Origin of the sequence: Ensifer sp. Root954, from assembly GCF_001429005.1 — a bacterium.
GTDB lineage: Bacteria > Pseudomonadota > Alphaproteobacteria > Rhizobiales > Rhizobiaceae > Ensifer > Ensifer adhaerens.
Genome location: NZ_LMJM01000024.1, coordinates 199,120 through 254,291, shown reverse-complemented (window position 1 = coordinate 254,291; position 55,172 = coordinate 199,120). Strand labels below are relative to the sequence as shown.

At 63.1% G+C, this 55,172-nt stretch carries 56 protein-coding genes (1 of these 56 running past the window's edge); 34 read left to right on the top strand and 22 right to left on the bottom strand.

All coding sequences use genetic code 11. The annotated features are described in order from the left end of the window. Positions 1-20, top strand: the final stretch of a protein-coding gene (locus ASE71_RS19130; RefSeq protein WP_060518917.1) for a cupin domain-containing protein. The gene continues 394 nt to the left of window position 1, outside the view; 20 of the gene's 414 nt are visible here — the last part of the coding sequence; its start codon lies beyond the left edge, outside the window; its stop codon occupies positions 18-20. A gap of 93 nt (positions 21-113) precedes the next feature. Here the strand turns inward: ASE71_RS19130 and hydA are convergent, their stop codons facing one another. Together hydA and ASE71_RS19120 are read right to left on the bottom strand one after the other, a co-directional pair. Beyond that, positions 114-1,568: a dihydropyrimidinase gene (hydA, locus tag ASE71_RS19125; protein WP_060518915.1), complete on the bottom strand. Its 1,455-nt coding sequence runs from the start codon at positions 1,566-1,568 to the stop codon at positions 114-116. 79 nt (positions 1,569-1,647) lie between these two features. Continuing rightward, a complete protein-coding gene (locus tag ASE71_RS19120; RefSeq protein ID WP_090298213.1) occupies positions 1,648-2,898 on the bottom strand; it encodes a Zn-dependent hydrolase in 1,251 nt (416 codons plus the stop codon). Between the two features lie 282 nt (positions 2,899-3,180). On the opposite strand from ASE71_RS19120, the gene ASE71_RS19115 reads away from it, so the two are divergent. Beyond that, complete coding sequence (locus ASE71_RS19115) at positions 3,181-3,834, top strand: TetR family transcriptional regulator C-terminal domain-containing protein (RefSeq protein WP_034794116.1); 654 nt, start codon at positions 3,181-3,183, stop codon at positions 3,832-3,834. Positions 3,835-3,842: 8 nt separating this feature from the next. Here ASE71_RS19115 and ASE71_RS19110 read toward each other — a convergent pair whose 3' ends face one another. The 3 genes from ASE71_RS19110 to ASE71_RS19100 form a co-directional block, all read right to left on the bottom strand. After that, positions 3,843-4,772, bottom strand: a complete 930-nt coding sequence (locus tag ASE71_RS19110) for a DMT family transporter (protein ID WP_051659304.1) — start codon at positions 4,770-4,772, stop codon at positions 3,843-3,845. Positions 4,773-4,923: 151 nt separating this feature from the next. Further along, positions 4,924-6,600: an adenylate/guanylate cyclase domain-containing protein gene (locus ASE71_RS19105; protein ID WP_060518911.1), complete on the bottom strand. Its 1,677-nt coding sequence runs from the start codon at positions 6,598-6,600 to the stop codon at positions 4,924-4,926. A gap of 327 nt (positions 6,601-6,927) precedes the next feature. Beyond that, positions 6,928-7,827: a LysR family transcriptional regulator gene (locus ASE71_RS19100; RefSeq protein WP_034794112.1), complete on the bottom strand. Its 900-nt coding sequence runs from the start codon at positions 7,825-7,827 to the stop codon at positions 6,928-6,930. Positions 7,828-7,934: 107 nt separating this feature from the next. Between ASE71_RS19100 and ASE71_RS19095 the strand changes: the two genes are divergently transcribed. Then, a complete protein-coding gene (locus ASE71_RS19095; protein WP_060518909.1) occupies positions 7,935-8,957 on the top strand; it encodes a zinc-dependent alcohol dehydrogenase family protein in 1,023 nt (340 codons plus the stop codon). Positions 8,958-9,022: 65 nt separating this feature from the next. Here the strand turns inward: ASE71_RS19095 and preA are convergent, their stop codons facing one another. Together preA and ASE71_RS19085 are read right to left on the bottom strand one after the other, a co-directional pair. Further along, positions 9,023-10,336: an NAD-dependent dihydropyrimidine dehydrogenase subunit PreA gene (preA, locus tag ASE71_RS19090; protein ID WP_034794108.1), complete on the bottom strand. Its 1,314-nt coding sequence runs from the start codon at positions 10,334-10,336 to the stop codon at positions 9,023-9,025. Between the two features lie 20 nt (positions 10,337-10,356). Next, positions 10,357-11,718, bottom strand: coding sequence for an NAD(P)-dependent oxidoreductase (locus ASE71_RS19085; RefSeq protein ID WP_060518907.1), 1,362 nt, complete (start codon positions 11,716-11,718; stop codon positions 10,357-10,359). Between the two features lie 311 nt (positions 11,719-12,029). Here ASE71_RS19085 and ASE71_RS19080 point away from each other — a divergent pair, with 311 nt between their 5' ends. The 9 genes from ASE71_RS19080 to ASE71_RS19040 all read left to right on the top strand — a co-directional run bounded on the left by ASE71_RS19080 (position 12,030) and on the right by ASE71_RS19040 (position 22,059). Then, positions 12,030-12,983 (top strand): sugar-binding transcriptional regulator, encoded by a 954-nt coding sequence (locus ASE71_RS19080; RefSeq protein WP_060518905.1) that lies wholly within the window; start codon positions 12,030-12,032, stop codon positions 12,981-12,983. Positions 12,984-13,182: 199 nt separating this feature from the next. Then, positions 13,183-14,493 carry an ABC transporter substrate-binding protein gene (locus ASE71_RS19075; RefSeq protein ID WP_060518903.1) on the top strand — a complete coding sequence of 437 codons (1,311 nt, stop codon included), beginning with the start codon at positions 13,183-13,185 and terminating at the stop codon, positions 14,491-14,493. 142 nt (positions 14,494-14,635) lie between these two features. Beyond that, positions 14,636-15,508 (top strand): carbohydrate ABC transporter permease, encoded by an 873-nt coding sequence (locus ASE71_RS19070; RefSeq protein WP_060518902.1) that lies wholly within the window; start codon positions 14,636-14,638, stop codon positions 15,506-15,508. Positions 15,509-15,513: 5 nt separating this feature from the next. Continuing rightward, the gene (locus tag ASE71_RS19065) at positions 15,514-16,344 is read left to right on the top strand and encodes a carbohydrate ABC transporter permease (protein ID WP_034794097.1); all 831 of its coding nucleotides are present in this window, start codon (positions 15,514-15,516) and stop codon (positions 16,342-16,344) included. An 11-nt stretch (positions 16,345-16,355) separates the two neighbouring features. Further along, a complete protein-coding gene (locus ASE71_RS19060) occupies positions 16,356-17,357 on the top strand; it encodes an ABC transporter ATP-binding protein (protein ID WP_034794095.1) in 1,002 nt (333 codons plus the stop codon). After that, on the top strand, positions 17,354-18,127 hold the full coding sequence (locus tag ASE71_RS19055; RefSeq protein WP_034794082.1) for an L-iditol 2-dehydrogenase: 774 nt from the start codon (positions 17,354-17,356) through the stop codon (positions 18,125-18,127). The genes ASE71_RS19060 and ASE71_RS19055 overlap by 4 nt, the downstream gene beginning before the upstream one ends. Positions 18,128-18,167: 40 nt before the next feature. Beyond that, on the top strand, positions 18,168-19,652 hold the full coding sequence (locus tag ASE71_RS19050; protein WP_060518900.1) for a mannitol dehydrogenase family protein: 1,485 nt from the start codon (positions 18,168-18,170) through the stop codon (positions 19,650-19,652). A gap of 6 nt (positions 19,653-19,658) precedes the next feature. After that, a complete protein-coding gene (locus ASE71_RS19045) occupies positions 19,659-20,327 on the top strand; it encodes an HAD family hydrolase (protein WP_060518898.1) in 669 nt (222 codons plus the stop codon). A 148-nt stretch (positions 20,328-20,475) separates the two neighbouring features. Next, positions 20,476-22,059, top strand: a complete 1,584-nt coding sequence (locus ASE71_RS19040) for an FGGY-family carbohydrate kinase (RefSeq protein WP_060518896.1) — start codon at positions 20,476-20,478, stop codon at positions 22,057-22,059. 449 nt (positions 22,060-22,508) lie between these two features. On the opposite strand, the gene ASE71_RS19035 is transcribed toward ASE71_RS19040, so the two are convergent. Then, on the bottom strand, positions 22,509-23,303 hold the full coding sequence (locus ASE71_RS19035; protein ID WP_034794073.1) for a response regulator: 795 nt from the start codon (positions 23,301-23,303) through the stop codon (positions 22,509-22,511). 153 nt (positions 23,304-23,456) lie between these two features. Between ASE71_RS19035 and ASE71_RS19030 the strand changes: the two genes are divergently transcribed. From ASE71_RS19030 to ASE71_RS19020, 3 genes are all read left to right on the top strand, one after another. After that, positions 23,457-23,651 (top strand): NepR family anti-sigma factor, encoded by a 195-nt coding sequence (locus tag ASE71_RS19030; RefSeq protein WP_034794063.1) that lies wholly within the window; start codon positions 23,457-23,459, stop codon positions 23,649-23,651. Positions 23,652-23,659: 8 nt separating this feature from the next. Beyond that, positions 23,660-24,214: an RNA polymerase sigma factor gene (locus ASE71_RS19025; protein ID WP_034794051.1), complete on the top strand. Its 555-nt coding sequence runs from the start codon at positions 23,660-23,662 to the stop codon at positions 24,212-24,214. Between the two features lie 198 nt (positions 24,215-24,412). Further along, complete coding sequence (locus ASE71_RS19020) at positions 24,413-25,915, top strand: sensor histidine kinase (protein WP_060518894.1); 1,503 nt, start codon at positions 24,413-24,415, stop codon at positions 25,913-25,915. A gap of 124 nt (positions 25,916-26,039) precedes the next feature. Here ASE71_RS19020 and ASE71_RS19015 read toward each other — a convergent pair whose 3' ends face one another. The 7 genes from ASE71_RS19015 to hemP form a co-directional block, all read right to left on the bottom strand. Beyond that, positions 26,040-26,477, bottom strand: a complete 438-nt coding sequence (locus ASE71_RS19015; protein ID WP_060518892.1) for a hypothetical protein — start codon at positions 26,475-26,477, stop codon at positions 26,040-26,042. A 76-nt stretch (positions 26,478-26,553) separates the two neighbouring features. After that, complete coding sequence (locus ASE71_RS19010; RefSeq protein WP_034794036.1) at positions 26,554-26,922, bottom strand: DUF883 family protein; 369 nt, start codon at positions 26,920-26,922, stop codon at positions 26,554-26,556. A 176-nt stretch (positions 26,923-27,098) separates the two neighbouring features. Further along, positions 27,099-27,890: a heme ABC transporter ATP-binding protein gene (locus tag ASE71_RS19005; RefSeq protein WP_034794256.1), complete on the bottom strand. Its 792-nt coding sequence runs from the start codon at positions 27,888-27,890 to the stop codon at positions 27,099-27,101. An 8-nt stretch (positions 27,891-27,898) separates the two neighbouring features. Further along, positions 27,899-29,017: a FecCD family ABC transporter permease gene (locus ASE71_RS19000; protein ID WP_060518890.1), complete on the bottom strand. Its 1,119-nt coding sequence runs from the start codon at positions 29,015-29,017 to the stop codon at positions 27,899-27,901. Then, entirely contained in the window at positions 29,004-29,954 is a 951-nt protein-coding gene (locus ASE71_RS18995; protein WP_060518888.1) for a heme/hemin ABC transporter substrate-binding protein, read from the bottom strand. Before ASE71_RS18995 ends, ASE71_RS19000 begins: the two co-directional genes overlap by 14 nt. Before the next feature lie 22 nt (positions 29,955-29,976). Beyond that, positions 29,977-31,038 carry a hemin-degrading factor gene (locus ASE71_RS18990; protein ID WP_060518976.1) on the bottom strand — a complete coding sequence of 354 codons (1,062 nt, stop codon included), beginning with the start codon at positions 31,036-31,038 and terminating at the stop codon, positions 29,977-29,979. A gap of 10 nt (positions 31,039-31,048) precedes the next feature. After that, positions 31,049-31,186: a hemin uptake protein HemP gene (gene hemP / locus ASE71_RS37610; RefSeq protein ID WP_034794249.1), complete on the bottom strand. Its 138-nt coding sequence runs from the start codon at positions 31,184-31,186 to the stop codon at positions 31,049-31,051. Positions 31,187-31,437: 251 nt separating this feature from the next. Between hemP and ASE71_RS18980 the strand changes: the two genes are divergently transcribed. The 5 genes from ASE71_RS18980 to ASE71_RS18960 all read left to right on the top strand — a co-directional run bounded on the left by ASE71_RS18980 (position 31,438) and on the right by ASE71_RS18960 (position 34,247). After that, the gene (locus ASE71_RS18980; RefSeq protein ID WP_034794025.1) at positions 31,438-31,875 is read left to right on the top strand and encodes a hypothetical protein; all 438 of its coding nucleotides are present in this window, start codon (positions 31,438-31,440) and stop codon (positions 31,873-31,875) included. 78 nt (positions 31,876-31,953) lie between these two features. Beyond that, positions 31,954-32,859 carry an energy transducer TonB gene (locus tag ASE71_RS18975; RefSeq protein ID WP_034794022.1) on the top strand — a complete coding sequence of 302 codons (906 nt, stop codon included), beginning with the start codon at positions 31,954-31,956 and terminating at the stop codon, positions 32,857-32,859. Positions 32,860-33,062: 203 nt separating this feature from the next. Then, positions 33,063-33,476, top strand: coding sequence for a DUF2325 domain-containing protein (locus ASE71_RS18970; protein WP_034794019.1), 414 nt, complete (start codon positions 33,063-33,065; stop codon positions 33,474-33,476). A gap of 29 nt (positions 33,477-33,505) precedes the next feature. Further along, the gene (locus ASE71_RS18965; RefSeq protein WP_034794016.1) at positions 33,506-33,775 is read left to right on the top strand and encodes a hypothetical protein; all 270 of its coding nucleotides are present in this window, start codon (positions 33,506-33,508) and stop codon (positions 33,773-33,775) included. A 157-nt stretch (positions 33,776-33,932) separates the two neighbouring features. Beyond that, the gene (locus ASE71_RS18960; protein WP_034794014.1) at positions 33,933-34,247 is read left to right on the top strand and encodes an antibiotic biosynthesis monooxygenase family protein; all 315 of its coding nucleotides are present in this window, start codon (positions 33,933-33,935) and stop codon (positions 34,245-34,247) included. An 88-nt stretch (positions 34,248-34,335) separates the two neighbouring features. On the opposite strand, the gene ASE71_RS18955 is transcribed toward ASE71_RS18960, so the two are convergent. Together ASE71_RS18955 and ASE71_RS18950 are read right to left on the bottom strand one after the other, a co-directional pair. After that, positions 34,336-34,704, bottom strand: coding sequence for a DUF423 domain-containing protein (locus tag ASE71_RS18955; protein ID WP_034794246.1), 369 nt, complete (start codon positions 34,702-34,704; stop codon positions 34,336-34,338). A gap of 2 nt (positions 34,705-34,706) precedes the next feature. Then, on the bottom strand, positions 34,707-35,099 hold the full coding sequence (locus ASE71_RS18950) for a group II truncated hemoglobin (protein ID WP_034794012.1): 393 nt from the start codon (positions 35,097-35,099) through the stop codon (positions 34,707-34,709). A 142-nt stretch (positions 35,100-35,241) separates the two neighbouring features. Between ASE71_RS18950 and ASE71_RS18945 the strand changes: the two genes are divergently transcribed. After that, positions 35,242-35,802, top strand: a complete 561-nt coding sequence (locus tag ASE71_RS18945) for a TetR/AcrR family transcriptional regulator (RefSeq protein ID WP_034794011.1) — start codon at positions 35,242-35,244, stop codon at positions 35,800-35,802. Between the two features lie 120 nt (positions 35,803-35,922). Further along, the gene (locus ASE71_RS18940; protein ID WP_034794243.1) at positions 35,923-36,264 is read left to right on the top strand and encodes a DMT family transporter; all 342 of its coding nucleotides are present in this window, start codon (positions 35,923-35,925) and stop codon (positions 36,262-36,264) included. A gap of 21 nt (positions 36,265-36,285) precedes the next feature. Here ASE71_RS18940 and ASE71_RS18935 read toward each other — a convergent pair whose 3' ends face one another. Continuing rightward, complete coding sequence (locus ASE71_RS18935; RefSeq protein WP_034794009.1) at positions 36,286-37,305, bottom strand: substrate-binding domain-containing protein; 1,020 nt, start codon at positions 37,303-37,305, stop codon at positions 36,286-36,288. Positions 37,306-37,669: 364 nt separating this feature from the next. Between ASE71_RS18935 and ASE71_RS18930 the strand changes: the two genes are divergently transcribed. The 6 genes from ASE71_RS18930 (at position 37,670) to ASE71_RS18905 (ending at position 43,851) form a co-directional block, all read left to right on the top strand. Next, positions 37,670-38,932 carry an ABC transporter substrate-binding protein gene (locus ASE71_RS18930; protein WP_051659303.1) on the top strand — a complete coding sequence of 421 codons (1,263 nt, stop codon included), beginning with the start codon at positions 37,670-37,672 and terminating at the stop codon, positions 38,930-38,932. A gap of 116 nt (positions 38,933-39,048) precedes the next feature. After that, positions 39,049-40,032 carry a carbohydrate ABC transporter permease gene (locus ASE71_RS18925; RefSeq protein WP_060518885.1) on the top strand — a complete coding sequence of 328 codons (984 nt, stop codon included), beginning with the start codon at positions 39,049-39,051 and terminating at the stop codon, positions 40,030-40,032. Next, complete coding sequence (locus ASE71_RS18920; RefSeq protein ID WP_034794005.1) at positions 40,032-40,862, top strand: carbohydrate ABC transporter permease; 831 nt, start codon at positions 40,032-40,034, stop codon at positions 40,860-40,862. Before ASE71_RS18925 ends, ASE71_RS18920 begins: the two co-directional genes overlap by 1 nt. 11 nt (positions 40,863-40,873) lie before the next feature. Then, positions 40,874-41,902, top strand: coding sequence for an ABC transporter ATP-binding protein (locus ASE71_RS18915; protein WP_034794003.1), 1,029 nt, complete (start codon positions 40,874-40,876; stop codon positions 41,900-41,902). A 108-nt stretch (positions 41,903-42,010) separates the two neighbouring features. Beyond that, positions 42,011-42,802, top strand: a complete 792-nt coding sequence (locus ASE71_RS18910; RefSeq protein WP_089045619.1) for a ThuA domain-containing protein — start codon at positions 42,011-42,013, stop codon at positions 42,800-42,802. Between the two features lie 5 nt (positions 42,803-42,807). Next, the gene (locus ASE71_RS18905; protein ID WP_060518974.1) at positions 42,808-43,851 is read left to right on the top strand and encodes a Gfo/Idh/MocA family protein; all 1,044 of its coding nucleotides are present in this window, start codon (positions 42,808-42,810) and stop codon (positions 43,849-43,851) included. Here ASE71_RS18905 and ASE71_RS18900 read toward each other — a convergent pair. Then, complete coding sequence (locus ASE71_RS18900; RefSeq protein WP_234798763.1) at positions 43,848-45,122, bottom strand: alpha/beta hydrolase; 1,275 nt, start codon at positions 45,120-45,122, stop codon at positions 43,848-43,850. The two genes, ASE71_RS18905 and ASE71_RS18900, sit on opposite strands and share 4 nt — an antisense overlap. A gap of 345 nt (positions 45,123-45,467) precedes the next feature. Between ASE71_RS18900 and ASE71_RS18895 the strand changes: the two genes are divergently transcribed. From ASE71_RS18895 to ASE71_RS18870, 6 genes are read left to right on the top strand one after another with little or no spacing between them, the layout of a single operon-like run. Then, complete coding sequence (locus ASE71_RS18895) at positions 45,468-46,523, top strand: dipeptidase (RefSeq protein WP_034794001.1); 1,056 nt, start codon at positions 45,468-45,470, stop codon at positions 46,521-46,523. 48 nt (positions 46,524-46,571) lie between these two features. Continuing rightward, positions 46,572-48,212: an ABC transporter substrate-binding protein gene (locus ASE71_RS18890; RefSeq protein ID WP_060518883.1), complete on the top strand. Its 1,641-nt coding sequence runs from the start codon at positions 46,572-46,574 to the stop codon at positions 48,210-48,212. Between the two features lie 42 nt (positions 48,213-48,254). Then, the gene (locus ASE71_RS18885) at positions 48,255-49,316 is read left to right on the top strand and encodes an ABC transporter permease (protein ID WP_034793987.1); all 1,062 of its coding nucleotides are present in this window, start codon (positions 48,255-48,257) and stop codon (positions 49,314-49,316) included. Next, entirely contained in the window at positions 49,313-50,245 is a 933-nt protein-coding gene (locus tag ASE71_RS18880; RefSeq protein WP_060518881.1) for an ABC transporter permease, read from the top strand. Before ASE71_RS18885 ends, ASE71_RS18880 begins: the two co-directional genes overlap by 4 nt. After that, positions 50,242-51,075 (top strand): ABC transporter ATP-binding protein, encoded by an 834-nt coding sequence (locus ASE71_RS18875; RefSeq protein ID WP_034793982.1) that lies wholly within the window; start codon positions 50,242-50,244, stop codon positions 51,073-51,075. The genes ASE71_RS18880 and ASE71_RS18875 overlap by 4 nt, the downstream gene beginning before the upstream one ends. Further along, positions 51,072-51,839, top strand: coding sequence for an ABC transporter ATP-binding protein (locus ASE71_RS18870; RefSeq protein WP_060518879.1), 768 nt, complete (start codon positions 51,072-51,074; stop codon positions 51,837-51,839). The genes ASE71_RS18875 and ASE71_RS18870 overlap by 4 nt, the downstream gene beginning before the upstream one ends. Before the next feature lie 75 nt (positions 51,840-51,914). On the opposite strand, the gene ASE71_RS18865 is transcribed toward ASE71_RS18870, so the two are convergent. The 3 genes from ASE71_RS18865 to rfbG all read right to left on the bottom strand — a co-directional run bounded on the left by ASE71_RS18865 (position 51,915) and on the right by rfbG (position 55,152). Continuing rightward, on the bottom strand, positions 51,915-52,652 hold the full coding sequence (locus ASE71_RS18865) for a hypothetical protein (RefSeq protein ID WP_244496852.1): 738 nt from the start codon (positions 52,650-52,652) through the stop codon (positions 51,915-51,917). A gap of 191 nt (positions 52,653-52,843) precedes the next feature. Further along, on the bottom strand, positions 52,844-54,076 hold the full coding sequence (locus ASE71_RS18860; RefSeq protein ID WP_034793975.1) for a class I SAM-dependent methyltransferase: 1,233 nt from the start codon (positions 54,074-54,076) through the stop codon (positions 52,844-52,846). Between the two features lie 8 nt (positions 54,077-54,084). Further along, complete coding sequence (rfbG, locus tag ASE71_RS18855; protein WP_060518877.1) at positions 54,085-55,152, bottom strand: CDP-glucose 4,6-dehydratase; 1,068 nt, start codon at positions 55,150-55,152, stop codon at positions 54,085-54,087. Between the last annotated feature and the right edge of the window lie 20 nt (positions 55,153-55,172).

Below are 55,172 nucleotides of genomic sequence, written 5' to 3'. Positions count from 1 at the left end.
ATCAGTTCGTGCCCGGCTGACGGCTCCCAGGCCGAAGCGCCCCGCCAAGGTGGCGGGGCATGTCCGGTGGGACAGAGCGGCGCGAAGACGTGCAAGCCGCGAAACATGAGGCCTCAGACGCCCGTGGCCGGAATGCCAGTGCGCTGGACGGCGCGGGGGGCGGTGACTTCTTTCCAGGTGGAAAGGGCTGAGCTGACCGCTGGGAAGGGATCGCGGCGGACGAATTCGCCGTGGCCCTCGCGGGTCTTGACCGTGCCTTCCTCGATCGCGACGACGCCACGGGTAAGGGTAAAGCGCGGCAGGCCCTTTACCTCCTTGCCTTCGAAGACGTTGTAGTCGATCGCCGACTGCTGGCTCTTGGCGGAGATCGTCTTGGTGCGCTTCGGATCCCAGACGACGAGGTCGGCATCGGCGCCGACAAGGATTGCGCCCTTCTTCGGGTAGATGTTGAGGATCTTGGCGATGTTGGTCGAGGTGACCGCCACGAACTCGTTCATGGTGATGCGGCCGGTGTTGACACCATGGGTCCACAGCATCGGCATGCGGTCTTCGAGGCCACCGGTGCCGTTCGGGATCTTGGTGAAATCGCCAACGCCGAAGCGCTTCTGCTCGGACGTGAAAGCGCAGTGGTCGGTCGCCACTACCTGCAGCGAGCCCGAGGCAAGGCCTGCCCAGAGACTGTCCTGATGCAGCTTGTTGCGGAAGGGGGGCGACATCACGCGGCGGGCTGCATGGTCCCAGTCCTTGTTGAAATATTCGGTTTCATCCAGCGTCAGATGCTGGATCAGCGGTTCGCCGAACACGCGCATGCCCTTGGAGCGGGCGCGGCGGATCGCTTCATGCGCCTGCTCGCAGGAGGTGTGCACGATGTAGACGGGGCATCCGGCCATGTCGGCGATCATGATCGCGCGGTTGGTCGCTTCGCCCTCTACTTCGGCCGGACGCGAATAGGCGTGCGCCTCCGGCCCGTTGTTGCCATCGGCGAGCAGCTTTGCCTGGAGCTGGGCGACGACGTCGCCGTTTTCGGCGTGCACCAAGGGCAGCGCACCTAGTGCTGCGCAGCGCTGGAAGGACGAGAACATCTCGTCGTCATCCACCATCAGGGCGCCCTTGTAGGCCATGAAGTGCTTGAAGGTGTTGATGCCCTTGTCCTTGACGATGGTCTCCATCTCGTTGAAGACCTGCTCGCTCCACCAGGTGATCGCCATGTGGAAGGAATAGTCGCAGTTGGCGCGGGTGGACTTGTTGTCCCACATCGTGAGCGCTTCGAGCAGCGACTGGTTGGGCGAGGGCAGTGCAAAGTCGACCACCATCGTCGTGCCGCCGGCAAGGGCTGCGCGCGTGCCGCTCTCGAAATCGTCGGAGGAATAGGTGCCCATGAAGGGCATTTCGAGATGCGTATGCGGGTCGATGCCGCCGGGCATGATGTAACAGCCGCTCGCATCGAGCGTTTCGTCGCCCGACAGGTTCGGGCCGATCTCGACGATCTTTCCGCCCTCGATCTTGACGTCCGCCTTGTAGGTCAGGTCGGCCGTGACGATGGTTCCACCCTTGATGACAGTGCTCATGATTGTTCCTCGCGATTGCGCTTCCGGCGGCCAGGCAACCGCCACGAAAAAGGGCGGAACTTTCGTCCCGCCCGCAAACTCATTCGACGATTTCGGCCGTTTCGACGACGGCGTGGAAGAGGACGTCGGCGCCGGCGCTGGCCCACTCCCTGGAGATGTCCTCCGCCTCGTTGTGGCTGAGGCCACCGACGCAGGGGCACATGATCATCGTCGTCGGCGCCACCTTGGCGGCCCAGCAGGCATCATGCCCGGCGCCCGAGATGAGGTTCATGTGGCTGTAGCCGAGATGCTCGGCGGCGTTACGCACGGCGCTGACGAGCTTTGGATCGAAGGTGACCGGCTCGAAATGGCCGATCGCCTCGATGGAACAGCCGACGCCAAGCGCGTCAGTGATCTTCGGTGCCTCGGCCTCGATCTTTGCCCGCATGCGGTCGAGCTTGGCCTTGTCCGGCGAGCGGATGTCGACGGTGAAGACCACCTTGCCCGGCAGCACATTGCGGGAATTGGGTGAGAAGAACACCTGGCCGACGCCGCCGACGGCGCCCGGCTGGTTTTCCATCGCGACGCCCTGGACCATTTCCAGAATGCGGGCCATGGCAAGGCCGGCGTTAACGCGCATGTTCATCGGGGTCGAGCCCGTATGGGCTTCGCGGCCGGTCAGCGTGAACTCCAGCCACCACAGGCCCTGACAGTGGGTGACGACGCCGATGTCCTTGCCCTCGGCTTCGAGGATCGGGCCCTGCTCGATATGGTACTCGAAATAGGCGTGCATCTTGCGGGCGCCGACTTCCTCGTCGCCGACCCAGCCGATGCGTTTCAGTTCGTCGCCAAAGGTCTTTCCTTCGGGATCCTTGCGGCCATAGGCGAAATCCTGACTGTGCACGCCGGCAAAGACGCCCGATGCGAGCATGGCCGGCGCGAAGCGCGCGCCTTCCTCGTTGGTCCAGTTGGTGACGACGACAGGATGCTTGGTCTTGATGCCGAGATCGTTCATCGAGCGAACGACCTCGAGGCCCGAGAGCACGCCGAGCACGCCGTCATACTTGCCGCCGGTCGGCTGGGTATCGAGATGCGAGCCGATATAGACGGGCAGCGCATCCGGGTCGGTGCCGGGCCTTGTGAAGAACATATTGCCCATGGTGTCGACGCCCATGGTGAGGCCGGCCTTTTCGCACCAGGACTGGAACAGCCGGCGCCCTTCGGCGTCCTCGTCGGTCAGCGTCTGGCGGTTGTTGCCGCCCGCGACACCAGGGCCGATCTTGGCCATTTCCATAAGTGAATCCCACAGGCGGTCGGCATTGACGCGCATGTTCTCGCCAGGTGCAGCCACGGCGGTCTCCTCATCTTTTCAGGGCTTTGCCTGGATCGGCGCGCCCTCATGTTCCCGTGGTCAAATCCAGGCTTGGTTTTTTCTGGTGCCCTTCGATCAGCCGTTGCCTTTGGCGGTGAACTGGCTGATAATTTGACCGGTTGGTAAACATTACAACTTCCGTTGCGGCACTCAAGCCGGAAAAACAAAAAAACGAAGTTGTTGCCCAATAAGATGGCGGGGCCGGAAATTGGGCAGCCGGTTCCTGCGCGACGAGCTGCGCAGGCATGGCCAGGGGGACGTATGGTATTACCGAGAGCGGCCAGGACCCAGAGGCGGACCCGCATACAAGGGGAGAAGGAAGAGCGCATTCTCGAGGCCGCGCTCGAAGTCTTCTCCGCCAACGGTTTCCGCGGCTCGACGGTCGATCAGATCGCCGAAGTGGCGGGCATGTCGAAACCCAATTTGCTCTATTATTTCCGCACCAAGGAAGCGATGCACCGGGCGCTGATCGACCGGGTGCTCGACACCTGGCTCGACCCCTTGCGAGAATTCAACGCCGAGGGGAACCCGGTCGCCGAAATCCGCAGCTATATTCGGCGCAAGCTGGAAATGGCCCGTGACTATCCGCGCGAAAGCCGGCTCTTCGCCAACGAGGTGCTGCAGGGCGCGCCGCATATCGAGGACGAGCTCAAGGGGCCCTTGAAGTCGCTGGTCGACGAGAAGGCCGAGGTAATCCGGGCCTGGGCCAAGGCCGGCAAGATCGCCAAATGCGATCCCTATCACCTGATCTTCGCGATCTGGTCCACCACCCAGCACTACGCCGACTTCGACGTGCAGGTGCGCGCCGTGCTCGGCCAGGGAAACGCCGGGGACGGGCGCTTTGAGGATGCGGCACGCTTCCTGGAACGGCTCTTCGTCGACGGACTGCAGGTGAGCGAGCAGCCGGCGGCTTGAGCCGCCTTTCAATCTGGCAGCAGCGCCATCAACAGCAGGCCGCAGGCCGTGGTCAGCGCGCCGGCAAGCACCGGCAGGCTGGTCCAGCCATGACCGAGCAGACCTTCGAGCAGGATGATGAAGCTCGGCGTCAGATAGCCGTAGCCGAGCACTTTCGATGCGGGTAGCCGCATCGAGGCGTATTGCAGGAGCAGGAAGGTGATGGCCGTGGTCACAACGGCCAGATAGAGGACGGCGAGCCAGACGACCGGTGGCAGGCTGGCGAAATCGGCGGTGACGAGACCGGCCGCGCCCGGTACCAGCAGCCAGGGCACGGTGAAGACAGCCACCCAGAAGCCGAAGGCGAATGGACTTTCCTCTCGGCCGAACTTGCGGATCAGCGGCACATAGACCGCGTGGCAGACGACGCCGACGAAGAAGATCAATTCGCCCTGGCCGACGTCGAAGGCAAGGATCGCGCCGACATCGGCGCGAAAGATCACCCAGACGGCGCCAAGGGCAGCGATGATGAGCCCGGCGAGCACGCCAGGGCGTGTATGCTGACCGAGCAACACAAACGCGAAGCCGGCGCTCAAGAGCGGCATCAGCGTGAAGACCGCGCCTGTCGAAACAGGGCTGGTGAACTCCAGCGCCTTGAACATCGTCAGCATGTAGACGGCGATCAGCCCGCCGAGGATCACGAAGCGCCACGCTTGCTTGGGAAAGCGAAAGGGAACGCGTGCATAGCCGAAGGTGAGCAGGCCAAGGACGACGACGGTCAACAGATAGCGCCAGAGCGTCAGTGGCCCGGCGCCCATATGTTGGGTGGCAAGGCCGCCGAAGGAAAAGGAGCCGGCGATCAGGACGGCGAAGGTCATCATCGCCAGGTGCGCCTTCAGCTTCTCGGCGCCCTTCGCATGAACCTGGTGCGCGGTTTTCGGGGAGACGTCCTGTTTCATGCGGGCTTCCGGATTGGATCGGCGGCGAGGGCGGGAAGGATCTCCACTACTAGATCATTTCAGCGCTTCATTGAAACCGTGAAAAGATCCAAAGCCTTGAAGGTATGCAACTTCGGGCGTAAAAACTGTTTCACGCTTTCAAGGGGTTGCACTACGCGTTCGACGGTGCAGGTTGCAAGGCCGTGGAGATACCGGCGGCATCCCCGACGATCCAGGTTTCGAGCGTCGCCTGCCGGCCGCGCAGGCCGATGTCCAGCCGCTCATGCCCTTCGATCACCAGGCCCGCGCGGTTGACGAGCTCGGCCGAGACGGCCAATTGTACGTCGTGTTCCTTGGCGAGGCCTTCCAGACGGCTCGCCGTGTTAATCGTATCGCCGACCGCCGTCAGCGATGTGGCCTGGCCGTAGCCGATCTCGCCGATGATCGCCGGGCCGGCGTGCAGGCCCATGGCGATGCGCAGCGGCTCGTCGAGTTCGCCGCGGAAGGTCTGGTTCAGCGTCTCGAGGCCCTTGGATATGCGCACGGCGGCGGCAAGCGACTGCCGGCAGGCCTCCGTGTAGGTGCTCTTCAGCCCGAAGATCGCCAATGCGCCGTCACCGATGAACTTGTCGATGACGCCGCCGGAATCCTCGACCGCTTCGCCCACCATCTCGAAGTAGCGGTTGAGCAGGAACACGGTGTCGAAAGGCAGCTTGTGTTCGGCAATGCTGGTGAAGCCGCGCAGGTCGCAGAAGAGCACGGCGATGCGCCGTTCGCGACCTTCGCCGCCCTCGCGGCCGATCTGCTTCTTGATGCCGAGGCTGTCGCTGTCGAGGATCGGCACGACGGTGACGTTATGGACAGGGCGAAACTGGCAGGCGAGGCGGACATTGTCGGGTGCGCCGATCCGGGTGAGTGTCGCGAGCTCCGCATCCTCGGGTGGCGGTTGGTCTTCAAGCCCCTGGATGATGCGTACCCGGCAGGTCGAGCATCGGCCACGGCCGCCGCAGACCGAGACGTGGGCGATGCCCGCGGCCCTGCTCGCCTCAAGCACGCTGAAGCCGAGATTGACGGTGGCCACCCGACCGTCGGGATAGCGCACGCGAATGCGCCCGCCCTTTGGCATGGCCCGCAGCAGGAACGTGCCGGCGATCAGGCCGCCGAAGCCGAAATAGAGGCCGAGCCGAATATCCTCGAGAAGCGTGAGGTCGAACTGAGGCTTCGAATAGGAACGGTCGCCGTAGCCGCCATGTTCGGCGTAACCGTCCTCGATCGAGCGGGCGCCGCTGACGAAGCCGAGCAGCGCGAAGATCGGCACGAGCATCGCGACCGTGTAGAGCAGGATTTCGTAACGCGGGAACCAGGCGCGGCCGCGCATCCAGAACCAGGCGCCGAGGCAGCCGTGGCCCCAGACGAGCAGCAGGGCGAGCGATTGTCTCGTGGCATTGACGGAATTCGACCAGAGCATGCGGAGCATGTCCGGATAATCCGCGTCGACCCCGGTAAGAAGTGGCTCGACGCGTGCGGCCGTCACGTGGCCGATCAAAAGGAAAGGCAGGCTGAGGCCGAAGACGATCTTCAGCGCCTCGCGCGCCGGCATTCTGAGCGTCTGCCGACGATAGATGCTTTCGAGCGCCATGGCGAAATGCAGCAGCAGGGCGCCGTAGAGCAGCACCGTGCCGGGCAGGCTGTGCCAGATGAGATTGAAGCCTTTGCGGGCGGTTTCCATCGCTTCGACGGAGATCAGGCCGAGCGAGTGGTTGAAGAAATGCGCCAGAACGAACGTACCGAGTATGGCCCCGGAGACGAGGTGCATTCGCTTGCGTCGGTTGGCCGAAATGATCGTCAAGCAACAAGTCCGGCTCTGCCGGAGCGTCGTCCGGCTGCAGTGTCAAAACCTTTGGAGATCGCGTTGCGGCCCTGATCGAGCCCGCGACGCACCCCGTATGAGTACTCCCTTATTATCCAGATCGTACGAGCCGACAACTTACCATTTTTACACAATCTGTTTCGTTTTCGTGTCCTGTTCGTTATCGGCGCAGCACGCTATTCATCCGAATCCGGCCGCAGGAACGCGCTCGGGTGCGGGCGGGATCCGCAGAGCCGGGCGAAGCGGCCGCCAAAGCCGACCATTATCCGCACGCCGCCGCCTTCGGAAGCAGGAATGCTCCGCGGATCATTGCATCATGGGGGCCAGTCGATCGGCCAGCGTGTCGATCATCAGCCGCAATTTCGGCGGCATGTATTGCGTGCGCGGCCACACGACATGGGCTGCGAAGGAGAGGGCGGGCACATCGGTAAGAATGCGGACGAGCCGTCCTGAGTCGATGTGGCTGCGCACCAGCCAGCACGGCAGCCATGCAAGGCCGAAGCCGTCTGCCGCCGCATCGGCGATCGAGGTCAGGTCGTCCAGTTTCAGCCGTGCCGGCGGCGTCACCTGCCGGGGTACCGCTCCCTTGACCGGGAAGGACCAGGAAAGCGCATCGCTGCTGCGCCGATAGAGGATCGCCTGATGGTGAAGAAGGTCATCGATGCTGCGCGGCGTGCCGTGCCGCTGCAGGTAGGCGGGGGAGGCGCAGACCGTCATGGGCTGGTCGGCAACCTTGCGCGCCATCACATCGGGTTCATCGGGCAGTGGACCTGTGCGAATGGCGAGATCGAAGCCGTCCTCGACAAGATCGACCCTGCGGTCGCTGAAATTGACGTCGAGTTCCAGGAGCGGGTGCTGACCCAGCAGTTCCGACAAGAGCGGCATGACGCATTGCCGTCCGAAAACCACGGGCAGGGACATGCGCAGCCGACCTCTGATCTCCTGCTTGCCCGATTCCAGCAGTGCCTCGCCGGCACGAATCTCACCAACGGCTCTGAGACAACTTTCATAATAGAGCTGGCCTTCGGCCGTCAGGCTCTGTGTGCGGGTCGTGCGATGGAAGAGCCGGACGCCAAGTCTTTGTTCGAGCTTGGCAATCGTCTTGCCGACAGCGGAGCGCGAGAGGTTCAGCCGTTCGGCCGCCGCTGAAAATCCACCAGCTTCGACCGCCTCGACGAAGATCGAAATGCCTCCCAACCGCTCCAAGATTGTCTCCTTTTAAGAACCAATATGGCGAATTCTTATCGCAACTGGAGAGATAAATTCAACGCTATGCTTCCTCCATCAGATCAATCCAGTGAAAGGAACGGACTATGGCAAGACTGATGAAGGAATGGACGATCGACGCGCTTGGAGCCGAAAACCTCAAAATTACCGAGCGCCGTGTTCCGGAGCCGGGCCCAGGTGAGGTGCTTGTTCGCACGACGGCCGTGTCGCTCAATTTTCGCGACAAGCTGGTCTTGGAAAACGGCATGGGCATGCCGCTTTCCTTCCCCTTCGTGCCGGGCTCCGACATGGCAGGGGTGGTGGAAGCGGTCGGCCGCGGCGTGACGCGCTTCCAGCCCGGCGATCGGGTCATCTCCGTTTTCGATCCGACCTGGATCGACGGTCAAAAGCCGGGAACGGCTCGTCACCCAACGTCGTTTGCCCTTGGCGGCCTGAACCCGGGTGTCGCGTCGCAATATGTCGCTTTCCCCGAGGACTGGTTCGTCGCAGCACCCGAGAGCCTGGACGATGGCGAGGCGAGCACCTTGCCCTGTGCCGGGGTGACGGCCTGGTTCGCCCTGGTCGAGAAGGGGCATCCCAAGGCCGGCGACCGCGTCGTCGTGCAGGGCACCGGCGGCGTATCGCTGTTCGGGTTGCAGATCGCCAAGGCGCATGGCGCCGAGGTCATCGTCACGTCGGCCAGCAAGGACAAGCTGGAGCGTGCGTTGGCGCTTGGCGCCGATCACGGGATCGACCGTGTATCTGAGGACTGGGCGGAGCGGGTTCTTGAGATTACCGGCGATCACGGCGCCGATCATATTCTGGAGATGGCGGGCGGCGCCAATCTCGGCAAGTCGCTGCAGGCGGTTGCCGTGCAAGGGCGGATATCGGTGATCGGGGTTTTCGAAGGCGCGGAGATCTCGGCTCCGGTGACGCCGGTTCTCTTGAAATCGCCCATCATCCAGGGCATCGGCGTCGCTCACCGCCGGGCGCTGCAGGATCTCGTCGTCGCGATCGACCGGACCGCGATCAAGCCAGTCATCGATGCGCGCTATTCGTTCGAACAGTTCCGCGAGGCTCTGGCGCATCTCGACCGCGGCCCGTTCGGCAAGGTCGTCGTCGAGTTCTGAGGGCACATGAGAAAACGCCGCCGGATTTGTGGTCCGGCGGCGTTTCGATGAAGTGACGAGATCCGCTACTCAGCGGCCTGGCGGGCCATCGGGTTGTTCGGATGGGTCGTCCAGTTGGCGTAGTTTGGATCGACCGGCTTGCCGGTGCGCTGGTCGAGCGTGCCGGCCGGCAGCTCTTCCATGGTGATGCAGTTTTCGACGGGACAGACGTTGACGCAGAGATTGCAGCCAACGCACTCGTCTTCCATTACCTCGAAGTGACGTACGCCGTTGACGAACTGCGTGATCGCCTGGTGCGAGGTATCCTCGCAGGCGATGTGGCAGCGACCGCACTTGATGCAGGCATCCTGGTCGATCTTCGCCTTGGCGATGTAGTTGAGGTTCAGATACTGCCAGTCGGTAACGTTCGGGACCGCGCGTCCGGTGATATCATCGAGGTTGCGGTGACCCTTGGCGTCCATCCAGTCGGAGAGGCCCGAGATCATTTCCTGGACGATCTTGAAGCCATAGGTCATGGCTGCGGTGCAGACCTGGACGTTGCCGGCGCCAAGTGCCAGGAACTCGGCCGCGTCGCGCCAGGTGGTGATGCCGCCGATGCCGGAGATCGGCAGGCCGTAGGTTTCCGGATCGCGAGCGATCTCGGCGACCATATTGAGCGCGATCGGCTTCACCGCCGGGCCGCAATAGCCGCCGTGGGTGCCCTTGCCGCCGACCGTCGGGTTGGGGGCGAAGTTGTCGAGGTCGACCGAGACGATCGAATTGATCGTGTTGATCAACGACACCGCGTCGGTGCCGCCGGCCTTGGCGGCGCGGGCGGGCTTGCGGATGTCGGTGATATTGGGCGTCAATTTGGTGATGACAGGCATGCGCGTGTACTGCTTGCACCAGCGCACGACCATCTCGATGTATTCCGGCACCTGGCCGACCGCAGCACCCATGCCACGTTCGGACATGCCGTGCGGACAGCCGAAGTTGAGTTCGATGCCGTCGGCGCCGGTTTCCTCGACCAGCGGCAGGATCGCCTTCCACGCCTCTTCCTCGCAGGGCACCATGATCGAGGCGATCAGGGCGCGATCCGGCCAGTTCATCTTCACCTGCTTCATTTCGCGCAGGTTCACATAGAGGTCGCGGTCGGTGATGAGCTCAATGTTGTTCAGCCCGAGCAGCCGGCGGTCGGCGCCCCAGATCGCGCCGTAGCGCGGGCCGTTGACGTTGACGACCGGCGGGCCTTCCTCGCCGAGCGTCTTCCAGACGACGCCGCCCCAGCCCGCCTTGAAGGCGCGCTCGACGTTGTAAGCTTTGTCCGTCGGTGGGGCGGATGCCAGCCAGAACGGGTTCGGGGATTTGATGCCGACAAAATTATTGCGAAGATCAGCCATTGGTTTCTCCTCCCGATCCCTTAGGCAACTGCGCTCGCGCGCGGCGCTGCCGTGGCGAAGGCCCGATTGATCGATTCAGCCGCGTCGCGGCCCATGGCGACGGCCGAGACCGTGAGGTCTTCACCGCCGAGCACGCAGTCGCCGCCGGCCCAGACGTTGGGCAGCGACGTGCGCCCTTCGGCGTCGGCAACAATGCGGCCGCCTTCGAGTTGCAGCGCGCCGAGGCCTGCTCCGAGGAAGCTCTGGCCGATCGCCTTGAAGATCTGGTCGGCGGCAATGATACCGGTTTCGCCGGTCGCCGTCAGCTTTCCGTCTTCGAGCGTGGTGTATTCCAGCTCGATGCCGGCGACCTTGCCGTCCTTCTCGGCGATGCGCTTCGGCTGCAGCCAGTGGCGGATGGTGACGCCCTTGGAGGCCGCCAGGTCCTGTTCGAACTCGGAGGCGTTCATGTGCTCCTTGCCGCGGCGATAACAGATCGTCACTTCTTCCGCGCCGAGCAGCTTTGCCTGCACCGCCGCATCGATTGCGGTCATGCCGCCACCGAGGACGACGACGCGACGGCCGACCGGGATATCGGCCTTGGTCTTCGACTGGCGAAGGGCGGCGATGAAGTCGACGGCATCGTCAACGCCTTCGGCACTTTCGCCTTCGAGACGCAGCGCGTTCACGCCCGCAAGGCCGAGGCCGAGGAAGACGGCGTCATACTGTTCCGAGAGGTCGGCGAGGGTGAAATCGCGGCCGAGCGCCTGGCCCTGGCGCACTTCGATGCCGCCGATCGCCAGCACGTAGTCGACTTCCTTCTGCGCGAAGTCGTCGACCGACTTGTAGGCGGCAATGCCGTACTCATTGAGGCCGCCGGACTTCGGCCGGGCATCGTAGATCACGACGTCGTGGCCCTTGACGGCCAACCGATGGGCAGCAGCAAGGCCGGCCGGGCCGGCGCCGACGACGGCGATCTTGCGGCCGGAGGTTTCAGCACGGGTGTAGAACTGCTTGTTCTCTTTCATCGCCACGTCGGTCGCATAGCGCTGCAGGCGGCCGATCTCGACCGGGCGCTCCTCGGCGGTGTTGCGAACGCAAGCCTGTTCGCACAGCGTTTCGGTGGGACAGACGCGGGCGCACATGCCGCCCAGGATGTTCTGATCGAAGATCGTCTTGGCCGATCCGATCGGGTTTCCGGTCGATATCTGCCGAATGAACAGCGGGATATCGATGGAGGTGGGACAGGCCGTCATGCACGGCGCGTCATGGCAGAAGTAACAGCGGTCTGAAGCGACGAGGGCCTCGTGCTTGTCGAGCGGTGGATGCAGGTCGGAGAAATTGCTCTCGTACTCCCCGAGCGGCAGGCGGCCGCCGAGGATCCCAGATTGTGTCGTTCCCATTTTTGGCTCCCAATGTTTTCTCAGGATGATGGAACGGTAACACGCTTTATTTTTTTATCAAACGGTAAAAATTTAAGGTCGAAACGGCCGAAAAGCCTTGTGATCCCGGGCCTTGCGGCAGACCTGCCAAGCCCTTGTTCTTGGCCGATGTTTGACAGGGCGGGGCAATAGTGGCAGCAGATCAGAGCGGGGTGAGGAAAAGTGTGCGCGGTTTTCCGCCCGCACCCCGCTCTGCTTATGAAGATCGATCACGATACTTTTGGATCGACAGGATCCAAAAGTATCGTGATCGGGGGGGATGGAGAACAGCGATGGCACGCAGGGGCGAGGCGAACAACAGGCTTGACGATGCTGCCCGGGCAGGCTGGCTATACTATGTCGCTGGCCGCACCCAGGATGAGATCGCCACCGTCATGGGAATCTCGCGCCAGTCGGCGCAGCGATTGGTTTCGCTCGCCATGTCCGAGCGGCTGATCAAGGTTCGGCTCGACCATCCGATTGCCGCCTGCCTCGAGGCGGCCGCAGGTCTTCGCGACAAATACGGACTGAAACATGTGGAGGTGGTGCCGAGCGATCCCGGTTCGACCTCGACGACCGTTGGCATCGCGGAAGCCGGGGCCGCCGAGATCGAGCGCTGGCTGAAATCGTCCGAGCCGCAGGTGCTGGCGATCGGTACCGGGCGCACGCTGAAAGCGGCGGTCGATCAGTTGCCGCCGATGGAATGTCCGCAGCACCGCATCGTGTCGCTCACGGGCAATATCGGCCTTGATGGTTCGGCCGCCTATTACAACGTCATCTTCAGCATGGCCGATGCGGTCAAGGCCCGGCATTTTCCGATGCCGCTGCCGGTGCTCGCCGCTTCGGCCGAGGAGCGGGAGGTGCTGCACAGCCAGAGCCTGGTGCAGGTGGCTCTGAAGCTAGGCGCCGAAGCCAATGTCGCCTTCGTCGGCGTCGGCGAGCTCGGCCCGGACGCGCCGCTCTGCCAGGACGGGTTCCTCGCCCAGGACGAGATGGCCGGTCTGACCAAGGCGGGTGCCGCGGGCGAGATCTGTGGCTGGATGTTCGATCATGATGGCGCGTTGCTCTCGGGCAGCTTCAACGAGCGCGTCGCCTCCGTTCCCTTGCCGCCGCGCGACCGGGCGTCTGTAATCGGACTTGCCAAGGGGCAGCGCAAGTATGAGGCGCTGCGGGCGGCCGTAAAGGGCGGCATTATCAACGGCCTTATCACCGATGAGGCGACGGCGAGCTATCTGCTCAACGCATGATCGTTATGCGAAACGATTGAAAAGGCCGGCCCCAGCGCCGGCCTTTCGCATTTGCGAAACGAAAAAATCGGCAATCAAAACAATCTTCTAATGTTTCTGTGTGCGCCGCAGCAACGAATGCGCATTGACAATTCGTCATGAGAAGTGAGTAATTGCCCATGAGCGAGGCAAATGCTCAATTTCTTCTGGGAGGAAGTCAATGAACTTGAGAACTTTCCTGCTGGGCACGTGCTCGGCAGTCGCACTGTCGGGTCTGGCCCAAGCAGAAACCCTGACGATCGCGACCGTGAACAACGGCGACATGATCCGGATGCAGAAGCTGACGGAAGATTTCACGTCCAAGAATCCGGACATTCAGCTCGAGTGGGTAACGCTTGAGGAAAACGTGCTGCGCCAGCGCGTGACGACCGATATCGCCACCAAGGGCGGCCAGTACGACATCATGACGATCGGCACCTATGAAGTGCCGATCTGGGCGAAGCAGGGCTGGCTGCTGCCGCTCGACAATCTCGGCGCCGACTACGATGTCGACGACCTCTTGCCGGCGATCCGCTCCGGACTCACCATCGACGGCAAGCTCTATGCGGCACCCTTCTATGGCGAAAGCTCGATGGTGATGTACCGCAAGGACCTGTTCGAGAAGGCCGGGCTGACCATGCCCGACGCGCCGACCTGGGACTTCATCGCCGACGCGGCACGTAAGATCACAGACAAGAACGCCGAAGTCTACGGCATCTGCCTGCGCGGCAAGGCCGGCTGGGGTGAGAACATGGCCTTCCTGACGGCGACCGCGAACGCCTTTGGCGCCCGCTGGTTCGACGAGAACTGGAAGCCGCAGTTCGACCAGCCCGAATGGAAGAACGCGCTCAACTTCTACGTCAAGCTGATGAACGACGCCGGACCGCCCGGCGCATCCTCCAACGGCTTCAACGAGAACCTGTCGCTGTTCCAGACCGGCAAGTGCGGCATGTGGATCGACGCGACCGTGGCCGCTTCCTTCGTCACCAACCCGAAGGAATCGACCGTTGCCGATAAGGTCGGCTTCGCGCTGGCGCCGGACACCGGGCTTGGCAAACGCGGCAACTGGCTCTGGGCCTGGAACCTTGCGATCCCCGCGGGCTCGCAGAAGGTCGCCTCGGCCGAGAAATTCATCTCCTGGGCAACCGGCAAGGACTATCTGAAGCTCGTGGCAGACAAGGAAGGCTGGGCGAACGTTCCTCCGGGCACGCGCACCTCGCTCTACGCCAACCCCGAGTACCAGAAGGCAGCACCCTTCGCGAAGATGACGCTCGACTCGATCAACGCGGCCGACCCGAAGAACCCGGCGGTCAAGCCGGTTCCCTATGTCGGCGTGCAGTTCGTGGCGATCCCGGAATTCCAGGGTCTCGGCACGGCGGTCGGCCAGCAGTTCTCGGCGGCTCTTGCCGGCCAGATGAGCGTCGACGACGCGCTTGCCAGCGCCCAGAAGCTGACCGAACGCGAAATGACCAAGGCCGGTTACATCAAGTAAGGCTCCCAAGGGCCCGGGGTGCTGGCCGTAAATGGCTGGCGCCCCGGTAAATCCCGAAGGTAGCCGCAGGGCTCGCGCGGAAAAACGCGCCGCCCGACCCGATCTCGAAACAGCGTTGAATTCCGTCATTTGGGGGGACGCCATGGCGACCTTGCACACCCGCTCCGCCGCGCGTCTGATGATTGCGCCTTCGGTGCTTCTGCTTCTGGCCTGGATGATCGTTCCGCTGGCCATGACGATCTACTTCTCGTTCCTGCGCTACAATCTTCTGATGCCGGGGATGGAGGAGTTCGCGGGCTTTTCCAACTACAGCTACTTCCTGACCGATCCCGCTTTCTTCCAGGCGCTCTTCAACACGCTGGCGATCGTGCTCGGCGTGTTGTTCATCACTGTCATCGGCGGCATCGCGCTGGCGCTTCTGCTGGACCAGCCGATGTTCGGGCAGGGGATCGTGCGCATTCTGGTCATCGCGCCGTTCCTGATCATGCCGACAGTCGCGGCACTCGTCTGGAAGAACATGTTCATGAACCCGGTCAATGGGCTCTTTGCCTGGATCGCCAAGCTCTTCGGGCTGCAGCCTTTCGACTTTCTCGCCAACGCACCCCTGATGTCGGTGATCCTGATCGTCGCCTGGCAGTGGCTGCCCTTTGCGACGCTGATCCTGCTGACGGCACTGCAGTCGCTCGACGAGGAGCAGAAGGAAGCCGCGCAGATGGACGGCGCCGGCGCCTTGAGCCGCTTCATCTACCTGGTGTTGCCGCATCTTTCTCGCGCGATCACCGTCGTCATCCTCATTCAGACGATCTTCCTGCTCTCGGTCTTTGCCGAAATTCTGGTCACCACCAATGGCGGCCCGGGCACGCAGAGCACCAACCTGACTTTCCTCGTCTATGCGCAGGCCCTGCTGCAGTTCGACGTGGGCGGTGCTTCGGCCGGCGGCATCATCGCGGTCATCCTCGCCAACATCGTCGCATTCTTCCTGATGCGCATGATCGGCAAGACGCTGGAGGCTTGAGAACCATGGCACGCAACGTCTCCACCCAAAGAAAGATCGTCGTGACCGTCGTCGCCTGGACGATCGGCATCCTCATCTTCTTCCCGATCCTCTGGACGTTCCTGACGAGCTTCAAGACCGAGGCCGAGGCGATCGCATCGCCGCCGTCGCTGTTCTTCTTCGACTGGACGACGGAGAACTATCACGAGGTGCAAAGCCGCTCGAACTACTTCCTGCACTTCATGAACTCGGTCGTCGTCTCCTTCGGCTCGACACTGATCGGCCTGATCATCGCCATCCCGTCCGCCTGGGCGATGGCGTTCTCGCCGACCAAGCGCACCAAGGACGTGCTCATGTGGATGCTCTCCACCAAGATGATGCCGTCGGTCGGTGTGCTGGTGCCGATGTATCTGTTGTTCCGCAACACCGGCCTGCTCGACACCCGCACCGGCCTCGTGATCGTGCTGACGCTGATCAACCTGCCGATCATCATCTGGATGCTTTACACCTACTTCAAGGAAATCCCCGGCGAGATCCTGGAGGCCGCGCGCATGGACGGTGCATCGCTCTCCAAGGAGATCATCTATGTGCTGACGCCGATGGCGATCCCGGGCATCGCCTCGACGCTGCTCTTGAACATCATCCTCGCCTGGAACGAGGCGTTCTGGACGCTCAACCTCAGTGCCGCCAAGGCAGCACCGCTGACGGCGTTCATCGCCTCCTATTCGAGCCCTGAAGGCCTGTTCTACGCCAAGCTCTCGGCCGCCTCGACCATGGCGATCGCCCCCATCCTCATACTCGGCTGGTTCTCGCAGAAGCAGCTCGTACGCGGCCTCACCTTCGGCGCGGTCAAATAAGGGATACGACAATGGGAAGCATTACACTCAGCAAGGTTTCGAAGGTCTTCGGCGCCCATGCCGTCATCCCCTCGATCGACCTCGACATCAACAATGGCGAGTTCGTCGTCTTCGTCGGACCGTCCGGTTGCGGGAAGTCGACGCTGCTCCGGCTGATTGCCGGCCTCGAAGACGTCAGTGACGGCGACATCGTCATCGACGGCAAGAACGCCACCGAACTGCCACCGGCACAGCGCGGCCTGTCGATGGTGTTCCAGTCCTATGCGCTCTATCCGCATATGAGCGTGCGTTCCAACATCGCCTTTCCCCTGAAAATGGCGGGCGAGGACAAGGCCGTCATCGACAAGAAGGTGTCGGATGCAGCGCGCGTGCTGAACCTCACCGACTATCTCGACCGCAAGCCGCGTCAGCTTTCGGGCGGCCAGCGCCAGCGCGTCGCGATCGGCCGAGCGATCGTGCGCCAGCCGAAGGCGTTCCTGTTCGACGAGCCGCTGTCGAACCTCGACGCGGCGCTGCGCGTCAACATGCGGCTTGAAATCAGCCAACTGCACCAGGACCTGAAGACGACGATGATCTACGTCACCCACGACCAAGTGGAGGCGATGACCATGGCCGACAAGATCGTGGTGCTCAATCGTGGTCGCATCGAGCAGGTCGGCTCGCCCCTCGACCTCTACCACAAGCCGGACAACCTGTTCGTCGCCGGCTTCATCGGCTCGCCGCGCATGAACATCGTCAGCGGTGCGGCGGCTTCCGCCTATCAGGCGCACACGATGGGCATTCGGCCTGAACATCTGGCGCTTTCGAAGGAAAGCGGAACCTGGCAGGGCACGGTCGGTGTTGCCGAGCATCTCGGCTCCGACACCTTCCTGCACGTCAATGTCGACAATGTCGGCACGGTGACGGCGCGGGTCAGCGGCGATTTCGCCGTGACCCATGGTGACCGGGTCTTCCTGACGCCCGATCCGCAGCGCGTCCACAGGTTCGACGAAAAGGGGCTGGCGGTTCGATGAAGAGGCTCGACGGGAAGAGCGCGCTGATCACCGGATCTGCGCGAGGGATCGGTCGTGCCTTCGCGGAGGCCTATATCCGCGAGGGCGCCACGGTCGCAATCGCCGACATCAACATCGAGCGGGCGCGTGAGACAGCGTCCGAGATCGGCGCCGGCGCCTATGCGGTGGAGATGGACGTGACCCAACAGGCGTCGATCGACGAGGCGATCGCCGCCGTCGTCCGGCAAGCGGGTGGGCTCGACATCCTCGTCAACAATGCCGCGCTCTTCGACCTTGCGCCGATCGTCGAGATCAGCCGTCAGAGCTACGACCGGCTGTTTGCGATCAACGTATCGGGCACGCTGTTCACGATGCAGGCCGCAGCCAGGCAGATGATCGATCAGGGCAGGGGCGGCAAGATCATCAACATGGCAAGCCAGGCAGGCAGGCGCGGCGAGGCGCTGGTCGCCGTCTATTGCGCCACCAAGGCGGCGGTCATCAGTCTCACCCAGTCGGCCGGCCTCGGCCTCATCAAGCACGGCATCAACGTCAACGCGATCGCGCCCGGCGTGGTCGATGGCGAACACTGGGACGGCGTCGATGCGCTGTTTGCCAAATACGAGAACCGCCCGCGCGGCGAAAAGAAGAAGCTCGTTGGCGCCGAGGTGCCCTTCGGCCGGATGGGAACGGCAGAGGACCTGACGGGCATGGCGATCTTCCTCGCGTCAGCCGAGAGCGACTACGTCGTCTCGCAGACCTACAACGTCGATGGCGGCAATTGGATGAGCTGAACCGGCGCCAGTCGGTGAAGCCTCGAAAGGATACGGGATCATGACGACCAAACTCTCAATTGCCGCCCTCGACACGATCAAGGCCAAAGCCGGCGTGCCTGCCTACGATCGGTCGCAACTGACGGCGGGCATCGTGCATTTCGGCGTCGGCAACTTCCACCGGGCGCACCAGGCCGTCTATCTCGACGATCTCTTCAACGCCGGCCACGACAGGGACTGGGCGATCATCGGTGCCGGCGTCCTGCCCTCCGACGCAATGATGCGGGCCAAGCTCGCGGCGCAGGATTTCCTGACGACCGTCGTCGAGCAGGACAACAACCGCACAGGCGCCCATGTCACCGGCGCAATGATCGACTATCTGGAACCGGGCGACGTCGCCGGGATCGTTGCCAGGCTCGCCGATCCCTCGATCCGCATCGTCTCGCTGACCATCACTGAAGGCGGCTATTTCATCGATCCGGCCTCGGGTGTGTTCAACCCGACCCACCCCGATATCGTTGCCGATGCGCAGAACCCGGCGGCTCCGAAGACGGTGTTCGGGCTGATCGTTGCCGGGCTGAAGGCGCGCCGCGGCAAAAACGTGCCGCCGTTCACCGTAATGTCCTGCGACAACATCCCGGGCAACGGCGAGGTTACCCATGCGGCGGTTTCGGGGCTGGCCCGTCTCCATAATCCCGCCTTTGCCGACTGGATCGACGCCAATGTCGCCTTCCCGAACGGCATGGTCGACCGGATCACGCCGGCAACCGGTGCGCGCGAGATCGGCATCGTCGCCGACGACTACGGCATCGAGGATGCCTGGCCGGTGTTCTGCGAGGAATTCAAGCAGTGGGTGCTCGAAGATCACTTCCCACTCGGTCGCCCGGCCCTGGAGAAGGTCGGCGTCCAGTTCGTGCCTGACGTGGCGCCCTATGAGCACATGAAGATCCGCATTCTCAATGGCGGCCATGCGGCGATCGCCTATCCCGCCGCCTTGCTCGACATTCATTTTGTCCACGAGGCGATGGAGGAGCCGCTGATCCGCGCCTTCCTTGCCAAGCTGGAGCATGACGAGATCATCCCGGTCATTCCGCCGGTGCCGAACACCGATCTCGGCGATTATTACAAGCTGATCGAGACGCGCTTTTCCAATCCGAAGATCGGCGACACGATCCCGCGGCTGGCCCAGGACGGCTCCAACCGGCAGCCGAAGTTCATCCTGCCTTCGACGGCCGATCGGCTGGCGCGCGGCGAGGATGTCGTCGGGCTATCGCTCGTTTCAGCGCTCTGGTGCCGATACTTTGCCGGCACGTCGGACAGCGGCAAGACGATCGCCTTCAACGACCAGAGCGCCGACCGGCTGAACAAGGCAGCGCTTGCCGCCAAGGACGATCCCATGGCCTTCCTGGCGCTCGGCGACATCTTCGGCGACGTCGCTCGCTCCGATCTCTTCCGACGTCGTTTCGCCGATGCATTGAAAACCCTCTGGGAAAAGGGTACGCGCGCTACGCTCCAGCTTTATCTGGACGGCAAGCTTGAGGGATAAAATGCGATGGCGGATGCGGCGTCCGGGCTGGTGATCTTCGACTGCGACGGGGTACTCGTCGACAGCGAGCCGATCTCGCTGGAAGTGCTGGTGGACGTGCTCTCGGCCGCCGGCGTCTCGATGACCACCGAGGAGGCGACCGAACGCTTTCTCGGACGCAGCCTCAAAAGCATGTCGGCGATCCTGCACGACGAATACGGGCTTGCCACCGACGATGCGTTTCTCGAAGGCATGCGCCTCCGGCTTTACGACCGTTTCCGCACCGAACTTCAGCCGATCGCCGGCATCCGGGGCGCCGTTGAAGGCCTGAAGGGCGCCTGTTGCGTCGCCTCTTCCAGCCAGCCCGAGCGCATCCGCCTGTCGCTGACCGTAACGGGGCTCATCGACCTCTTCGAGCCCAACATCTTCTCCGCCACCATGGTGAAACACGGCAAGCCGGCACCGGATCTCTTTCTCCACGCGAGCCGCCAGATGGGCTTCGATCCCCACGACTGCGTCGTCGTCGAGGACAGTCCGGCCGGCATCGAAGCGGCGAAGGCGGCGGGCATGCGGGTCTTTGCCTTTGCCGGCGGCAGCCACGCGCGCACCGACAAGCACCGGCAGAGTCTTGCCGCTCTCAGTCCCGACGCGCTGTTTGACGACATGGGCGAATTGCTACAGTTTGTCGGCCGATAGCAGCAGGTTCGAAACGGGAGCGGGACGAGGAACATGTGTGCGGTTTTCCGCCCGCACGTCCGCTCTCCTTCATGACAATCGATCTCGGTTGTGATTGGGTCGGGCAGATCCTAAATCATCGTGATCTTGGGGGCGGGGACTTTCTTTGATGCGTGAATTCGTCGTTGCGGTCGATGTCGGTACCGGCAGTGCGCGCGCCGGTATTTTTGACGGCAAGGGCAGGTTGCTTGCGCGTGCCGACCTGCCGATCGCCATGAACCGGCCGGAAGAAAACCACGCGGAGCACGATTCCGAAGATATCTGGCGCGCCGTCTGCGGCGCCGTCAAAGCGGCGAAGGAAAAGGCCGGGATCGCTGCGGAGGATATTGGAGCGATCGGCTTCGATGCCACCTGCTCGCTGGTGGTGCGCGACCGCGAGGGCAAGCCGCTTTCGGTCAATCGTAAGGGTGAGGCGCGCTGGGACACGATCGTCTGGCTCGATCACCGGGCGCTCGCCGAGGCGGATTTTTGCACGGCGACCGGCCATCCGGTGCTCGACTTCTCCGGCCGCGTGATGTCGCCGGAAATGGAAATGCCGAAGCTCATGTGGCTGAAGCGCAATCTGCCGCAGCAATGGCAGAAGGCTGGCTTCTTCTTCGATCTTGCCGACTATCTTTCCTGGCGGGCGACCGGCAGTGCTGCGCGTTCGCGCTGCACGCTGACGGCCAAGTGGAATTACCTGGCGCATGAGAAGCGCGGCTGGCAGCCGGACTATCTCGCAAAGATTGGGCTCGAGGATCTCATTGAGCGCGGCGGGCTGCCGGAAGAGACCCTGCCGATCGGAAGCTCTGTCGGCCGTCTGAGCGCTGCGGCCGCCGCCGAGCTTGGCCTCGACGAGGCCTGCCAGGTAGCCCCCGGCATGATCGATGCCTATGCCGGCGCGCTCGGCGTCGTCGGCGGCTTCATCGGCAAGCCGGAGAAACTCGAAAAACAGCTGGCCCTGATTGCCGGCACGTCGAGCTGCATCGTCGCCTTTTCCAAGGACATGAAGCCGGGTTTCGGCATGTGGGGCCCGTACTACGAGGCGGTGCTGCCCGGCGCCTGGCTGATCGAGGGCGGGCAATCGGCGACCGGCGCGCTGCTCGACCATATCGTGCGGCTCCATGGCGGCGGTCTCGAACCGACCGCTGAAACCCATGGCCGGATCATCGCCCGGGTGCAGGAACTGCGCGCCGAGCAGGGCGCGGCCTTTGCCGATCGCCTGCATGTCTTGCCGGATTTCCACGGCAACCGCTCGCCGCTCGCCGATCCGCATGGCCTCGGCGTCATCAGCGGCCTGCCGCTTGATTCCTCCTTCGACGCGCTCTGCCGGCTCTACTGGCGCACCTGCGTCGCGATCGCGCTCGGCATCCGCCATATCCTGGAGATGATGCGCGAGGTCGGCTACCAACTCGACACACTGCATGTCACCGGTGGCCATGTGCGCAACGCGCTGCTCATGGAACTCTATTGTGACGTTACCGGCTGCCGGGTTGTGGCGCCGGAAGCGCCGGATGCCGTCCTGCTCGGAACGGCAATGGCGGCAGCGGTTGCCGGCGGCATGCACGCGGATCTCGCCGCGGCCGGCGCCGAAATGGCGTCAGGTGGGCACGAGCGCCTGCCGAACACGGCGGTTCGCGACGCCTATGATCGCGACTATCGCCGCTTCCTGGCGCTCTATCGCCACCGTGACGAGCTCGACAAGATGGCGTGACTGCCGAAAAGGTTGTTGCGGGGTCATGGAACCTTTTTCCGTGTCGCGCATTCTGTTGTTGACCGGACGGTGGCGCGCATAGCCCCCAATGCGGCGCCGGAGGCAGACCGCCGGCCTACAACTCACACTCCCCGAGTGAGTTGCACATACCAGCCAGTGCCTTCCCTCGGCACTGGCTGTTGTGTTTTCAGGGCTTCCTTTGCGAGAAACCTGGCGAAGTGTGGTGGTACGCGCAGATTGGCAGAAGCCGCCGATGAATGCGCAGGTCCAGTGACGAAATTGCTGATGTCAGCTCAGAGAGTTCTCGTCGGGACGTTCCGGCAATCTTGCCAAACAACTCCCGAAACGACCTGCAGCGGCCTACGCGCCGTAGACGCGGGCCGCTGCAAGATCTGGATCGGCGCATGCCCCCTCGACCGCTTACAGTCGAGGGGAACATGCAGTCGCGCTCAGGCCGCCGCCTTGGTGGATTCGTTGAAGAACAAAGCCTGGCTGATCAGCGCCTTGACCATGTCCGGGTTGAACGGCTTGGTGACCAGGAAGGTCGGTTCCGGCCGTTCGCCGGTTAGGAGCCGCTCCGGGAAGGCGGTGATGAAGATCACCGGAATGGCGCTCGTCTTCAGGATGTCGTTGACCGCGTCGATGCCGGAGCTGCCATCGGCAAGCTGGATATCGGCAAGCACCATGCTCGGCCGTGTCTTCTTGTAGAGCGCGATCGCTTCGTCGCGCGTGCGGGCGATCCCGGTGACGCGATGGCCAAGGCTCTCGACCATCTGCTCGATATCGATGGCGATCAGCGGTTCGTCCTCGATGATCATGATATCGGTCGCGACCTGGCGCGAGATTTCCTGCGAGGCGCGATCGAGCAGGCCACCGACCTTGTCGATGCTGACATCGAGAACTTCGGCCGCTTCCTCCGGCCGGAAGCCTTCGACCGAGACCAGAAGGAATGCCTGGCGGGCAAGCGGCGAGACGGTTGCGAGATTGATCGACGCGCGCTGCTCCCAGGCAAACGGAGAAACTGGTTCAGGCACGAGCACGGACGACGAGCCGAAGAGCGAGGTGAACAGGCGGAACAGGCCAACGCGATCATTGCTTGCTTCGGGGAAAATCGACGTGTCGGCGATCAGCGCTTCGAGAACGGCGGCAACATAGGCGTCGCCTGATGTCTGCGAGCCGGTTAGCGCGCGTGAGTAGCGGCGCAGATACGGCAGGAGCGGTGCGATCCGCGTGGACAAAGTCATAGAGGAACTCCCTCGAAAATCGTTTTACGGTGACGTTGCGAGAACGCTCCGCGTAAAAAAAGGTTCCGCGAGGGAACATTTCAATTTTCAACAGCGTTATGGCGGCTATGGACAGTTTTGGCGATTTCGACACTTGAAGGCGACAGTTTGAAAATGAAACATAAAACAGGGGCAGGGCGGACCACCGGCACGACCTTATGGACAGAAGATCCAAATGCGCAAATTGCAGCGAAGCTGAAGGCGCTCTATCAGTCCGTGCAGGAAGAGGCGATACCCGCGCGTTTTCTCGATCTTCTGGAAAAACTCGACGCGGCCGAGCAGCAATCGGCGCTGCAGGGCAGGGAGTAAGTACCGGAATGTCATCCGAAAAGAATGATTTCAAGCGTGAGATGCTGGCCGCGTTGCCGAGTCTGCGTGCCTTCGCCATGTCGCTGATCGGCCGTCACGACCGTGCCGACGACCTGGTTCAGGACACGATCATGAAGGCCTGGGCGAAGCAGGACCACTTCGAGATGGGCACCAACATGAAGGCCTGGCTCTTCACCATCCTGCGCAACGAACTCTACAGCCAGATGCGCAAGCGCGGACGCGAAGTTCAGGACAGCGACGGACATTTCACCGAGTCTCTCGCCCATCATCCTGAACAATACGGCTCGCTGGACCTGCAGGATTTCCGCAAGGCGCTGGAGATGTTGCCGCCCGACCAGCGTGAAGCGATCATCCTCGTGGGCGCTTCCGGCTTTTCCTACGAGGAAGCGGCCACGATCTGCGGCTGCGCGCTCGGAACGATCAAGAGCCGTGTCAACCGGGCGCGCCAGCGCTTGCAGGACATTCTTCAGGTGAAGGGCGAAAACGACTACGGCCCCGACGAGACATCGGCCCCGATCACGTCGCGCGCCTTTGTTTCCTGAGGAAAGTTTCGAGCAGGACACCGTTGCAAAAGCGGCGGTGTCCTGCTTTCACTGACGCCTGTGCCCGAGGGGGCAGGCGGGTGGTGGAGGCAGAGCGCAAATCATGACGATTTTGGGTCGATATGCCCAGAACCGAGCGAGATGCGGGTGCAGCCTGCAAGGGCTCCCCAAGCCGCTCAGATTGGGAATTGAGACCGAATGCGCATGAGGACTGAAAGGACAGACCTGCCCGTCATGACGCTGCTCGACGCGCCTGAGCGTCTGAGCGTCTTGCACGCGACCGTGCCCGACATGGCGGTGCCGGATCGGGACTTCGACGGCATCGTTGGAATTGCGGCGGGCCTCTTCGACGCGCCGATTGCGCTGGTGACCTTGATCGACCGCGAATGGCAATGGTTCAAGGCGGCCGTCGGAACCACGGAGAGCCGGGCGCCATCGGAGGAGTCCTTCTGCGTGCAGGTGGCGGCCGAAGCCGACGCCAGTCTCGTCGTGCTCGACGCATCGACTGATCCGCTGTTCATGCGACGTTCGCGGGTCGTAGGGCCGCCGTTCCTGCGATTTTATGCCGGCGCGCCGATCATGCTCGACGGGCAGGCCGTCGGCACGGTCTGCGTTCTCGACGACAAGCCGCGCGCCGACGTGCCACAGGCGCTGATGGACCAGCTGAGCCGGCTCGCCGGGCTGGCCGCTTCCCTCTTCAAGATCAAGGACGAAGCGCGCCGGCGCGCGCTGAAAGAGGCGGCGCTGTCACGCGAGGAGCAGCGCCACGCAATGGCGCTCGAAGCAGCGAACATCGGCAGTTGGTTGTGGGATATCCGCTCCGGGGTCATTGCCGGTAACAGCGCGATGAAACGCATGTTCGGACTGCCGGCCGACAGCTTCGTCGGCGCCCGCGAGATCTTCGGAGCGATCCATATCGACGATCGCGGCGCGACTTTTTCCAAGCTACGCCAGGCGATGAAGGCCGACGACGAGTACGACGGCATGTTCCGCGTCGGCGACACCGGCCGCTGGCTGCTCGGGCGCGGCCGCGTGCATGATCGCGACAACAAGGGCAATCCGTTGACGTTCATCGGCGTCACGATCGATGTCACCGACCAGCAGGCGTCGGTACAGCGCACGCGGCTGTTGCTGAAGGAGCTCAACCACCGGGTCAAGAACACGCTCGCGATGCTGCAGTCGCTCGCCCGCCAGACCTTGCGCCAGACCAGCGATCCGGCGGAATTCATGACCGCATTTGCCGGGAGATTGCAGGCGATCTCCGAAGCGCACGGCCTGCTTTCCGATCACGAATGGGGCACCATCCGGCTCGCCGACCTCATCGCCAAGCAGCTGCTGCCGCATGTCAACTGCTATGCCGAGCAGATCGAGATCCACAAGGACGAGATATCGCTCGGGCCTGACCAGGCGGTCGGCCTCGGTCTGGTTCTGCACGAGCTTGCCACCAACGCCGTCAAATATGGGTCGCTGTCGGTGCCGAAGGGGAAGGTGGTTCTGACGGCGCGCAACATGATCGAGGATGGCGACAACGTTCTGCATCTCACCTGGACCGAAGTCGGCGGGCCGCCGGTGCGCGAGCCAAAACGGCGCGGCTTCGGCTCGATCCTGATCGAGCGGAGCCTCGACAAGGTCTTGGGCAGCTCGGTCAAGGTGGAATATCTGCCGGCAGGCGTCACTGCGCTCATTCGCCTGCCGCTTTAAGGCGTTGATCGCAATCGGGACGGCCGAAAGGCGCAAGCGCGCAAGGCTCTCCTGCCAGACACCAACGTGCCAGACACCAACGTTCGGAGCGGGAAAGGCCCGCACCGGGTTGGGAAGCCCGTGTTTAATCGTCAGTCGTCCGTCGCCGCTCGCGCCGTTTGCCAGTTCCCACGAGTGCTCCGATCGCCAGAGCGGTGGCGACCGCAAGCAGCGGCTGTTTGCGCAGGATGCCCGCCGCGGCAAGCAGTGTCAGGTTGGTTTGCATCTGTCTGCGGCGGCGACGCTCCTCGGCCAGGCGGCGGTCGCGTCCTTGCAGCATCGCAATGATGCCGAACAGCACCAGCGCGGTCACGAAAAACGCGATCGCGATCGCGGCGGAGGCCGTGACCGGACTGTAAAGTGCGCTGAGATACAGGAACGCGGCTGCGAGGCCGAAGACATAGGCCGTGGCAAGCAGCAATCCTATAACGCCCCATAAGATCGCATTGCGTTTCACGCGTGCAGTGGCCGCGCCGATATCGGCGCTCATGAGCGCGGTCAGGGCTGCCGTCAATGGTCCCATGAATTGCCCCCGATCATCTTCCCCTCGATCTCAGCGGATGGGTGCAACCCATCCGCCTCAACGGCTCGCATCTTCTTCAGCGACGAAGAAGCGCGGCTATGGCCAGACCGATCAGGGCGGCGGCGCCGAGGGTTGCGACGGGATGTTCGCGCACGGCGTGCCGAACCTGCTTTTCCGTGCCGGCGTAGCGATCACGAAGCTCGGCCAGCAGATCTTCACCGCTTGCCAACAGTTCGCTGAGGCCCGCTTCAGCCTGTTCGCGGGCATCCTGTGCCTTGCTGCGCGCCTGCTGCGAAGCCGTCGATCCGCGATCGGCCAAGAGGGCGACAAGCGTCGCCACATCATTGCGCAATTCGCCCAGTTGTTCCTCGATGGAGATGTCGGCGAGCTTGCCGTTGCTTTTTGTCGAACGCGAGCTCGAACCGGAGAAGAGGCCTGACGCCATGACGAATACTCCCTTTCACACATGCGCCGGCCGCGAACGGTCGGCGCTTCCTGATCAAACCGGCGGGCACAACTGCAGGCCCACGCCGGCGCTTCGGGAGAACAACGCGCAAGTGCGGAAATTGTTTCGATAAATCTTGGTGTTGGCTCTCGGAAGAATGAGGACGTGCGCTTGCGTCAGAGCGATGCGGTTTGCGGCAGCACGAAGGGCACGGGCGCCGGCGGAGCCACGCCCACCCGCATGCGGCAGCCGAAGACCGCTTCCATCGTCTCGTCCGTCAGTACCTCGGCCGGCGCGCCGCTGGCGCGGACCTTGCCGGCCTTCATCATCACCATGTGGTCGGCGAACATGGCGGTCAGATTGAGGTCGTGCATGACGGCGACGACACCGCCGCCGCGTTCGCAAAAGTTGCGCGCGAGCTGCATGATGCCCAGCTGGTGGCGGATATCGAGGCTGGAGACGGGCTCGTCGAGCAGAAGGTAACGCGGTTGGCCATCGGTAACGGGTTCTGAGATCTGGCAAAGCACGCGGGCAAGCTGCACGCGCTGCTGCTCGCCGCCGGACAGCTCCTGATAGAAACGCCCGGCAAAGCCGCCGAGATCGACCGCTTCGAGCGCTTCTGCCGCGATCCGGTCGTGCAGGGCGGCGTCGGCGTTTGCGCCGGCGGCAAGCCCGAGCCGAACCACTTCTCGCACCGTGAACGGGAAGGAGATGACGGTCGATTGCGGCAGCACGCCGCGCATCGACGCGAGTTCCCAGGGCTTCAGGCCGCGCAGGTCGCGGCCGTTGATGCGGATCGTCCCGCCTGCTGGTGCAAGCTCTCCGGAAATGGCCTTCAGCGTCGTGGTCTTGCCGCAGCCGTTCGGGCCGACGATCGCCGTCAGCGCGCCGGGTCGGGCCTCGAGCGAAACGCCGTGGATGACCGGTCGCCCGCCGAGGCGGACGGAGAGATTGGAAACGTTGATCATGGCTTCGCTCACAATCCCATGTTCGAACGGCCGCGCAGCAGGATCCAGAGGAAGAACGGTGCGCCGATAAAAGCGGTGACGATACCGATCGGCAGTTCCGCCGGGGAAACGATGGTGCGGGCGATCATGTCGGCAAGGATCAACAGCGTGCCGCCGAGCAGAGCCGAGGCCGGCAGCAGGTAGCGGTGATCGGGACCGATGACGAGGCGCAGCAGATGCGGCACGACGATGCCGACGAAGCCGATGCCGCCGCTGACGGCAACCGACGCGCCGGTCGCCGCAGCAACGCTGACGATCGCGACGTTCTTCAGCCGCTGGACGGGAATGCCCATGTGGAAGGCTGCCGCCTCGCCGAGCGTGATCGCATTGAGGCCGCGGGCGAGAAAAGGGGTGACGGCGAGCGAAAGCAGGATGATCGGCGCCGAGGCAAGGATCTTCGTCCAGTTGGCGCCGGCAAGTGAGCCGAGGCCCCAGAAGGTGAGGTCGCGCAATTGCTTGTCGTCGGCCATGAAGACGAGCACGCCCGTGACGGCGCCGGTCAGTGCGCCAAGCGCGATGCCGGCCAGAAGCAGGGTGGCGATCGAGGTCTGTCCGCCGCGCGTGGCAATGCGGTAGAGCAAAAGCGTCGTGACGAGGCCGCCGAAGAAGGCAGCTACCGGCAGCGCGTAGAAACCGAACAGGGCAAACAGCGGCCCGAAGGTGGCGGTTCCAAGCACGATCAGCAGCACGGCGCCGAGACTCGCGCCCGAGGAAACGCCGACGAGGCCGGGATCGGCCAGGGGATTGCGGAAGAGCCCCTGCATGACCACGCCGGAAACCGCAAGCGACGCGCCAACGAGCATGCCGAGCACGGCGCGAGGGAGCCGGATATCGAGAATGATGATGCGATCGCGGATGCTCAGGGCCTGGTCGGCCTCGCCGATCAGCCAGCGCCAGACATTGGCGAGCGACGCGTCGGCCGCGCCGGTCATGATCGAGCCGACGAAGGTGGCGATGGCGATTACCACGAGGGCGACGACGAGAAGCCGGGCCAGCCGCGAGCGGTTGCCCGCACGCCATTCGTTGCGGATGTCGGCGGCCAATCCGGTCAGGCGCATGCCGCGGTGCAATGCCTCACTGCGAGGCATTGGCCTTCTTCCCGTAGATGGCGGCATTCAGTTCGCGAACGGCGCTAGCTGTGCGCGGGCCGAAGCCGAGCAGGTGCAGGCCGTCCATGCGCACGAGCGCCTTGTTCTGGGCAGCAGGGGTCAGGCTCAATGCCGGCATGGCGAAGAGCTCTTCCGCCTTGGCGGCGTGTTCGCCACCGCGATCCATCATCAGGATGACGTCGGGCTTGGCTTCGACGATCGCTTCGTCGGTGAGTGCCTTGTAACCGGGGAAGGTGCCGACGGCGTTCACCGCGCCGGCGAGTTCGATGATGCCGTTGGCGGCGGTACCCTGACCGGAGGCCATGACCTTGCCGCCCTGGGTGCTCAGGATGAACAGCACGCGCTTGCGCTCACTGTCGGCGCGCGCGGTACCCTCCGCCACGGCTGCATCGAGATCGGCTTCAACGCTCTTGGCGAGCGTTTCGGCCTTGTCCTCGACGCCGAGAAAAGCGCCAACGGCGCGGATCTTGGTGGGAATGCCGGCCTTGTCGAAGGTCTCGGGCACGCTGGTGAAGGCGATGTTGGCCTCCTTCAGCACCGCCAGCGCCTCCGGCGGGCCGCTGCCTTCGACAGCGACGATGGCGCTCGGATTGACCGCAATGATGCCTTCGGGCGCGAGCTGGCGCATATAGCCGACATCCGGAAGCGTCGTTGCTGCTTCCGGATAGGTGCTGGTGGAATCACGCCCGACGAGACGTCCTTCTTCGCCGAGCGCATAGATGATCTCGGTGACGGCGCCGCCGACCGAAACGACGCGCGAGACGTCGGCCTTCTGCGTGTCCTCGGCCATGGCCGTCCGGATGAAGGCGGGGGCATCGGGTGCCACTGCCGGCAGCAGGAAGGTCGCCGAAAGGGCGAAGGCGCCGAGCGCCAGCCCCGAGCGGCGAAGGCGACGGAAGTCGAGACCGTTGATCATCTTGCGTATCCTATTCTCTCGCTCAGGCGGCAACCGTCGTATCGAGGCGCGGCAGGCCTTCGGCGATCGAGCGCCATTCGGGACGTTCCGCAAGGCCCTCTTTGCGCTTGCCGAAGAACTGGATGATCATTTCGCCCTTGGCGTCGAGCGCCTCGATCGAGGTGACATGGCCGTCGGCTGTCGGCTTGCGCACGGCCCAGAGCTCGGCAATGTGGTCGGTGCGCAGATGCAGGTGGAAGGTCGGATCCATGATGTTGAGCCAGGGGCCCATCGTGGCGATCTTGGCGATCGGGCCGGAATGGATCTGAATCATGCCGCGGTTGCCGACGAAGCACATGATCGGCAGTTCGACTTCGGCGCTTGCCTGCATCATCGCTTCGACGCTCTGCGGGTCGAGCTGCCAGGCGAAATCGTCGCCGATGTTGCTCAGCGCCTGGCGGCGGCCGATCTTCAGCTTGCGCAACATGCCGTGGAACTGATGGGTGTCCGTCATCTTCGTCCAGCGCTCACGCAGCTCGACGACGTCCACGACGGTTTCCGGCTTGTCGTCGGTCGGCTGAACGCTGGTGTCGGCTACAAACTCTTGCGTCTGATCGTCGAGGCGGAAATCCGCGACGAGCTTTTCGTAGGCTGCGTCGTTCGATGCGGCGCGCAGATGTACCTTGTGCACGGCGTTGCCCCACTTGTCGAAGAACTGCAGGCTCTTGCGGACTTCGCCCTTGTCGTCCGTCTTCGTCACGGCGAAGGCGTGTGCCCAGGCGCTCGGGAAAACACGAAGGTCGATCTGTTCGCCAAGTACGATGCTCGCCATCTCGCCGGTGGTGATCTTCTCGTAGACGCCGATCTTTTCGTGGACGGCGCTTTCGTTGCGGGTCAGCGCCATGACTTCACCGAGCTCTTCGACGCGCGACAGGAAGCGGTTGGCGTCGGCATCGATACGAACGGCGGTCAGCCCACATTCGGCAGCGACCAGCGCGGCTTCGGAAACGCCGAGCTGGGCTGCGATATCACGCTCGCGCAACTTCGGGTTTTCAGCGCGGTAGGCGCGGATTTCAACGGGAGTGGGGCGAAGGCTCTCGGTCATTTTCATCTGCCTATTTGTTCAGGATCAGCTTGCCTTGGCGGGTGATCTTCATGCGGTAGATCGCGCCGTCGTGGGAAATGAGAATCTCGTTTTCGGTGCCGAAGAGCTCGCGACTTTCGATGATCCGTTGCGCCCGTCCGGTCAGCACCGGAGGCTCCGAGGGGCGTGCGAGATTGTTGTCGTTGGTCACTGTGTTTCGGCCGTTTCGAGTGGGCAGGCCGCGCTGATTTCCCCGCATTTCCCGCCGTGCAATTCGATTACTATCTTGACTTCATTACTCATATTTATTTATGGACGCAATACCGGACTTATAAACTCAAGTTAGTTGCTGCCGGGTTGTGGACAAGGGCGTGCGGCCGGCGTTCGGTGGTGTGCTCGATCCTTTGGAGTGGTGTCGTCATGAAGTTTCCCAGCCTTCCGATTGTTTCCGTTGCTCTTGCGGCTCTCGTTGCCGCAACCGCTGCCAAGGCGCAGGAGACCGCAGCGGCTGGGGGGCTGACGATCGAGCTCAACGAGGTGGCGCCGTCCCAGAAGGGCTGCAAGCTCACCTTCGTTGCCGGCAACGAATTCGCGCAGTCGTTGAGCAAGGTTTCCTTCGAGTTCGTCATTTTCGACCAGAAGGGGCTGGTCGAACGCATGGCCGTGCTCGATTTCCGCGACCTTCCCGCCGGCAAGACCAAGGTTCGCCAGTTCGATCTGCCCGGCACCAACTGCGATGCGGTGAAGAGCCTGCTGATCAACGACGCGCCGGCCTGTGTCGGCGACGGGGTTCAGCCGGGCGCCTGCATGAGCGGGATCAAGACCGGCTCTAAGTCGGCGGTCGAACTCAAGGGGTGAGCGGGACTGGGGCTTAGCGCGTCCGGCAATCCGAGCATGAGGTTTGCGTCGCCCTGGTGCGACGAAGGTAAGGCTGAAATGAAGCGTATCGTCATCTGGAGCGGGGCCGCCGTCTTATCGCTTGCAACCCACGGCGTCGTGCTCGCGACGCTGTTTGGTAGCAGCCCGCCCGAGACGCAACTGGATCTGATCCAGGGTGGCGAAAGCGTCGAAGTGGCGCTTCTCGGCGATGCATTCGAGGAAACGCTTCAGTCGGGTGAAGTGTCCGAAATCGTCGAGCCCACGGAAGATCTGCCCGAGGAGGTTCAGCCCGCCGAGATCCAGCCGGTCGAGGATGTTGCCCCCACGCAGGAGATCGCTGCAGAGCAACCCCACGACCTGACGGCGACGGAGGCAGACGTGATCCTGCCGGCCGAGGAAATGCCTACCCTGCAAGTCGCCGAGGCTGTGGTGACGGCGAGCGTCGCGCCGGTCGAGACTGTCGTGCCGGAAGAAAAGCCCGAGGAGCCGAAGAAGGAAAAGGTCGAAAAGCCGGAGCCGAAGAAGGAGCCGGTGAAAAAGAAGAAGGTCACCCGCAAGAAGGCGGGCGATCAGGGCGAGCAGGCGCAAAATCAGGTCAAGGGCAAGCAGGACGGCCAGGAGAATGGCAGTTCGTCCGCTGCGAATGGCAACAGCCGCGCGTCCGAGGTCGGCAACGCCAACATGGAGAACTATGGCGGCAAGATCCGCAAGCGGATCACACGCCGGTTCAAGGTTCCGTCGGCTGCAAGACGCGACGGCGTATCCGGCACGGCGACCGTTCGTTTCACCTTGACGTCGAATGGAAACCTGACGCGTGTCAGCCTCGCGGGCAGTTCCGGCTCGCCGGCGATCGACGAGGCCGCCATCGATGCGGTTCGCCGCGCTGCGCCATTCCCGGCGTTTCCGGCCGGAGCGCCAAGCTCCGAATCCTTCATCGTGCCGATGGTTGCGACCGTCCGCTGACCTTCTCCCCTTGCTGGTGGGATTCGCGCAGAAGCTGCAAGAAAAAATATGATTAGAAAACTCATGTTTATACTTTACTCTGTTTATCAAGTTTAATAGGTTGCCCTCGTCACGCAGCCGAAGGGTGTGTGTCGAGAGGATATCCCGATGCGACCGGCTGCCTGACGAAGGCCCTTGTTGCGCGACCAGACGGAGAAGATTGCATGCGCGGCAAGCGTCACCAGAATGCGGCGAAGAACGGCAAGGGTCGCTCGGGTTCGGAACCGGTCGAGGCCCGCCAGGAGGCCGGCAAGGCGACGCTCGAAGGGCGCAGCTTCCTGTATGTCGGTGGCCGTGATTGCCAGGTGGCGCACTTGCGCGAAATCGCCAGCTCCTTCGGCGCCGAGTTGTTGCACCACGACGGTGGCCTGCGTGAGGCCGTTTCGCGTATCGACCGCGTGCTGCCGTCTGTCGATTGCGTCTTCTGCCCGATCGACTGCATCAGCCATGACGCATGTCTTCGCGTGAAGACCGGCTGCAAGAAGTGGGGCAAGGCCTTCGTGCCGCTGCGCAACGGCTCGAAGTCGAGCCTGGAACGCGCGCTCCAGGACCTGACCACCAGCCGCAACGAGCGCTAATCCTCTGAAAGACAAGACGAGAATTTGCAATGAACGAAGAACGTCCCGACCTCGCCATGATGATCGGCTTGCACAAGCTGGCGGCCCAGCAGGGCGACGGCCTGGTGCCCGAGCTCTACGAGATCCTGACGCGACGGGCGCGGATGGTGGAAGAGAATACCAACGTCGCCGAGTTCCCCACCTGGCAGGCGCGCCCGCCGGTGCGCGACCCGTTCGGGCTTGCGGAGCCGAAGGAAGGAACTATCCTCGCCTTTCCACGGGCCACAAGCGATGCCGCCCTCAAGAAGGAAAGTGCCTAGCAATTCCAGGAAAAGTGCGAAGCGGTTTTCCGTCCGGAAATGCGTAAGCTAGGAAGCAATTCCAGGAAAAGTGCGAAGCGGTTTTCCGTGCGGGGTTGCGTCCGTTTAAAGATTCAGATCGTTTCGCCGTATCGGCGAAAGGACCTAGGAGACCAAGATGTTTGTTGCCATGAACCGTTTTCGTATCGCCATCGGCCACGAGGAGGCTTTCGAAGCGGTGTGGAAGGGGCGCGATTCCAGCCTTTCCGAAATGCCCGGCTTCGTTTCCTTCCATCTGCTGCGCGGCGACAGCGTGCCGGAGGAGGGCTACACGCTCTTCGTCTCGAACTCGGTCTGGAAGGACAAGGATTCGTTTTCAGCCTGGACCAAGTCGGAGAATTTTCGCGCGGCCCACAAGAACGCCGGCGAGAACAGGGCGATGTATCTCGGTCCGCCGAAGTTCGAGGGTTTTTCGGCCGTTGAAGGCGCCTGATCCGCGCGCCGGCGCGGACATATGATCCTGATTTTGCGTGTTATTCGCCTCCCGGATGGACCTCTCCGGGAGGCGGATTGTTTTGGGGTCAGGCCGTCTTCTTCGGCAGGAAGGCGCCGAGCGAAACGGCGAGCCACCCCGCCATAATCGTCGTGCCGCCGAGCGGAGCGGACATCGGGAAGAGACCGTGGCCTGCAACATGGCGCATGGCGAGATCGGCCGAAAACAGCGCCGTGCCAGCCGCGATCAGGAGCGCGGCAACGGCCGCCGTTCGAAAGTGCGGCCAGGCGGCGTAGAGCGCCACCAACGCCGGGGCGTGGGCGAGGCACATCGCCGAAATGCCGGCAAGCAGCCTCGGGTCGTCGCCATGCGAAGCGGCGGCCGCGCTGACGACGCCGGTCAGGCCCATCAAACCGGCAACAAATAGCGTCGTGGCGCGAAATCCGCTGTGCGACATGGTCATTCCTTGTTCTGCATGTGAAGGGCGAGGCGGGTGATCGGGTCGAGGATGATCTGCCGGAGCTTCGGATGGTCGATCGTTTCCTCAAGCGCGCGGGTAAAGCAAAGCAGCCACTCGTCCCGTTCCTCAGGCCCGATCTCGGCGACGAAATGGCGACGGCGCAGCATCGGATGGCCGCGCTTTTCGACATAGATGGGCGGCCCGCCGAGCCAGCCGGTCAGGTACTCGTAAAACTTCTCTTCGCTTCCGGAAAGATCGGGCGGATGCACGGCACGGCAGCGCGCCGCTTCTGGCAACGTGTCCATCAGCTCATAGAAACGGCGCGTCAGGGCGCGGACCGTCGGGTCACCGCCGATGGCTTCGTAGAGGGTCGTGGTTTCCGGTTCCGCCATGCTCTGCGTCCTTCGTTCGTTCGGTCCTAGCGCGCCGCGACCGGGCGGACAACGGTTTTCAGAACGCGGAATTTGCGGCGTTTCATCGCGGTCAAACAACACTTCTCTTGACAAACCGTCCAGACGGTATCTTTATGGGTGCATGACCGAAGCTCATCGTCGCAAGAAACAGCCGGAACAGGTGCGCCAGCAATTGCTGGAGGTTGCCGCACGCCTTTCGCACGAGCAGGGCGTGGCTGGCATCACGCTCGATGCCGTGTCGCAGGCAGCCGGGGTCAGCAAGGGCGGGCTGCTGCACCATTTCCCGAACAAGCTCGCGCTGCTCGACGGGCTGTTCGACGACCTGGTGACACGGTTCGATCGCGAGATCGAGGCGGCGATGGCGCGCGATCCGGTGGCGAAGGGGCGCTTCACCCGCGCCTATATCGATGTCTGCTTCGCGCTCGATCCGGCAACAGACGTGCCGGGCTGGCGCATGCTGACCATCGCGCTGATTGCCGAGCCGCATCTGAAGAGCCGTTGGCGCGACTGGGTCGGCCGGCGATCGGCGGAGTTTGCGGAGACGGACGGTTCGACCGGCTGCGTGCTTGCGCGTTTCGCCTGCGACGGCGTCTGGCTCGCGGATCTGATGCAGAGCCACGACCTCGATGCGGAGGCGCGGGTCGGTCTGGTTGAAAATCTCAAGGCGCTTTCGGCGCAATAGATAACTTCATCGTTTTATCGAAACACTGGAGTGATCTAAGTCTTTGAAATCACGCAGTTCCGGACGGAAAACCGCTTTGCACTTTTCCTGGAACTGCTCTGGTCCGGAATGGAGTCCCCGATGAACCCCGCCATGCTCTATACCGTCCTGGTTGCAGCCATCGTCTTCGAAGTGCTCGGCACCTCGGCGATGCAGGCCGCACAGCATTTCACCCGGCTGGGGCCGACGGTGATGATGGTGGTCTGCTATGCGATCGCCTTCTTCTTCCTGTCCTACACGCTGCGCTTCATCCCCGTCGGCATCGCCTATGCGGTGTGGAGCGGGCTCGGCATCGTGCTCATTTCGCTCGTCGGTTACTTCGCCTTCGGGCAGAAGCTCGATCTGGCGGCGATCCTCGGACTGGGGCTGATCATAGCAGGCGTGGTGGTCCTCAATCTCTTTTCCAAGTCGACCTTCCACTGAAGCGGTCGGCAGCGCCTGTCCTCAAGCGCCCTGCGGTGGCGCGGTCGATTCCCTGAGGATCAGTTCCACCGGCCAGAGTTCGTGAACCTCTTCGGTCGGCCGGCCTGAGAGAAGCTGCAGCACGAGGTCGGCCGAGCGCGCGCCCGCCGCCCGCATCGAAGAGCGTGTCGCCGAGAGCGACGGAACCATGTTGTCGGCCGTGAGGTAAGGGAAAACGTCGTCATGGGCGATGACCGAGACCTCGCGGCCGATCTCCAGGCCCATGGACCGTGCTGCCCGGTAGATGCCGAGCGCTGTCATCATCGAGCCGGCAACGAAGGCGGTCGGGCGAGGCGTCTGCTCCAGGAACGAGCGCGCGAAGCGAAAGCCGAGTTCGTCGGTAAAGTTGCCATGGGCGACGAGGCGCGGATCGAAGGCGATGCCGCGCGCCTGCAGCGCGTCGCGGTACCCCTTGTCGCGGTGAAGCGAGAAAGTGCGGCCCTGCCGGCCGTTGATCATGGCGATGCGGCGATGGCCGAGATCGATGAGATGCGAGGTCGCGCGGCGGATCGCGCCTTCGTTGTCGATGTCGAGCCAGGCGTGCGGCACGTCGATATCGGAGCGCCCGTGCACGAGGAAGGGCATGCCGAGCTTGTGGAGGAGGGCGATGCGCTCGTCGTTCGGTTCGGGCGAGTGTACGATCACGGCGTCGACGCGGCCGCTGACGGCGAGCCGGCTATAGAGCTGGATTTCGCCCGTGGGGTTCTTGTCGTCCATTGGGCTGACGAGAATGTCGATATCCTCGGTGCCGAGCCGTTCGGCCAGGCCACCCATGAACTCGGAAAAATGGAACTCGCCGGAGCGGCCCATGACCACGCCGATCGCGCCGGCCCGACCGGTGGCGAGCCGCACCGCATTGATGTTCGGACGATAGCCAAGGCGGGTTGCCTCTTCGGCCACGCGCTTGCGCGTCTTTTCGCTGACTTCGGGATAACCGCTCAGCGCCCGGCTGACCGTCGTCGGCGAAAGCCCCAGTTGTTGTGCGAACTCCCTCAGCTTCATTCGAAATGCGTTTCCTCAAGCCTAGCCCGGTCCCAGAAATATACACCTTCGCTGCCCGTAACAATCGGTTTGTCGGGGACGCTAGGTTCTACAGGCCGGGTATGTATTTTACCAAACCGTTTTAAATTAATACAGTTCCCCTTTGATTTTATGGGGTTCTGTGAGGGGCGGTCGATTTTTTTCTCCCATTGCTATTTGGTTGAAAAATAACGATTATTTGTAATAATCCACGCCAAATGGACTTTTCTAAGTGTGTGGATTGACAGTTTTTCCGTCTTCTGCCAACTTTTTCTTATCCAAACCGCTTTCGAATTTGCCGAGGAGCTTTCGTGCGGTGGGAGGGGGAACAGGAGGAGTCGACCCAATGACAACCACGCTCAATGTGCTGAGTTTTTGTGCCGCAATCGTTGCAGCCGGGACGGCTGGCGCCGCCGAGCTTTCGCTCGCCGCCAACACGACCGGGAAGAACGTCCATTTCATTCGCGAACAGCTGGACATTTTCGAGAAGCAGACCGGGCACAAGGTGAGCCTGGTCACCATGCCGCCATCGAGCAGCGAGCAGTTCAGCCAGTACCGGCTGTGGCTTGCCGCCGGAAACAAGGATGTCGACGTCTACCAGACCGATGTCGTCTGGGCGCCGCAACTGGCCGACCAGTTCGTCGATCTGACGGAGGCGGCAAAGGACGTTGTTGGCCAGCACTTCCCGTCGATCATCGCTTCGCAGACGGTGAACGGTCGCCTCGTGGCCTTGCCGGTTTTCACCGATGCACCGGCACTGTTCTATCGCAAGGACCTGCTCGAAAAATACGGCAAGACGCCGCCGAAGACCTGGGACGAGCTGGCTGCGACCGCCAAGGAAATCCAGGAGAAGGAGCGGGCCGCCGGCCAAGCCGATCTCTGGGGCTATGTCTTCCAGGGCAATGCCTATGAGGGCCTGACCTGCAACGCACTCGAATGGGTCAAGTCGTCGGGCGGTGGCCAGATCGTCGAGCCCGACGGCACGATCTCGATCAACAACGAGAAGGCGGCCGCCGCAATCGACCGGATCAAGGGATGGGTCGGCACGATCTCGCCGCAGGGCGTGCTTGCCTATCAGGAGGAGGAATCGCGCGGGGTCTGGCAGACCGGCAATTCCGTCTTCATGCGCAACTGGCCCTATGCCTATGCGCTCGGCAATGGCGATGACAGCGCTGTGAAGGGCAAGTTTGCCGTCGCGCCGCTGCCGACGGCCACCGATGGTGACCAGCCGTCTTCGACGCTCGGCGGCTGGAACGTCGCCGTCTCCAAATATTCCGACGACCAGGAGGCGGCGATTGCGCTCGCCAAGTTCCTGTCGTCCGCCGAGGTGCAGAAGCGCCGGGCGATCGAGCTTTCGAACCTGCCGACGGTTGCCGCACTCTACGACGATGCGGAGGTCGCCAAGGCCCAGCCGTTCATGCCGGCCTGGAAACCGATCTTCGAAAGCGCGGTGCCGCGCCCGTCGGCCGTCACCAAGGTCAAATACAACGAGGTTTCCGCCAAGTTCTGGAACGCGGTGCACAACTCGCTTTCCGGCAACGGCACGGCAGCGGAAAATCTTGAACTGCTCGAAGTCGAACTCACCGAGATGAAGGGCGACAACTGGTGATCCTCCCGGGGGCGAGGGGAGTGCTTGTCAAGCCTCCCTTCGCTCCACCGAGCCACCGCCTTTTCTCTCCGATCAACCGCTCGGCCGTGCGCCGAATGGCAAGGGTGAGTACAGACATGACCGACATTTCCGTCGCAGACCCGCCTTCCGCCCTTGGGCAGCAGGCCCGGATCCGCTCCGATCTCAACGCCGAGCGCATCCGCTCCGCCTGGATCTTTCTCGCACCGACGCTTCTGGTGCTGGCACTCGTCGCCGGCTGGCCGCTCATTCGCACAGTCTATTTCAGCTTCACCAATGCGTCGCTGACCAACCTCGAAGGCGCCGAGTTCGTCGGCTTCAAGAACTACCTTTCCTGGATCACGCTGAAGAGCGGGCGCACCGTCTATAACGGCCTGCTTGCCGATCCGGCCTGGTGGAACGCCGTCTGGAACACGCTGAAGTTCTCGGCCGTTTCCGTCACCATCGAGACGGTGCTCGGCCTGATCGTCGCGCTGGTCCTGAATGCGAATTTCCCGGGCCGCGGGCTGGTGCGCGCCGCAATCCTGATTCCCTGGGCGATCCCGACGATCGTGTCCGCCAAGATGTGGGCCTGGATGCTCAACGATCAGTTCGGCATCCTGAACGATCTTCTGCTCGGCCTCGGCCTCATCAGCCAGAAGGTCGCCTGGACCGCCAATCCGGAGACCGCGATGGTCGCCGTTTTGATCGTCGACGTCTGGAAGACGACGCCGTTCATGGCGCTCCTGATGCTGGCCGGCCTGCAGATGGTACCGTCGGATATCTATGAGGCGGCCAAGATCGATGGCGTGCATCCGCTCAAGGTCTTCTGGCGGTTGACGTTGCCCTTGATCCGGCCGGCGCTGATGGTGGCGGTGATCTTCCGCATGCTCGATGCGCTGCGCATCTTCGATCTCATCTATGTGCTGACGCCCAACAACGCGAAGACCAAGACGATGTCGGTGCTCGCGCGCGAAAACCTGTTTGACTTCGACAAGTTCGCCTATGGCGCCGCGGCCTCGACGATGCTGTTCCTGATCATCGCGGCGATCACCGTCGCCTACATGTGGTTCGGCCGCGTCAATCTCGAAGGAGCGCGCTGATGGTTGCCACCCTTGCCAAGCGCACGGCGTTCTACGCCCTCGTTGCCGCCATCATCATCATGGCCGTCTTCCCGTTCTACTATGCGGTGCTGACGAGCTTTAAATCCGGGACGGCGCTGTTCCGGGTCGACTACTGGCCGACCGAGATCTCCTTCGACAACTACGCGGGCATCGTCACCAGCAGCGGCTTCCTGCGCAATCTCGCCAATTCGCTGCTGGTCGCAACGATCGTCGTTGCCGTGTCGTTGCTCCTGGCCGTCACCGCTGCCTATGCGTTGGCGCGAGTGCGGTTCCGCGGTCGCGGGCTCCTGCTTCTGACGATCCTGTCGGTGTCGATGTTTCCGCAGATCGCGGTGCTTGCCGGCCTCTTTGAACTCATCCGCTCGGTCGGCATCTTCAACACGCCCCTGGCGCTGATCTTTTCCTACATGATCTTCACCTTGCCGTTCACGGTCTGGGTGCTCACCACCTTCATGCGCGATCTGCCGGTGGAGATCGAGGAAGCGGCGATCGTCGATGGCGCCACACCCTGGGTGATCATCACCCGCGTGTTCATGCCGCTGATGTGGCCGGCGCTGGTGACGACGGGGCTGCTCGCGTTCATCGCCGCCTGGAACGAGTTCCTGTTCGCGCTGACCTTCACCTCATCGGACAGCCAGCGCACGGTGCCGGTCGCGATCGCGCTGCTCTCGGGAAACAGCCAGTACGAAATTCCGTGGGGCAACATCATGGCCGCATCGATCATCGTCACCGTGCCACTGGTTGTTCTCGTGCTGATCTTTCAGCGGCGGATCATCTCCGGGCTCACCGCCGGCGGCGTCAAAGGATAAGGGGAGAAAATATGGCAGAGCTCCAATTGCGCAACATCCGCAAGTCCTTCGGCGCCTTCGAGGTGATCAAGGGCGTCAGCATGGATATCCGGGCCGGCGAATTCATGGTCTTTGTCGGGCCCTCCGGCTGCGGCAAGTCCACGCTGCTGCGGCTGATCGCCGGGCTCGAAGACATCTCATCGGGCACGCTGTCCTTCGACGGCCAGGTGGTCAACCAGTTGACGCCGTCGAAGCGCGGCATCGCGATGGTGTTCCAGTCCTATGCGCTTTACCCGCATATGACGGTATTCGAGAACATGTCCTTCGGCATGCAGCTTGCCGGCAAGGACAAGGAGCAGTGCAAGAAGCGCGTCGAGGCGGCAGCCGAGATGCTGCAGCTGACGCCCTATCTGCAGCGGCTGCCGCGGCAGCTCTCCGGCGGCCAGCGCCAGCGCGTGGCGATCGGCCGGGCTATCGTGCGCGATCCCAAGGTCTTTCTCTTCGACGAGCCGCTCTCCAATCTCGATGCGGCGCTGCGCGTTGCGACCCGCATCGAGATCGCCAAGCTGCATCGCAGCATGCACAAGACGACGATGATCTATGTCACCCACGACCAGGTCGAGGCGATGACACTGGCCGATCGCATTTGCGTGCTACGGGATGGCCGGGTCGAACAGATCGGCACGCCGCTCGAACTCTATGAAAGCCCGAACTCCGTCTTCGTCGCCGGCTTTATCGGTTCGCCGAAGATGAACTTTCTGTCCGGCGCACTGGCTGCGCCCTACGATGCCCATACGATCGGCATCCGAGCGGAGCATCTGGAGATCAAGGCGAGTGGGGGTCAATGGTCGGGAACGGTGGTGCATTCCGAAATGCTGGGGTCCGACAGCTACATTTATCTCGATATCGGCGCTGGCGAACCGGTCATCGTCCGGGAAGGTGGCACCTCGCATCACCGGCCGGGTGAGACAATTCACATCTCGCCGCTCGGCGGCAGCATCCACCGCTTCGATGCATCGGGGCAGGCTCTCGGCCGCGCACCCATGAAAGGGGCTGCCTGACCAGACCCCGATCAAACTGAAGACACCCAGAGCTTCGGGGTCGCCAATTCCTGGCGGCCCCATCTATCGTAAGACGACAGGCCCGTAACGGGCGAACACGCAAGGAGAATGGCCGTGCCTATCAGAACAGTTGTTTGGGGCGAGAATATTCACGAGCAGACCAACGAAATCGTCCGCAGCATCTATCCAAACGGGATGCACAATACGATCGCGGCGGCGCTGAATACGGAAGCTGCGATCGAGGCGACGACGGCGACGCTGCAGGAGCCGGAACATGGCCTGAGCGTCGAGCGCCTTGCCAACACCGATGTGCTTCTCTGGTGGGGCCACAAGGACCACGGCGCCGTCAGCGACGAGATCGTCGAGCGTGTTGCCAAGCGCGTCTGGGAGGGCATGGGCCTGATCGTGCTGCACTCCGGCCACTTCTCCAAGATCTTCAAGCGGCTGATGGGCACGCCCTGCGCGCTGAAATGGCGCGAAGCAGGCGAGCGTGAGCGCGTCTGGGCGATCAATCCGCGTCACCCGATCGCCGAAGGCATCGAGGAGAACTTCGTGCTCGAGAACGAGGAAATGTACGGTGAGCAGTTCTCGGTGCCGGAGCCGCTCGAAACCGTCTTCATCTCGTGGTTTGCCGGCGGCGAAGTGTTCCGCTCGGGGCTGACCTGGCGCCGCGGTGCCGGCAACATCTTCTATTTCCGTCCCGGCCACGAAACCTACCCGACCTATCACGACGCCAATGTCCAGAAGGTGCTGCGCAATTCGGTGAAGTGGGCCTACAACGCCGACAACCGCTACACGGCGATCCACGACGCACCAAACGTGCCGGTCGAAAAGGCGCTGGAACCGATCGTCGAGCGCGGCCCCAGGCTGCACCAGGCCGGCGAAGCAGGATACAGGTGAGCATCATGCGTCTTCTCATTGTAGGAACCGGCGGCATGGCAAACAGCCATGCCCAGGCCTTTGCCAAGATCGAAGGCGTCGAGATGGTCGGCGCTGTCGATGTCGATCCCGCCCGGGCCAAGGCTTTTGCCGACAAGCACGGCATTGCCGCGACCTTCACCTCGCTCGACGAGGCGATCGCCTGGGGCAAGTTCGATGCGGCGACGAACGTGACGCCCGACAAGGCGCATCACCCGACGACGCTGGCGCTCATTGCCGCGGGCAAGCATGTGCTGTGCGAAAAGCCGCTCGCCGAGAATTATGCCAAGGCGGCAGAGATGGCGGAAGCGGCCGAGCGTTCCGGCCTTGTGACCATGGTCAACCTCACCTACCGCAACGTCGCGCCGCTGCAGAAGGCACGCGCAATGGTGCTTGCCGGCGAGGTTGGCAAGCTGCGTCACATTGAGGCGTCCTATCTGCAGAGCTGGCTCGTTTCCAAGGCCTGGGGCGACTGGGCGACGGAATCGCAATGGCTGTGGCGGCTCTCGACCAAGCACGGCTCGAACGGCGTGCTCGGCGATGTCGGCATCCACATTCTCGACTTTGCCGGCTATGGCGCGGGCACGGACGCCGCCCGGGTCTTCGCGCGGCTGAAGACCTTCGACAAGGCGCCTGATAACCGCATCGGCGAGTATGATCTCGACGCCAATGACAGCTTCGTCATGACGGCCGAGTTCGGCAACGGCGCCATGGGCGTCGTCCATGCCAGCCGCTGGGCGACCGGGCATCTGAACGAGCTCCGGCTGAGGCTACACGGCGACAAGGGTGCCCTCGAAGTGGTGCACACGCCCGATGGATCGACGCTGCGCGCCTGCCTCGGGGTGGACGTCGAAACCGCGACCTGGCGCGATGTCGATGCGGGCACCGTCGCGACGAACTACGAGCGCTTCGTGGCCGCCGTCCGTAAGGGCAAGACGGAGGAGCCCGGGTTCCGCCATGCGGCGAACCTGCAGAAAGTGCTCGACCTCGCGATGGTGACGGAAGCCGAGCGGCGCGAGCTGCCCGTCTAACGAGAGTGACGGTCGGGGGTGTTGCTTTTCGCGGCTCCCCCGCTTTCCGGCGGTGTCCAAGGGGTCACTGCCGAGCCGACGGTGTTTTCCATCGATTGGCCGAGACGCCGCAGCTGCCCGTCGTAGTTCCTGCGGGTGTTGGGATCGAAGATCATGATCGGCGTCGAAACCGCCAGGCTCGCGGCATTGCCGACCGTCTGCGTGGCGCCGAGCGTGACGGCGCCGATGCGTTCGCCGAGACCGACATCGGAATCGGTCACGGTCTGGCCGGCGATCAGCCGGTTGCCAAGCAGGCGCACGACTTCGGGGCTTTCGGCGAACTTCCCGTGGTTGAGCTTGTCGCCGCCCTTCAGTGCTGTCAGATCGATGACGCTGATGCCGGCCTGTTCCAGCTGAGTGCGATAGGGCTCGGCGGTCGGGTCGATCTGGCCGAGGCGGTCGACATTGCCGGAGATACGCCTCGACAAGGTCAGCGCCCGGTCGTCGCGCGATACGAACAGCGTGAACTTCGGGCGCTTCGTACCCATGGCGCGGATCTGCTGGCCGAAGACGTCGACGTCGAGGTCGGGCGACGCCAGGATGACGTCGGTGATCTTGGGCGCGATGCGTCCGTCGCGGATCGCCATCTGGCGCAGTGCCTCGACCGTCACCCACGACCCCATGGAATGGGCCATGACGGTGATTTCGCCGACAGCAGGATTGCTTGAGGCACGCCGCAGCAGTTCCTCCAGCGCGTCGCGCGAATAGTTGGTGCTTTCCTTGTCGTAATTGTAGTCGAATATGCTGGCGCGCGAGGGCCAGGTGAAGATGACGGGCGCGACATCGGTGCCGCTGTCGTGCACGATCTGGGCAAAACGATAAACGGCGTCTTCGTAGCGGTTGTTGAAGCCGTGAACGAAGATCAGTACGCGCCGGGTTTTCGGCAGATGACCTTTCACCCAGTTCTGCACGTCGTTGCCCTGATTGAGCGGCGTGACGCTGACGGTGGAGAAATCCCGCTCCGGATTGGCGGGAAGCTTCGTCGGCCATTGCACCTGGCCGACCTTGCGGTTCTTTTCCGGCGGAATGGAGACGGCAATTTCCGTCAGCGAAAGCTCGGCTGAGCGTTCGCCGCTAAAAAGCACGCCCGGCTCGGTGGAGGGGGCACGGGTGGTTGCGACCAGCAGATCGACCTTGGAGGCGCCACCCGTCGTGCCCGAAGGGACGAGCACGCCCACGGGGCGTCCGGCGCAGGCCGCAAGGGTGGCCGCCAGGAGAAGCGTCGCAGCGATGCGGCCCCAGGGCCTCTCCGAGCCCGCAAGAGAAAACGAACGCACCACCAACCTCCCTGTGCCGCATCATGCAGCATGTCGGCCCGATCCGTGGGCCCAAGCCATTCTCCTTGCATGAGAAACGCTGTGTTTTCATCCCTTGGCTGGGGTTCGAAGCCCTGCGGCACCGTGTTTGCCAGCGGCTATGCGGCAATCATGCAACATTTCGCTACAGGCAGGCCTGGGTAAAACCCCCTGATATTCATTGAAAAGGCTTTGGGCTTTCACTAGCATCGCTTCGACTTTCCCCTGGACGCGACCCGAACGGCCCGTCCGATCTCCCTGAAATGATAAGGAAATTCAGGAATGCAGGCGGTTTTCGATGGCCATAACGACGTGCTTCTGCGTCTGTGGCAGAACGCCCGGAAGGGCCAGGACCCGGTACGCGAATTCGTCGACGGCATCGACCAGGGCCATATTGATGCGCCGCGCGCCAAGGCGGGCGGTCTCGTTGGTGGCCTCTCGGCAATCTACGTGCCCTCGGGAGATCTCGTCCTGCAACCGCCGAACGAGAACGGTCACTACGAAACGCCGCTTTCGGCACCGCTCGAGCACCTGCCGTCGCTGGCGATCGCCATGGAGCTCGCCGATATCGCCGTCCGCCTCGATCGGGCAGGGGCGTGGAAGCTCTGCCGGTCGACCGCCGAAATCCGTAGGGCGGTCGAGGCCGGCGTCTTCGCCTCGGTCCTCCACATGGAAGGCTGCGAAGCGATCGGCGCCGATCTTTCCGCGCTCGAAACGTTCTATGCCGCCGGCCTGCGTTCGCTCGGGCCGGTCTGGAGCCGCCACAACGTCTTCGGTCATGGCGTACCGTTCTCCTATCCGATGTCTCCGGACACCGCACCCGGACTGACGGACGCCGGCTTCGAGCTCGTGCGGACCTGCAACCGTCTGGGCATTCTGATCGATCTTGCACACATCACCGAGAAGGGCTTCTGGGACGTGGCGAAGACCACCGACCAGCCGCTGGTCGCCAGCCATTCGAATGCGCATGCGCTGACCCCGGTCGCGCGCAACCTGACCGATAAGCAGCTCGACGCCGTCCGCGAAAGCAAGGGCCTCGTGGGGCTCAATTACGCGACGACGATGCTGCGCGCCGACGGCCAGGAAAATGCCGCAACGCCGCTTTCCGACATGGTGCGCCATGTCGACTATCTCATCGAGCGCATGGGCATCGACTGCGTCGCACTCGGGTCGGATTTCGACGGGGCAACGATCCCCGAGGAGATTGCTGATGCGGCCGGTAGTCAGGCGCTCGTTGCGGCGCTCAGAAGCGCCGGATATGGTGATGCCGAACTGGCAAAGATATGCCGGGAGAACTGGTGGAGAGTTCTGGGACAGGCTTGGCACGAGGCCGCCTGAACCCATGAAGAAGGGGCCCAAAAGGGCGTAAACGAGGGAACTGCAAACATGATGCACAAGCTCAATGGACGTCTTCGTCTTCTGACGGCTTCTGCGGCGCTGGCCATGGTGATGGCTGCAACCGCACCGGCCTTTGCGGAAACGCCGAAGGACACGCTGGTCGAAGCCTTTGCGATCGACGACGTGATTACCATGGATCCGGGCGAAGCCTTCGAGCTGACCGCGGCCGAAATCACCGGCAACACCTACAGCATGCTGGTGCGCCTCGACATCAACGACACGACCAAGGTCGTCGGCGACCTCGCCGACAGCTGGACCGTGTCCGACGACGGCCTGACCTATACGTTCAAGCTGAAGCCCGGCCTGAAGTTCGCTTCCGGCAATCCGGTGACCGCTGAAGACGTCGCGTGGTCCTTCGAGCGTGCCGTGAAGCTCGACAAGAGCCCGGCCTTCATCCTCACCCAGTTCGGCCTTACGGGCGACAACGTGACGGAAAAGGCCAAGGCAACGGACGCGCAGACCTTTGTCTTCACCGTCGATCAGGCCTATGCGCCGAGCTTCGTCTTGAACTGCCTGACGGCAACCGTGGGCGCTGTGCTCGACAAGAAGCTCGTGCTCGAAAACGTCAAGCCGGTCACGCCGACGGAAGAGTACAAGTATGACAACGACTTCGGCAATGAATGGCTGAAGACCGGCTATGCCGGCTCGGGCCCATTCAAGCTGCGCGAATGGCGCGCCAACGAAGTCATCGTTCTCGAGCGCAACGAAAACTACTATGGCGAACAGGCAAAGCTTGCTCGCGTCATCTATCGCCACATGAAGGAAAGCTCGGGCCAGCGCCTGGCGCTTGAAGCGGGCGATATCGACGTGGCACGCAACCTCGAGCCGGGCGATTTCGACGCCGTTTCGAAGAATGCCGACCTCGCCACCACGAACGCGCCGAAGGGCACGGTCTACTACATCAGCCTCAACCAGAAGAATGCGAACCTCGCAAAGCCCGAAGTGCGCGAAGCGTTCAAGTATCTGGTCGACTACGATGCCATCGGCTCGACCCTCATCAAGGGCATCGGCGAGATCCACCAGAGCTTCCTGCCGAAGGGCGTTCTGGGTGCACTCGACGAGAACCCCTACAAGCTCGACGTCGCCAAGGCGAAGGAACTGCTGACCAAGGCCGGCCTTGCCGACGGCTTCACCGTCACCATGGACGTTCGCAACGGCCAGCCGGTCACCGGCATTGCCGAGTCCTTCCAGCAGACGCTGGGCCAGGCCGGCGTGAAGCTCGAAATCATCCCCGGCGACGGTAAGCAGACGCTGACGAAGTATCGTGCCCGTAACCACGACATGTATATCGGTCAGTGGGGCATGGACTATTTCGACCCGAACTCGAACGCCGAAACCTTCACCAGCAACCCTGATAACTCCGACGAAGGCAAGAACAAGACCCTTGCCTGGCGCAATGCCTGGGACGTTCCGGAGCTGACGAAGAAGACCAAGGACGCTCTGCTCGAGCGCGACAGCGCCAAGCGTGCGGAGACCTACAAGGAACTGCAGAAGACGGTGCTGGGCGAAAGCCCGTTCGTCATCATCTTCCAGCAGACCGAAGTCGCCGGCTACCGCGGCAACGTCAAGGGCCTGAAGCTCGGTCCGAGCTTCGACACCAACTTCGTCGCCGGCATCACCAAAGAATAAGCCGTCTCGAAGGAATAAACCGAAAGGATCGTTCCCTTGAGCATGAGCGCAACAGGGACAGTGGGCGGGCGCAAACGCGCCCGTCCCGGTAAGATCGTGGCAGCGGTGCTGCGCTTTCTTGTCGTTGTCGTCACCACCTATCTCGGCCTTCTGGCCGTCACCTTTTTCATCGGCCGGGTAATCCCGATCGACCCGGTTCTGGCCGTTCTCGGCGACCGGGCGCCGACGCATGTCGTCGAAAGGACGCGCGAGGCGATGGGGCTCAATCTGCCCCTCTACCAACAATTCTTCATCTATGTCCGCCAGGCGCTGACCGGTGACTTCGGCGTTTCGGTGCTGACGACCAATCCGGTCATGACCGACATCCGCCGCGTCTTCCCGGCGACCATGGAGCTCGCGACGCTCGGCACGCTCATCGGCGCCCTGTTCGGCGTTCCGCTCGGCGTACTTGCGGCCGTCAAGCGTGGCAGCATTGCCGACCAGATCGTGCGCGTCATCGGCCTTGTCGGCTATTCCGTGCCGATCTTCTGGCTGGCGCTCCTGTCGCTGCTGGTGTTCTACGCGCGGCTGAAGTGGGTCGCCTATCCCGGCCGTATCGATATCGTGTTCGAGTACACGTTCACGCCGATCACAGGCTTCTACCTGTTCGACGCGCTCTGGCAGCGGCAGTGGGACGTGCTTTGGGATGTGTTCCGCCACATCATTCTGCCGGCCTCGTTGCTCGGCTACTTCTCGCTTGCCTATATCAGCCGCATGACGCGCAGCTTCATGCTCAACGAGCTGCAGCAGGAATACATCGTCGCGGCGCGCGCCAAGGGTCTGTCCGAGACCCGGATCATCTGGGGCCACGCGCTCCGGAACGCGGCCGTGCCGCTCGTGACGGTGATTGCGCTCTCCTATGCCGGCCTGCTCGAGGGCTCGGTCTTGACGGAAACCGTCTTCGCCTGGCCAGGTCTCGGTCTCTACATCACCAACTCGCTGCAGAATGCCGACATGAACGCCGTGCTTGGTGGCACCATCATCATCGGTTCGGTCTTCATCGGCATCAATCTCCTGTCCGATCTTCTCTACCGGACGCTCGACCCGAGGACGCGCCAGCGATGAGTACCGTTACCGAAACCCGTGCGATGACGCGTCGCGAATGGCTGCTGTCCGATCGCCCGCAGTCGCGCACCCAGGCCCGGCTTGGCCGTGCCTATATGACCTGGCAGCGTTTTGCCGCCAACAAGCTCGCCGTTCTCGGCCTGCTCATCCTGCTGGCGTTGGTCTTCGTTGCCGCCTTCGCCGATTTCCTGGCGCCGCATTCGCCCTATATCGGGGATCTTGCCAACGCCCGTCTGCTGCCGCCGGCAACCCCCGGCTACCTGCTCGGCACCGACGATCTCGGCCGCGATATTCTCTCGCGGCTGATCCATGGTTCGCGGCTGACGCTTGCCGTCGTGCTTCTCGTTGCGATCATCGCAGCACCTGTCGGGCTCATCGTCGGCGCTGTCGCCGGCTATGCTGGCGGCTGGGTCGACGCAGTGCTGATGCGTATCACCGATATCTTCCTCGCCTTCCCGAAACTGGTTCTGGCGCTCGCCTTCGTGGCAGCGCTCGGACCGGGCATCGAGAACGCCGTCATCGCGATCGCCATCACCTCCTGGCCGCCCTATGCGCGTATCGCCCGCGCCGAGACGCTGACGGTGCGCAACTCCGACTACATCGCCGCCGTGCAGCTCATGGGCGCATCGCCGATCCGTATCGTCTTCCGCCATGTGATGCCGATGTGCATGTCGTCGTTGATCGTGCGTGTCACGCTCGACATGGCCGGCATCATCCTCACGGCCGCGGGCCTCGGCTTCCTCGGCCTCGGCGCACAGCCGCCGCTGCCGGAATGGGGCGCGATGATCGCCTCGGGCCGCCGCTTCATTCTCGACCAGTGGTGGGTGGCAACGATGCCCGGCATCGCGATACTGATCGTCAGCCTCGGTTTCAACCTGCTCGGCGACGGTCTGCGCGACGCGCTCGATCCGCGGGAGAGCGGCCAATGAGTGCGCTTCTGACCGTTGAAGACCTCAAGGTCTCGTTCCCGACCCGCACCGGCCTCGTCGAGGCCGTGCGCGGCGTCTCCTTCACGCTCGGCCGCGAGCGCCTCGGCATCGTCGGCGAAAGCGGCTCCGGCAAGTCGCAGACCGGCCGGGCGATCATGGGGCTGACGCCTGGTCATGCGCAGGTGACGGCAAAGCAGTTGAACTTTGACGGCATCGACCTGCTCTCCGCATCGCCGAAGGTCCGCCGGGATCTCAGGGGCAAGCGGATCGCGATGATCCTGCAGGACCCCAAGTATTCGTTGAACCCGGTGATGAGCATCGGCCGGCAGATCGTCGAGACGCTACGGCAGCACGAAAATGTCAGCCGCGGCGAGGCCCGGGAGAGGGCACTCGACATGCTGGCCGCGGTGCAGATCCGTGATCCGAAGCGCGTTTACGATCTCTACCCGCACGAGGTTTCGGGCGGCATGGGCCAGCGCGCGATGATCGCGATGATGCTGGTCGCCGGGCCGGAACTCTTGATCGCCGACGAGCCGACCTCGGCGCTCGACGTGACGGTACAGCTCGAAGTGCTTGGCATCCTCGACAAGCTCGTCGCCGATCGAGGCATGGGTCTGGTCTTCGTGTCGCACGATCTGCGGCTCGTGTCGTCCTTCTGTGACCGCGTGATCGTCATGTATGCCGGCCGGATCGTCGAGGAACTGGCGGCGTCCGAGCTTGCCAATGCCAAGCATCCCTATACCCAAGGTTTGCTGAACTGCATGCCGGCGATCGGATCCGATCGTCATCCTCTGCCGGTTCTCGACCGCAAGCCGGAGTGGGCCCAATGAACTCAGCCGTTTCCGTTTCGAACCTTTCCGTCACCTATGACGAGTTCAAGGCGCTGAACGACGTCAGCGTCGAGATTGCGCCGGGCGAATCCTTCGGGCTCGTCGGCGAGTCCGGATCGGGCAAGTCGACCTTGCTTCGGGCGATCGCCGGTCTCGCGCCCGTCACCGGCGGCACCATTCGCGTGCATGATCGTGTTCTGCAGGGGGCAAAGCGCGACAAGGCCTTCTACCGCGCCGTGCAGATGGTGTTTCAAGATCCCTATGGTTCGCTGCACCCGCGCCAGACGATCGACCGGCAATTGCTGGAGCCGCTGGCGATCCACGGCGTGGCCGACGGCGAGCGGCGCATCCTGAAGGCGCTCGACGAGGTCGGTCTCGGGTCGGGTTTCCGCTTCCGTTATCCGCACCAGCTGTCGGGCGGTCAGCGCCAGCGCGTTGCGATCGCCCGGGCGCTGATCCTCGAACCATCGATCCTGCTGCTCGACGAGCCGACTTCGGCGCTCGACGCCTCGGTCCAGGCGGAAGTCTTGAACCTCCTGGAACAGGTCCGGCGCGACCATAAGCTGACCTTCATCATGGTCAGCCACGATCTCGGTGTCGTCACCCATATGTGCGATCGGTTGGCGGTGATGCAGGGTGGACGTGTCGTCGAACGCCTGTCCTCGGCGGACCTCGTCGCCGGGCGTATCGGTGAAGATTACACGCGCAGCCTCATGGTCGCGAGCAAGGGCTTTCAGCGCAAGGACGCTGCCGTGACTGCGTGACGGTACCGATACAAGCGGGGCCATCGTCCCGCTTGTATCGCTTCGTTTCGAACCATCCGGTCCAGGCCCGGCCGCTTAGGCGCTTTGCCGCCAGACCGAGGTCGAGTCGGTGATCACCTTCTGGATGCGGCGCTGCTCGCGCCATTCCCGGCCCATATCCTTGATGACCGGCTGCGCCTCGGGCGAGAAGATATAGTTGCGGCGACTGGCGACATAGGCCTCCATCGCCGGGTTGACGCCCGAATAGAACTGCTTTTCCGGATCACGCGAGAGGTCCATCAGGCCGGCGCATTGCCGCGCGAAGTCGCCGCGAAGGATCGACGGCGACGTCGTGAATTTCGGGAAAGTGCGAAACAACGGGATCTTGATCCCGAACAGATACGCGTATTCGTTGCGCCGATGGAAATGGCCCTTGCGGCGAATATTCCAGTTCTGGTCCGCCGTGTGGAACGAGACCTGGCTGATCGCCGGATCCGCGAAGGGCGCCAGCAGTTCTTCGCCCATGTCCCTCAGCGAGATCCAGTCGTCCTCCAGGTGGAAGACGTAGTCGGCGCTGGTGGCCGACCAGAGTTTCGCGACGGCCGCACAAAAGCCCGGGCTCTCGGGCTGGAACACGGTTCCGTCGGGGAAATGGTTGCGGAATATCTCGACGCAGGCGCGATGATCCTCCTCCGATCCGAAAACCGGATCGAGATTGAGATAGGCGCCGCGCAGGTCGAGCCTGCAAAAGATTTTGTCCCGGAAGCTCGCCAGCGTCTGGGCAAGCAGGTCCGGGCGCCGGGTGGCGACAAGGCATAGGTCAATCGTGGACATAGCACCTCCTTGGGTGCATTTTTTTCAACCGTCAATACCCACGCCAACCCTGACGTTCACTTAGATCGTGCCGAATTTACGGCAAAGTCACCGAATTTACGGCAAAGCGACCTAAGGCGATCAATAAAGTCGATTTTGGGCGGCTCAACGCGGTCTGGTTGAGGACTGTCCACACTTCCTGGCGTCTAGGATTAGAAGACGCTCAGCTTCGGAATGGCGACGACGAAGCGGCCGCCCCAGTCGCGGATCGCCTCGTTGTCGGCGACGATTTCCGTCTTCAGGTTCCAGGGCAGGATGACGAGATAATCGGGCTTTGCATCCTCGATGACCGTCGGCGCGTGCACCGGAATATGGGTACCGGGCAGGAGCTTGCCCTGCTTCAGGTCATTGCGGTCCACGGCAAAGGCGATTTCGCTGGGCGACAGCCCGCAGACATTGAGGAACGTGTTGCCTTTCGCAGCGGCGCCATAGGCGGCTACGGTTTTTCCCTCCGCCTTGGCGTTCGCCAGGAAATTCTGAAAATCCTTGCAGACGGCGGCGATGCGGTCGTCGAATGCCGTGTAGGTCTCCATCCGCATCAGCCCGGCAAGCGCCTCAGTCGCTCGCAACCGCTCGAGTTCCAGCGTGGTCTCGCGCACGCCGGACCTCAGCTGCGCATAGACGCGCAGCGAACCGCCATGGGTCGGCAGTTCCTCGACGTCGAAGACCTTGAGGCCTGAGCTTTCGAAGATGCGTTCGACGGCCGCCAGCGACAGATAGGAATAGTGCTCGTGGTAGATCGTGTCGAATTGCACGCCTTCCATCAGACGCAGCAGATGGGGGAACTCGAACGTCGCAACGCCATCGGGCTTCAGCAGGATGGCGAAGCCGCCGACGAAGTCGGCGATATCGGGCACATGGGCGAGCACGTTGTTGGCCGCCGTGAGGTCGGCGCGAATGCCACGCTTGACGAGTTCGGTTGCCGTCTCCCGTCCGAAGAAGGCGACCTCGGTCGGGACCTGCCGCTCCTCGGCCAGTCGCGCGGCATTGGCGGCCGGTTCGATGCCGAGCGCCGGGATGCCCTTGGCGACGAAATACTGCAGCAGATAGCCGTCGTTCGAGGCGATCTCGACGACCTGTGAATTGTCATCGAGCGCGAAGCGTTCGGTCATGCTCTCGGCGTAGCGGCGTGCGTGTTCGAGCCAGCTTGTGGAGAAGGAAGAGAGGTAGGCGTAGCCGTCGGTGAAGATTTCATCGGCCGGCACGTTTTCCGTCGTCTGCACCAGCAGGCACTCGGAGCAGACCATCGCCTTCAGCGGAAACGATCGCTCGCGGGCGATGGCTTCCTTCGTCGGTTCGAGAAAGGAATTGGACCAGGGCGTGGAGCCCAGGTCGGCAACGACGGTCTTGAGCGGTGTCGAGCAGAAACGGCAGTTGTGGGACATCGAAGTCGTTAGCCTCTCATGAATGCGTCGATTTGGCTGAGTGTCAGATCACGGGCGTCAGCGCCGCGGCGCCAGCCGTCATACCAGTGGGCGGTCCAGGCGATCGCCTCGTCCTGCGATAGACGGGTTGCCCATGACAACGTCCGTCCGGCAAGCGCCGGATCGAGGCCGAGCGACTTCATTTCGTGCGGCTGGTCCTCGGATGACGCGTCACGCCATTGCGTGGGCAAGCCCATCGCGGTCTGGATGGCGGCGGCAACGTCCCGAACTGGGATCTGTCGCTCGTCCGGAGCCGGGCCGAAATTCAGCGCCGCCACATCGGTCTGGCCGCCATGAAGCGCCTCGGCATAGGCGAAGTATCCGTTGAGGCAGTCGAGCACGTGCTGCCAGGGACGTGTCGCCATCGGGCTCCGGATGTCCAGCGTCTCGCCCGTAAGGGCGGCGCGAACGATATCCGGAACCAGCCGGTCCGCGGAAAAATCGCCGCCGCCGAGCACGTTGCCGCCACGGGCGGTTGCCACCCTTATGCCGCGCTCACGCAGATAGGAATCCCGCCAGGTCGAAACGACCAGCTCGCAGGCGGCCTTCGAACCGGAATAAGGATCATGGCCGCCAAGCACGGCGTCTTCCGGAAAATGCCGGCCGCTTTCGTCGTTGCGGTAGACCTTGTCGGTGGTGACGACAAGGACGGTCTTGAGGGCAGGGGCTGCGCGTGTTGCCTCCAGCAGGCGCGCCGTGCCCATGACGTTGACGTCGAAGGTTTCGACCGGCGTCCGGTAGCTTTCGCGAACCAGAGGCTGGGCCGCCATGTGAAGGACGATCTGCGGGTCGCAAGCGCGGACGGCGGATGCGAGCGTGTCGCCATCGCGGATGTCGGCGAAATGTTCGTTGGAGGCCGATTCCGATCCGAGCAGTGCGTGCAGCGAGGGGGTGGCCGCCGGTGACAGGCCGTAGCCGGTCACCTCAGCGCCCATTTGCGTCAGCCACAGGCGGGCCCAGCTTCCCTTGAAGCCGGAGTGGCCCGTCAGCATCACCCGTTTTCCGGCCCAGAAGGACGGGTCCGCAAGCCTGCTCATGCCCAGACTTTCCAGGGGGC

Coding starts and splice junctions, on each gene's coding strand:
- hydA (WP_060518915.1), bottom strand. CDS start 1,568: ATGAGCACTGTCATCAAGGGTGGAACCATCGTCACGGCCGACCTGACC.
- ASE71_RS19115 (WP_034794116.1), top strand. CDS start 3,181: ATGGTATTACCGAGAGCGGCCAGGACCCAGAGGCGGACCCGCATACAA.
- ASE71_RS19110 (WP_051659304.1), bottom strand. CDS start 4,772: ATGAAACAGGACGTCTCCCCGAAAACCGCGCACCAGGTTCATGCGAAG.
- ASE71_RS19095 (WP_060518909.1), top strand. CDS start 7,935: ATGGCAAGACTGATGAAGGAATGGACGATCGACGCGCTTGGAGCCGAA.
- preA (WP_034794108.1), bottom strand. CDS start 10,336: ATGGCTGATCTTCGCAATAATTTTGTCGGCATCAAATCCCCGAACCCG.
- ASE71_RS19085 (WP_060518907.1), bottom strand. CDS start 11,718: ATGGGAACGACACAATCTGGGATCCTCGGCGGCCGCCTGCCGCTCGGG.
- ASE71_RS19080 (WP_060518905.1), top strand. CDS start 12,030: ATGGCACGCAGGGGCGAGGCGAACAACAGGCTTGACGATGCTGCCCGG.
- ASE71_RS19075 (WP_060518903.1), top strand. CDS start 13,183: ATGAACTTGAGAACTTTCCTGCTGGGCACGTGCTCGGCAGTCGCACTG.
- ASE71_RS19070 (WP_060518902.1), top strand. CDS start 14,636: ATGGCGACCTTGCACACCCGCTCCGCCGCGCGTCTGATGATTGCGCCT.
- ASE71_RS19065 (WP_034794097.1), top strand. CDS start 15,514: ATGGCACGCAACGTCTCCACCCAAAGAAAGATCGTCGTGACCGTCGTC.
- ASE71_RS19060 (WP_034794095.1), top strand. CDS start 16,356: ATGGGAAGCATTACACTCAGCAAGGTTTCGAAGGTCTTCGGCGCCCAT.
- ASE71_RS19055 (WP_034794082.1), top strand. CDS start 17,354: ATGAAGAGGCTCGACGGGAAGAGCGCGCTGATCACCGGATCTGCGCGA.
- ASE71_RS19050 (WP_060518900.1), top strand. CDS start 18,168: ATGACGACCAAACTCTCAATTGCCGCCCTCGACACGATCAAGGCCAAA.
- ASE71_RS19045 (WP_060518898.1), top strand. CDS start 19,659: ATGGCGGATGCGGCGTCCGGGCTGGTGATCTTCGACTGCGACGGGGTA.
- ASE71_RS19040 (WP_060518896.1), top strand. CDS start 20,476: ATGCGTGAATTCGTCGTTGCGGTCGATGTCGGTACCGGCAGTGCGCGC.
- ASE71_RS19035 (WP_034794073.1), bottom strand. CDS start 23,303: ATGACTTTGTCCACGCGGATCGCACCGCTCCTGCCGTATCTGCGCCGC.
- ASE71_RS19030 (WP_034794063.1), top strand. CDS start 23,457: ATGAAACATAAAACAGGGGCAGGGCGGACCACCGGCACGACCTTATGG.
- ASE71_RS19025 (WP_034794051.1), top strand. CDS start 23,660: ATGTCATCCGAAAAGAATGATTTCAAGCGTGAGATGCTGGCCGCGTTG.
- ASE71_RS19020 (WP_060518894.1), top strand. CDS start 24,413: ATGCGCATGAGGACTGAAAGGACAGACCTGCCCGTCATGACGCTGCTC.
- ASE71_RS19015 (WP_060518892.1), bottom strand. CDS start 26,477: ATGGGACCATTGACGGCAGCCCTGACCGCGCTCATGAGCGCCGATATC.
- ASE71_RS19010 (WP_034794036.1), bottom strand. CDS start 26,922: ATGGCGTCAGGCCTCTTCTCCGGTTCGAGCTCGCGTTCGACAAAAAGC.
- ASE71_RS19005 (WP_034794256.1), bottom strand. CDS start 27,890: ATGATCAACGTTTCCAATCTCTCCGTCCGCCTCGGCGGGCGACCGGTC.
- ASE71_RS19000 (WP_060518890.1), bottom strand. CDS start 29,017: ATGCCTCGCAGTGAGGCATTGCACCGCGGCATGCGCCTGACCGGATTG.
- ASE71_RS18995 (WP_060518888.1), bottom strand. CDS start 29,954: ATGATCAACGGTCTCGACTTCCGTCGCCTTCGCCGCTCGGGGCTGGCG.
- ASE71_RS18990 (WP_060518976.1), bottom strand. CDS start 31,038: ATGACCGAGAGCCTTCGCCCCACTCCCGTTGAAATCCGCGCCTACCGC.
- ASE71_RS18980 (WP_034794025.1), top strand. CDS start 31,438: ATGAAGTTTCCCAGCCTTCCGATTGTTTCCGTTGCTCTTGCGGCTCTC.
- ASE71_RS18975 (WP_034794022.1), top strand. CDS start 31,954: ATGAAGCGTATCGTCATCTGGAGCGGGGCCGCCGTCTTATCGCTTGCA.
- ASE71_RS18970 (WP_034794019.1), top strand. CDS start 33,063: ATGCGCGGCAAGCGTCACCAGAATGCGGCGAAGAACGGCAAGGGTCGC.
- ASE71_RS18965 (WP_034794016.1), top strand. CDS start 33,506: ATGAACGAAGAACGTCCCGACCTCGCCATGATGATCGGCTTGCACAAG.
- ASE71_RS18960 (WP_034794014.1), top strand. CDS start 33,933: ATGTTTGTTGCCATGAACCGTTTTCGTATCGCCATCGGCCACGAGGAG.
- ASE71_RS18955 (WP_034794246.1), bottom strand. CDS start 34,704: ATGTCGCACAGCGGATTTCGCGCCACGACGCTATTTGTTGCCGGTTTG.
- ASE71_RS18950 (WP_034794012.1), bottom strand. CDS start 35,099: ATGGCGGAACCGGAAACCACGACCCTCTACGAAGCCATCGGCGGTGAC.
- ASE71_RS18945 (WP_034794011.1), top strand. CDS start 35,242: ATGACCGAAGCTCATCGTCGCAAGAAACAGCCGGAACAGGTGCGCCAG.
- ASE71_RS18940 (WP_034794243.1), top strand. CDS start 35,923: ATGAACCCCGCCATGCTCTATACCGTCCTGGTTGCAGCCATCGTCTTC.
- ASE71_RS18935 (WP_034794009.1), bottom strand. CDS start 37,305: ATGAAGCTGAGGGAGTTCGCACAACAACTGGGGCTTTCGCCGACGACG.
- ASE71_RS18930 (WP_051659303.1), top strand. CDS start 37,670: ATGACAACCACGCTCAATGTGCTGAGTTTTTGTGCCGCAATCGTTGCA.
- ASE71_RS18925 (WP_060518885.1), top strand. CDS start 39,049: ATGACCGACATTTCCGTCGCAGACCCGCCTTCCGCCCTTGGGCAGCAG.
- ASE71_RS18920 (WP_034794005.1), top strand. CDS start 40,032: ATGGTTGCCACCCTTGCCAAGCGCACGGCGTTCTACGCCCTCGTTGCC.
- ASE71_RS18915 (WP_034794003.1), top strand. CDS start 40,874: ATGGCAGAGCTCCAATTGCGCAACATCCGCAAGTCCTTCGGCGCCTTC.
- ASE71_RS18910 (WP_089045619.1), top strand. CDS start 42,011: ATGGCCGTGCCTATCAGAACAGTTGTTTGGGGCGAGAATATTCACGAG.
- ASE71_RS18905 (WP_060518974.1), top strand. CDS start 42,808: ATGCGTCTTCTCATTGTAGGAACCGGCGGCATGGCAAACAGCCATGCC.
- ASE71_RS18895 (WP_034794001.1), top strand. CDS start 45,468: ATGCAGGCGGTTTTCGATGGCCATAACGACGTGCTTCTGCGTCTGTGG.
- ASE71_RS18890 (WP_060518883.1), top strand. CDS start 46,572: ATGATGCACAAGCTCAATGGACGTCTTCGTCTTCTGACGGCTTCTGCG.
- ASE71_RS18885 (WP_034793987.1), top strand. CDS start 48,255: ATGAGCGCAACAGGGACAGTGGGCGGGCGCAAACGCGCCCGTCCCGGT.
- ASE71_RS18880 (WP_060518881.1), top strand. CDS start 49,313: ATGAGTACCGTTACCGAAACCCGTGCGATGACGCGTCGCGAATGGCTG.
- ASE71_RS18875 (WP_034793982.1), top strand. CDS start 50,242: ATGAGTGCGCTTCTGACCGTTGAAGACCTCAAGGTCTCGTTCCCGACC.
- ASE71_RS18870 (WP_060518879.1), top strand. CDS start 51,072: ATGAACTCAGCCGTTTCCGTTTCGAACCTTTCCGTCACCTATGACGAG.
- ASE71_RS18865 (WP_244496852.1), bottom strand. CDS start 52,652: ATGTCCACGATTGACCTATGCCTTGTCGCCACCCGGCGCCCGGACCTG.
- ASE71_RS18860 (WP_034793975.1), bottom strand. CDS start 54,076: ATGTCCCACAACTGCCGTTTCTGCTCGACACCGCTCAAGACCGTCGTT.
- rfbG (WP_060518877.1), bottom strand. CDS start 55,152: ATGAGCAGGCTTGCGGACCCGTCCTTCTGGGCCGGAAAACGGGTGATG.